The organism is Lactobacillus hominis DSM 23910 = CRBIP 24.179 (assembly GCF_000296835.1).
Classification (GTDB): Bacteria; Bacillota; Bacilli; order Lactobacillales; family Lactobacillaceae; genus Lactobacillus; species Lactobacillus hominis.
In genome coordinates, this window is the sequence record NZ_CAKE01000011.1 from 1 (window position 1) to 57,671 (window position 57,671).

61 protein-coding genes, 1 pseudogene and 1 other annotated feature (1 of these 63 running past the window's edge) are annotated in these 57,671 nt (G+C 33.6%); of the genes and pseudogenes, 56 read left to right on the forward strand and 6 right to left on the reverse strand.

Features of this window, described 5'->3' with window-relative positions:
• The coding region (locus BN55_RS05120) for a DUF2179 domain-containing protein (protein WP_040469334.1) at positions 1 to 338 on the forward strand (338 nt) is incomplete at its 5' end.
• On the opposite strand, the gene BN55_RS05125 is transcribed toward BN55_RS05120, so the two are convergent.
• A complete protein-coding gene (locus BN55_RS05125) occupies positions 333 to 689 on the reverse strand; it encodes an arsenate reductase family protein (protein WP_008470848.1) in 357 nt (118 codons plus the stop codon). The genes BN55_RS05120 and BN55_RS05125 overlap by 6 nt on opposite strands.
• 268 nt (positions 690 to 957) lie before the next feature.
• Positions 958 to 1,037 (forward strand) — a sequence feature (ribosomal protein L21 leader region).
• Positions 1,038 to 1,052: 15 nt separating this feature from the next.
• Between BN55_RS05125 and rplU the strand changes: the two genes are divergently transcribed.
• The 12 genes from rplU (at position 1,053) to recN (ending at position 10,223) form a co-directional block, all read left to right on the forward strand.
• Positions 1,053 to 1,364 carry a 50S ribosomal protein L21 gene (rplU, locus tag BN55_RS05130; RefSeq protein ID WP_008470850.1) on the forward strand — a complete coding sequence of 104 codons (312 nt, stop codon included), beginning with the start codon at positions 1,053 to 1,055 and terminating at the stop codon, positions 1,362 to 1,364.
• Positions 1,365 to 1,383: 19 nt separating this feature from the next.
• Positions 1,384 to 1,683 carry a 50S ribosomal protein L27 gene (gene rpmA, locus BN55_RS05135; RefSeq protein WP_008470851.1) on the forward strand — a complete coding sequence of 100 codons (300 nt, stop codon included), beginning with the start codon at positions 1,384 to 1,386 and terminating at the stop codon, positions 1,681 to 1,683.
• 61 nt (positions 1,684 to 1,744) lie between these two features.
• Complete coding sequence (locus BN55_RS05140; protein ID WP_008470852.1) at positions 1,745 to 2,854, forward strand: aminopeptidase P family protein; 1,110 nt, start codon at positions 1,745 to 1,747, stop codon at positions 2,852 to 2,854.
• 83 nt (positions 2,855 to 2,937) lie between these two features.
• Positions 2,938 to 3,507, forward strand: a complete 570-nt coding sequence (efp, locus tag BN55_RS05145) for an elongation factor P (protein ID WP_008470853.1) — start codon at positions 2,938 to 2,940, stop codon at positions 3,505 to 3,507.
• A 19-nt stretch (positions 3,508 to 3,526) separates the two neighbouring features.
• On the forward strand, positions 3,527 to 3,958 hold the full coding sequence (locus tag BN55_RS05150; RefSeq protein ID WP_008470854.1) for an Asp23/Gls24 family envelope stress response protein: 432 nt from the start codon (positions 3,527 to 3,529) through the stop codon (positions 3,956 to 3,958).
• Positions 3,958 to 4,359, forward strand: a complete 402-nt coding sequence (gene nusB / locus BN55_RS05155; RefSeq protein WP_008470855.1) for a transcription antitermination factor NusB — start codon at positions 3,958 to 3,960, stop codon at positions 4,357 to 4,359. The genes BN55_RS05150 and nusB overlap by 1 nt, the downstream gene beginning before the upstream one ends.
• A gap of 43 nt (positions 4,360 to 4,402) precedes the next feature.
• On the forward strand, positions 4,403 to 5,254 hold the full coding sequence (locus BN55_RS05160; RefSeq protein ID WP_008470857.1) for a bifunctional methylenetetrahydrofolate dehydrogenase/methenyltetrahydrofolate cyclohydrolase: 852 nt from the start codon (positions 4,403 to 4,405) through the stop codon (positions 5,252 to 5,254).
• A complete protein-coding gene (gene xseA, locus BN55_RS05165) occupies positions 5,244 to 6,593 on the forward strand; it encodes an exodeoxyribonuclease VII large subunit (RefSeq protein WP_008470859.1) in 1,350 nt (449 codons plus the stop codon). Before BN55_RS05160 ends, xseA begins: the two co-directional genes overlap by 11 nt.
• A 2-nt stretch (positions 6,594 to 6,595) precedes the next feature.
• Complete coding sequence (locus BN55_RS05170) at positions 6,596 to 6,841, forward strand: exodeoxyribonuclease VII small subunit (protein WP_008470860.1); 246 nt, start codon at positions 6,596 to 6,598, stop codon at positions 6,839 to 6,841.
• Positions 6,841 to 7,710, forward strand: coding sequence for a polyprenyl synthetase family protein (locus tag BN55_RS05175; protein WP_008470861.1), 870 nt, complete (start codon positions 6,841 to 6,843; stop codon positions 7,708 to 7,710). The genes BN55_RS05170 and BN55_RS05175 overlap by 1 nt, the downstream gene beginning before the upstream one ends.
• On the forward strand, positions 7,710 to 8,522 hold the full coding sequence (locus BN55_RS05180) for a TlyA family RNA methyltransferase (RefSeq protein ID WP_008470862.1): 813 nt from the start codon (positions 7,710 to 7,712) through the stop codon (positions 8,520 to 8,522). Before BN55_RS05175 ends, BN55_RS05180 begins: the two co-directional genes overlap by 1 nt.
• A gap of 12 nt (positions 8,523 to 8,534) precedes the next feature.
• Complete coding sequence (gene recN / locus BN55_RS05185) at positions 8,535 to 10,223, forward strand: DNA repair protein RecN (protein ID WP_008470863.1); 1,689 nt, start codon at positions 8,535 to 8,537, stop codon at positions 10,221 to 10,223.
• A 30-nt stretch (positions 10,224 to 10,253) separates the two neighbouring features.
• Here the strand turns inward: recN and BN55_RS05190 are convergent, their stop codons facing one another.
• Complete coding sequence (locus tag BN55_RS05190; RefSeq protein WP_008470864.1) at positions 10,254 to 10,652, reverse strand: iron-sulfur cluster biosynthesis family protein; 399 nt, start codon at positions 10,650 to 10,652, stop codon at positions 10,254 to 10,256.
• 65 nt (positions 10,653 to 10,717) lie between these two features.
• Positions 10,718 to 11,023: a hypothetical protein gene (locus BN55_RS05195; RefSeq protein WP_008470866.1), complete on the reverse strand. Its 306-nt coding sequence runs from the start codon at positions 11,021 to 11,023 to the stop codon at positions 10,718 to 10,720.
• A 163-nt stretch (positions 11,024 to 11,186) separates the two neighbouring features.
• Here BN55_RS05195 and gmk point away from each other — a divergent pair, with 163 nt between their 5' ends.
• From gmk to BN55_RS05245, 10 genes are all read left to right on the forward strand, one after another.
• Entirely contained in the window at positions 11,187 to 11,801 is a 615-nt protein-coding gene (gene gmk / locus BN55_RS05200) for a guanylate kinase (protein WP_008470867.1), read from the forward strand.
• 4 nt (positions 11,802 to 11,805) lie between these two features.
• Positions 11,806 to 12,024, forward strand: a complete 219-nt coding sequence (rpoZ, locus tag BN55_RS05205) for a DNA-directed RNA polymerase subunit omega (RefSeq protein ID WP_040469337.1) — start codon at positions 11,806 to 11,808, stop codon at positions 12,022 to 12,024.
• 61 nt (positions 12,025 to 12,085) lie between these two features.
• The gene (priA, locus tag BN55_RS05210; protein ID WP_008470869.1) at positions 12,086 to 14,479 is read left to right on the forward strand and encodes a primosomal protein N'; all 2,394 of its coding nucleotides are present in this window, start codon (positions 12,086 to 12,088) and stop codon (positions 14,477 to 14,479) included.
• Between the two features lie 15 nt (positions 14,480 to 14,494).
• Entirely contained in the window at positions 14,495 to 15,439 is a 945-nt protein-coding gene (fmt, locus tag BN55_RS05215) for a methionyl-tRNA formyltransferase (protein WP_008470870.1), read from the forward strand.
• A complete protein-coding gene (gene rsmB / locus BN55_RS05220; protein ID WP_040469339.1) occupies positions 15,432 to 16,745 on the forward strand; it encodes a 16S rRNA (cytosine(967)-C(5))-methyltransferase RsmB in 1,314 nt (437 codons plus the stop codon). The genes fmt and rsmB overlap by 8 nt, the downstream gene beginning before the upstream one ends.
• A 6-nt stretch (positions 16,746 to 16,751) precedes the next feature.
• Positions 16,752 to 17,504 (forward strand): Stp1/IreP family PP2C-type Ser/Thr phosphatase, encoded by a 753-nt coding sequence (locus BN55_RS05225; RefSeq protein WP_040469341.1) that lies wholly within the window; start codon positions 16,752 to 16,754, stop codon positions 17,502 to 17,504.
• Positions 17,504 to 19,471, forward strand: a complete 1,968-nt coding sequence (gene pknB, locus BN55_RS05230) for a Stk1 family PASTA domain-containing Ser/Thr kinase (protein ID WP_008470873.1) — start codon at positions 17,504 to 17,506, stop codon at positions 19,469 to 19,471. The genes BN55_RS05225 and pknB overlap by 1 nt, the downstream gene beginning before the upstream one ends.
• Positions 19,471 to 20,367, forward strand: a complete 897-nt coding sequence (gene rsgA, locus BN55_RS05235) for a ribosome small subunit-dependent GTPase A (protein ID WP_008470874.1) — start codon at positions 19,471 to 19,473, stop codon at positions 20,365 to 20,367. Before pknB ends, rsgA begins: the two co-directional genes overlap by 1 nt.
• Before the next feature lie 9 nt (positions 20,368 to 20,376).
• Positions 20,377 to 21,027 carry a ribulose-phosphate 3-epimerase gene (gene rpe / locus BN55_RS05240; RefSeq protein ID WP_008470875.1) on the forward strand — a complete coding sequence of 217 codons (651 nt, stop codon included), beginning with the start codon at positions 20,377 to 20,379 and terminating at the stop codon, positions 21,025 to 21,027.
• The gene (locus BN55_RS05245; protein ID WP_008470878.1) at positions 21,024 to 21,707 is read left to right on the forward strand and encodes a thiamine diphosphokinase; all 684 of its coding nucleotides are present in this window, start codon (positions 21,024 to 21,026) and stop codon (positions 21,705 to 21,707) included. The genes rpe and BN55_RS05245 overlap by 4 nt, the downstream gene beginning before the upstream one ends.
• A 66-nt stretch (positions 21,708 to 21,773) precedes the next feature.
• Here the strand turns inward: BN55_RS05245 and rpmB are convergent, their stop codons facing one another.
• Positions 21,774 to 21,959, reverse strand: coding sequence for a 50S ribosomal protein L28 (gene rpmB, locus BN55_RS05250; RefSeq protein WP_003647522.1), 186 nt, complete (start codon positions 21,957 to 21,959; stop codon positions 21,774 to 21,776).
• A gap of 183 nt (positions 21,960 to 22,142) precedes the next feature.
• On the opposite strand from rpmB, the gene BN55_RS05255 reads away from it, so the two are divergent.
• The 27 genes from BN55_RS05255 (at position 22,143) to BN55_RS05385 (ending at position 49,331) form a co-directional block, all read left to right on the forward strand.
• Entirely contained in the window at positions 22,143 to 22,505 is a 363-nt protein-coding gene (locus BN55_RS05255; protein ID WP_008470882.1) for an Asp23/Gls24 family envelope stress response protein, read from the forward strand.
• 22 nt (positions 22,506 to 22,527) lie between these two features.
• The gene (locus BN55_RS05260; protein ID WP_008470883.1) at positions 22,528 to 24,192 is read left to right on the forward strand and encodes a DAK2 domain-containing protein; all 1,665 of its coding nucleotides are present in this window, start codon (positions 22,528 to 22,530) and stop codon (positions 24,190 to 24,192) included.
• Between the two features lie 3 nt (positions 24,193 to 24,195).
• The gene (gene recG / locus BN55_RS05265; RefSeq protein WP_008470884.1) at positions 24,196 to 26,244 is read left to right on the forward strand and encodes an ATP-dependent DNA helicase RecG; all 2,049 of its coding nucleotides are present in this window, start codon (positions 24,196 to 24,198) and stop codon (positions 26,242 to 26,244) included.
• A gap of 18 nt (positions 26,245 to 26,262) precedes the next feature.
• Positions 26,263 to 27,267 (forward strand): phosphate acyltransferase PlsX, encoded by a 1,005-nt coding sequence (plsX, locus tag BN55_RS05270; RefSeq protein WP_008470885.1) that lies wholly within the window; start codon positions 26,263 to 26,265, stop codon positions 27,265 to 27,267.
• A 52-nt stretch (positions 27,268 to 27,319) separates the two neighbouring features.
• Positions 27,320 to 27,562: an acyl carrier protein gene (gene acpP, locus BN55_RS05275; protein ID WP_008470887.1), complete on the forward strand. Its 243-nt coding sequence runs from the start codon at positions 27,320 to 27,322 to the stop codon at positions 27,560 to 27,562.
• A gap of 151 nt (positions 27,563 to 27,713) precedes the next feature.
• A complete protein-coding gene (locus tag BN55_RS05280) occupies positions 27,714 to 28,721 on the forward strand; it encodes an ABC transporter ATP-binding protein (RefSeq protein ID WP_008470888.1) in 1,008 nt (335 codons plus the stop codon).
• Positions 28,722 to 28,735: 14 nt separating this feature from the next.
• Complete coding sequence (locus BN55_RS05285; RefSeq protein WP_008470890.1) at positions 28,736 to 29,704, forward strand: ABC transporter ATP-binding protein; 969 nt, start codon at positions 28,736 to 28,738, stop codon at positions 29,702 to 29,704.
• 2 nt (positions 29,705 to 29,706) lie between these two features.
• Positions 29,707 to 30,666, forward strand: a complete 960-nt coding sequence (gene opp4B, locus BN55_RS05290) for an oligopeptide ABC transporter permease (RefSeq protein WP_008470892.1) — start codon at positions 29,707 to 29,709, stop codon at positions 30,664 to 30,666.
• Between the two features lie 16 nt (positions 30,667 to 30,682).
• Complete coding sequence (locus BN55_RS05295) at positions 30,683 to 31,600, forward strand: ABC transporter permease (RefSeq protein WP_008470893.1); 918 nt, start codon at positions 30,683 to 30,685, stop codon at positions 31,598 to 31,600.
• 246 nt (positions 31,601 to 31,846) lie between these two features.
• Entirely contained in the window at positions 31,847 to 32,836 is a 990-nt protein-coding gene (locus tag BN55_RS05300; RefSeq protein WP_008470894.1) for an LCP family protein, read from the forward strand.
• Between the two features lie 21 nt (positions 32,837 to 32,857).
• Positions 32,858 to 33,718, forward strand: coding sequence for a YveK family protein (locus BN55_RS05305; protein ID WP_008470895.1), 861 nt, complete (start codon positions 32,858 to 32,860; stop codon positions 33,716 to 33,718).
• A 13-nt stretch (positions 33,719 to 33,731) separates the two neighbouring features.
• Positions 33,732 to 34,487: a CpsD/CapB family tyrosine-protein kinase gene (locus BN55_RS05310; protein WP_040469349.1), complete on the forward strand. Its 756-nt coding sequence runs from the start codon at positions 33,732 to 33,734 to the stop codon at positions 34,485 to 34,487.
• Positions 34,488 to 34,489: 2 nt separating this feature from the next.
• On the forward strand, positions 34,490 to 35,260 hold the full coding sequence (locus BN55_RS05315) for a tyrosine-protein phosphatase (RefSeq protein ID WP_008470899.1): 771 nt from the start codon (positions 34,490 to 34,492) through the stop codon (positions 35,258 to 35,260).
• A gap of 24 nt (positions 35,261 to 35,284) precedes the next feature.
• Positions 35,285 to 35,941: a sugar transferase gene (locus tag BN55_RS05320; protein ID WP_008470901.1), complete on the forward strand. Its 657-nt coding sequence runs from the start codon at positions 35,285 to 35,287 to the stop codon at positions 35,939 to 35,941.
• A gap of 67 nt (positions 35,942 to 36,008) precedes the next feature.
• On the forward strand, positions 36,009 to 37,172 hold the full coding sequence (gene cps2T / locus BN55_RS05325; protein WP_008470902.1) for a beta 1-4 rhamnosyltransferase Cps2T: 1,164 nt from the start codon (positions 36,009 to 36,011) through the stop codon (positions 37,170 to 37,172).
• 3 nt (positions 37,173 to 37,175) lie between these two features.
• On the forward strand, positions 37,176 to 38,498 hold the full coding sequence (locus tag BN55_RS05330) for a glycosyltransferase (protein ID WP_008470903.1): 1,323 nt from the start codon (positions 37,176 to 37,178) through the stop codon (positions 38,496 to 38,498).
• A gap of 273 nt (positions 38,499 to 38,771) precedes the next feature.
• The gene (locus BN55_RS10270; protein WP_008470904.1) at positions 38,772 to 39,011 is read left to right on the forward strand and encodes an LbetaH domain-containing protein; all 240 of its coding nucleotides are present in this window, start codon (positions 38,772 to 38,774) and stop codon (positions 39,009 to 39,011) included.
• A gap of 46 nt (positions 39,012 to 39,057) precedes the next feature.
• Positions 39,058 to 39,711: an acyltransferase gene (locus BN55_RS05340; protein WP_008470905.1), complete on the forward strand. Its 654-nt coding sequence runs from the start codon at positions 39,058 to 39,060 to the stop codon at positions 39,709 to 39,711.
• A 17-nt stretch (positions 39,712 to 39,728) separates the two neighbouring features.
• Positions 39,729 to 40,808 carry a glycosyltransferase gene (locus BN55_RS05345; RefSeq protein WP_008470906.1) on the forward strand — a complete coding sequence of 360 codons (1,080 nt, stop codon included), beginning with the start codon at positions 39,729 to 39,731 and terminating at the stop codon, positions 40,806 to 40,808.
• 49 nt (positions 40,809 to 40,857) lie between these two features.
• A complete protein-coding gene (locus BN55_RS05350; RefSeq protein ID WP_008470907.1) occupies positions 40,858 to 42,033 on the forward strand; it encodes an EpsG family protein in 1,176 nt (391 codons plus the stop codon).
• Between the two features lie 40 nt (positions 42,034 to 42,073).
• Complete coding sequence (locus BN55_RS09595; protein ID WP_008470908.1) at positions 42,074 to 43,117, forward strand: glycosyltransferase family 2 protein; 1,044 nt, start codon at positions 42,074 to 42,076, stop codon at positions 43,115 to 43,117.
• A complete protein-coding gene (locus tag BN55_RS05360) occupies positions 43,095 to 44,030 on the forward strand; it encodes a capsular polysaccharide synthesis protein (RefSeq protein WP_050999540.1) in 936 nt (311 codons plus the stop codon). Before BN55_RS09595 ends, BN55_RS05360 begins: the two co-directional genes overlap by 23 nt.
• A gap of 55 nt (positions 44,031 to 44,085) precedes the next feature.
• Positions 44,086 to 45,000, forward strand: a complete 915-nt coding sequence (locus tag BN55_RS05365; protein ID WP_008470911.1) for a WaaS/CpsH family glycosyltransferase — start codon at positions 44,086 to 44,088, stop codon at positions 44,998 to 45,000.
• Positions 45,001 to 45,010: 10 nt separating this feature from the next.
• Entirely contained in the window at positions 45,011 to 46,033 is a 1,023-nt protein-coding gene (locus BN55_RS05370) for a glycosyltransferase family protein (RefSeq protein WP_008470912.1), read from the forward strand.
• Positions 46,033 to 47,145 (forward strand): UDP-galactopyranose mutase, encoded by a 1,113-nt coding sequence (glf, locus tag BN55_RS05375; protein WP_008470913.1) that lies wholly within the window; start codon positions 46,033 to 46,035, stop codon positions 47,143 to 47,145. Before BN55_RS05370 ends, glf begins: the two co-directional genes overlap by 1 nt.
• A 5-nt stretch (positions 47,146 to 47,150) precedes the next feature.
• The gene (locus BN55_RS05380; protein WP_008470914.1) at positions 47,151 to 48,578 is read left to right on the forward strand and encodes a flippase; all 1,428 of its coding nucleotides are present in this window, start codon (positions 47,151 to 47,153) and stop codon (positions 48,576 to 48,578) included.
• A gap of 99 nt (positions 48,579 to 48,677) precedes the next feature.
• The gene (locus BN55_RS05385) at positions 48,678 to 49,331 is read left to right on the forward strand and encodes a hypothetical protein (RefSeq protein ID WP_008470915.1); all 654 of its coding nucleotides are present in this window, start codon (positions 48,678 to 48,680) and stop codon (positions 49,329 to 49,331) included.
• Positions 49,332 to 49,452: 121 nt separating this feature from the next.
• On the opposite strand, the pseudogene BN55_RS05390 reads toward BN55_RS05385, so the two are convergent.
• Positions 49,453 to 50,742 (reverse strand): annotated as a pseudogene (locus BN55_RS05390) (ISL3 family transposase).
• 150 nt (positions 50,743 to 50,892) lie between these two features.
• Complete coding sequence (locus BN55_RS05395; protein ID WP_040469352.1) at positions 50,893 to 51,396, reverse strand: hypothetical protein; 504 nt, start codon at positions 51,394 to 51,396, stop codon at positions 50,893 to 50,895.
• Positions 51,397 to 51,515: 119 nt separating this feature from the next.
• On the opposite strand from BN55_RS05395, the gene BN55_RS05400 reads away from it, so the two are divergent.
• The 6 genes from BN55_RS05400 to BN55_RS05425 form a co-directional block, all read left to right on the forward strand.
• Positions 51,516 to 54,524: a DEAD/DEAH box helicase gene (locus BN55_RS05400; protein ID WP_008470920.1), complete on the forward strand. Its 3,009-nt coding sequence runs from the start codon at positions 51,516 to 51,518 to the stop codon at positions 54,522 to 54,524.
• Between the two features lie 7 nt (positions 54,525 to 54,531).
• Positions 54,532 to 54,714, forward strand: coding sequence for a type II toxin-antitoxin system RelE/ParE family toxin (locus BN55_RS05405; protein WP_008470921.1), 183 nt, complete (start codon positions 54,532 to 54,534; stop codon positions 54,712 to 54,714).
• Positions 54,715 to 54,763: 49 nt separating this feature from the next.
• The gene (locus BN55_RS05410) at positions 54,764 to 55,033 is read left to right on the forward strand and encodes a HigA family addiction module antitoxin (RefSeq protein WP_008470922.1); all 270 of its coding nucleotides are present in this window, start codon (positions 54,764 to 54,766) and stop codon (positions 55,031 to 55,033) included.
• A 521-nt stretch (positions 55,034 to 55,554) separates the two neighbouring features.
• On the forward strand, positions 55,555 to 55,839 hold the full coding sequence (locus BN55_RS10275; protein ID WP_008470924.1) for a hypothetical protein: 285 nt from the start codon (positions 55,555 to 55,557) through the stop codon (positions 55,837 to 55,839).
• 33 nt (positions 55,840 to 55,872) lie between these two features.
• A complete protein-coding gene (locus tag BN55_RS10280) occupies positions 55,873 to 56,637 on the forward strand; it encodes a reverse transcriptase domain-containing protein (RefSeq protein WP_008470925.1) in 765 nt (254 codons plus the stop codon).
• Positions 56,638 to 57,271: 634 nt separating this feature from the next.
• On the forward strand, positions 57,272 to 57,671 hold the beginning of the coding sequence (locus BN55_RS05425; protein WP_040469358.1) for a YobI family P-loop NTPase. It continues 1,907 nt past the right edge of the window; the window shows 400 of its 2,307 coding nt (coding positions 1–400); the start codon lies at positions 57,272 to 57,274; its stop codon lies off the right edge, out of view.

Below are 57,671 nucleotides of genomic sequence, written 5' to 3' on the forward strand. Positions count from 1 at the left end.
ATGGTTGGAATGCCTTTTTACTAGCTGCTTTTTCACAAGTAGTTACGGCAATTACTATGAACTTTTGCGAAGCCGGCTTTGATCGTAAGTATCAAGTTCGTATTATGAGCAATGATCACTTTGATGAAGTGAAAAAAATGTTAATGAAAAACTACCAATCTTTGACTTTGTACAATGTAGTTGGTGGCTATAGCGATGATCAAAAACAGCAGATCTTAATCGTGGTTGATACGCGCGATTATGGTCCGCTGATTACCCAAATTCATGAAATTGATCCAGATGCCTTCATTATTACTGATACTATCGTTAAAGTACATGGAGGCCAGTGGGGCTTATAGCCAAGTCTTTTGATAAATATCTTCTTTAAAACCGCAAGTTAGTTTATCTTTGTCTACTACTAAAGGCCGTTTAATTAACTTGCCGTCTTTTGATAAAAGATCTGCTGCTTGTTCAATTGTAAGGTTTTCCATCTTGTCTTTAAGATTTTGGGCGCGATAGTGCTGACCTGACGTATTGAAGAAATAACGCAAGCCACGATCTTGATATTTTGTTAACCATTTAATGAAATCTGCCTGAGAGGGTGGATTTTTTATTAGGTCGACAAATTCGTATTTAACATTATGTTCGTCAAGCCATTTTTGCGCCTTATTAGAAGTAGAACAACGTTTATAGCCGTAAAAAGTGATCATTGTGTATTCTCTTTTCTATAAATAATTATATTTTTAGTATAGTAGATTATGTTTATTTTAGAAAAAAATCTTGCTTATTCTGTATGTTGACCAAAAATCATGCAAAAACGGTCAACGTGTAGAACAAAAATAGCACTATTTTGGTCAACGTGTAGAACAAAATGATATTAATAATTAAATTTGCTAATTTTTTGCAAGAATCTCTAGATAAAATATTGATTCTGCGCCTTTTGAGTAGTAAACTGTAAGAGTTGTATTTGTGGCTACCTCACATCTGCAACCGCACGTCTAAGGTAAGAAGTAAGCTAACGTTAGCTTCACCTTTTTACGGCGAGTCTAAGTATTTTTTTCGGAGGTGTACAAATGTACGCAGTTATTAAAACCGGTGGTAAGCAATACAAGGTTGCTAAGGGCGACAGCGTTTTTGTTGAAAAGCTTGAAGTTAAGCCTGGTGAAGAAGTAACCTTTGATGAAGTTATCCTTTTAAACGATGGTAAGTCAACTAAGATTGGTACTCCATTAGTTGAAGGTGCTAAGGTTGTTGCTAAAGTTGAAAAGCAAGGCAAAGAAAAGAAAGTTGTTACTTTCAAATACAAGCCTAAGAAGCACTCACATACTAAGTATGGTCACCGTCAACCTTACACTAAGGTAACTATCGAAAGCATTGAAGCTTAATTGAGGGGTGAAACGAATTATGATGATTAACAATCTTGAAGCACTTAAGTTATTTGCCCACCACAAGGGTGGTGGTTCTACTGCCAATGGTCGTAACTCAGCTGGTCGTCGTTTAGGCGCAAAGCGTGCTGATGGTCAAGCAGTTAACGCAGGTTCAATTATTTACCGTCAACGTGGTACTAAGATCCACCCAGGTAAGAATGTTGGCCGCGGTGGTGACGACACTTTATTCGCATTAGTTGAAGGTGTTGTTAAATTTGAACGCTTGGGTAGAGACCGTAAACAAGTTTCAGTTTACCCAGTTAACGAAGCAAAATAATCTTTTTGCAGACTGGACGTTTAATAGCGTTCAGTCTTTTTTTATCAATTGAGGTGACAAGATGCCTGCAAATCAAGAACTTTTAATGTTGCTTAATAAACGTATCAAAAATGTGACTGATGAAATTAAAGATCAAAATGCCGATGCACTTTTGATCTTTAACCAAGCTAATTATCGCTACTTGACTAATTTCACTGGTGAAGAAGCAGAGCTGATTTTGACTAAAGATGGCGATCGGGTGCTTTTATCTGATTCACGTTTTAAAGATCAGATTCGCCACCAAGCGCCAGGTGAATTAGAAGTTGTCATGCAAACGATGGACAACATTAAAGAAATTAGCCATCAGCTGCAAAAACTTCCTGTTAAAAAGGTGTTAGTTGAAGGCGAGTTTATTAGTGCAAGTCAATTTGATACATTAGTTGAGCAAAATCCAGATATTGAATTTGTTTTATGCAATGAATTAGTTGAAAAAGCACGGACAGTTAAAGACGAATTAGAATTAAAGGCTTTGCAAAAAGCAATTGATATTTCAATGCAGAGTTTTAAAGAAATTCTACCTTTAATTAAGCCGGGCGTAACTGAAAAAGCAATTGGAGCCAAGCTTGATTATTTATTCAAAATTAATGGTGGCGAAGGCCAATCTTTTGAAACGATAATTGCTTCTGGCTATCGTGGTTCTTGGGCACATGGAGTAGCTAGCGATAAGAAAATTAAAGATGGCGAATTGATCGTCATTGACTTTGGTAGCTTTTATAACGGCTATACTGCCGATATCACGCGTACTGTGGCGTTAGGACAGGTTGATTCTGAATTAGAAAAAATCTACCATATTGTCTATGAAGCTCAAAGACGCGGCATTGAAGCTGCCGTTGCTGGCAACACTGGTGCTGATATTGATAAAGCAGCCCGTTCATATATTACTGAGCAAGGTTATGGGGAATTTTTTGGCCATGGTATCGGCCATGGAATTGGATTAGAAATCCATGAACTTTGTACGCCTGCTATGCCATATAGTAAAGAAGTAATGAAAGATAATATGGCAATTACTGTTGAACCAGGTATTTATTTACCTGATAAAGGCGGCGTGCGAATTGAAGACGACATTTTAATTTCTGGTAAAGATCCAATTACAATGTCTAATTTGCCGAAAAAAGAATTATTAGTTTTGTAAATTTAGGCAATTTATCCGTTTATCTTGCGAAATCTAGCTTAAGATTGGTAAGATAGATGTATGTAGAAATGAGGTAATTTATTATGACAATGATCTCCGTTAACGAGTTCAAAAACGGACTTACTATCCAATATAATAATGACTTATGGCGTATTGTTGAATTCCAACACGTAAAGCCAGGTAAAGGTAGTGCTTTCGTACGTTCGAAGCTTAAGAGTTTACGTACTGGTGCAGTTCAAGAATATACTTTCCGTTCTACTGCTAAAGTAGAAACTGCCGATATCCAGACTAAGTCAATGCAATACCTTTACAATGACGGTACTAGCTTTGTATTTATGGATACTAACACTTACGAGCAACTTGAAATTCCAGAAGCTCAAGTAGAAGCAGAATCTAAATACTTAAAAGAAAACATGGTTGTTAACGTAATTATGCACGAAGGTGAAACTTTGGGTGTTGAATTACCTAACACTGTTGATTTAACTGTTGCTCAAACAGAACCAAACATCAAAGGTGATACTTCTTCCGGTGGTGGTAAACCAGCTACTATGGAAACTGGTTTAGTAGTTAACGTTCCATTCTTTATTAATGAAGGTGACGTTTTAACTATTAACACTGCGGACGGTACTTACGTATCCCGTGCAAATAAGTAATTAATTAGAGGTTTTTATTATGGCTGATAATTCAACAATTCTTTTATCAAATAATGATAAAGGTGATGAGACTCGGGTTGATCTAAGTGTTCTTGAAGTCATTTTGGGAATTGCTGCCAGAAAAGTTGATGGTGTTAGCGAAATGCGTGGCTCAATCAAGAATGGTTTAGATTCATTGTTTGGACGCACTAATCGTGGCAAAGGCGTCACTTTAAGCGTTGAAGATAACCAATTAACTGCAGATGTCTATGTTTACTTAGACTACGGCGTAAATGTGCCACAAGTTGCAGTAAAACTTCAAAAACGTTTGGCTTTACAATTAGAGCAAATGACTGATTTAACATTAAAACAAATTAATGTTCACGTTGTCGGCTTGATTTCTGAAGAAGAAAAATCAGCAAAAGATGAAGAACTCTTTTCTAATCAAGAAGATGGCGAGGCGCAGGACTAATGACTCAACATGAAATGAGAACAATAGCCTTGCAGGCTTTATATTTAGCGAATCAAAGTAAGACAACCGATGCTGAGCAAGTTTATGAGCGAGCAAAGAATGCTTTAAATCTAAAATCATTCCCTGATTATTCCAAGACTCTTTTAGAGGGAATTTTGGCTAATAAGGAAAATTTAGATAGTAAACTTACTTCTCACTTAAAGAAAGGCTGGCGTCTTGAAAGACTTGCTTCAATTGATCGCGCTATTTTGGAATTAGGTTTATATGAAATGCAAAATAGTAAAATCATTGAGCCTGTTGCTGCTTTGAACGAAGCTTTGAATTTATGCGATGAATTTTCTTCACCAAAATCAAAAGCTTTCGTTAATGGCGTCTTGGCTAATTTTGTAGATCGAAAATAAGATTAAAGTCGGCTGTGGCCGACTTTTTTTATGAGGTATTATTTTGGCAACAATTCTGGATGGAAAAAAGATAGCTGCTAAGCTAGCTGATAAAGTTAAAGAAAATGTTAAAAGGTTAAATGAGAAAAAAATTTATCCCACTTTATGTGTAATAGAAGTAGGTAATGACCCGGCTAGCAAAATATACTTACGTGTAAAAAAGAACCTAGCTAAAAAAGTAGGTATCAAAGAAAAAACTCTTAATTTTCCCGCAGACATTGAGCAAGCAGAGCTAATTAACACTATCAAACAGTTAAATGATGACGAGCAAGTAAATGCGATTATGGTGCAACTACCGCTACCTGAGCATTTAGACCAGGAAAAAATCATCGAAGCAATTGATCCTAAAAAGGATGCCGATGGTTTTCATCCCTATAATCAAGGCAGACTTTGGCAGGGAAAAACAGATATTGTTCCAGCTACTGTGCGTAGTGTAATGACTTTTTTTGACGAGTATAATATTGACTTAGAAGGCAAGAATGCACTCATTATAGGGCGCAGTATTATAGTTGGAAAACCTTTAGCTAGTCGATTATTAGAAAAAAATGCAACTGTCACGATTGCTCATTCAAAGACACGGAATTTAGCAGATTTAACAAAAAAAGCTGATATTATTGTTTCTGATGTGGGACATGCCCATTTAGTGACTGAAAGTATGATCAAACTAGGTGCTGTTTTAATTGATGTGGGGATGAATCGCGAGCAAGGGAAATTACTTGGCGATGTAGATTATGAAGCTTGTTTACCTAAAGCTAGTGCAATTACCCCTGTTCCTGGAGGCGTTGGCCCATTAACTGTGGCTAGTTTAATGAGGCAGGTTGTAATATTAACGGAGAAACAAAATTATGGCAGATAGCCCAGTTTATTTATCTGTAACAGATTTAAATTATTACATTTCGCAAAAATTTAAAAATGATCCATATTTGCATAAAGTTTTTTTGCAAGGGGAGCTTTCAAATTTTCGCTTTAGAATGAATTCGCACCAGTATTTTTCTTTAAAAGATGAAAAATCTAAGATTAATGTGGTGATGTTTCGCTCATTTTTTGAAAAGCTTAAATTCAAGCCTGAAGAGGGAATGAAAGTCTATGTCTCCGGCTATGTCGGCGTATATGGACCGCAAGGATCCTATCAGTTTTATGCACAAACTATGGAGCCAGCAGGATTAGGTGCACTATATGAGCAGTTGCGCCAATTGCAGGCAAAACTTGCTAAAGAAGGATTATTTGATCAAAGTCATAAAAAGAAACTGCCGCTTTTTCCTGATAAAATTGCCGTAGTGACAAGCGCCTCGGGTGCTGTTATTCATGATATTATGGTCACTGCTAATAGACGTTTCCCGCATGCGGAAATTGATTTATATCCAGCAAAAGTTCAAGGTGACGATGCTAGTGAAACAATTGTTAATGCTTTGCGCCAGATCCAAGCTCAAGGCGATAAATACGACGTCGTGATCATTGGTCGTGGTGGTGGATCTTTAGAAGATCTATGGCCATTTAATGAAGAAGCAGTAGTGCGCCAAATTTATGCTATGACGATGCCTGTGATTTCTTCAGTTGGGCATGAAACGGATACTACTTTAAGTGATTTAGTTGCTGATGCACGTGCTGCGACACCAACAGCAGCTGCTGAATATGCGACGCCGAACTTAGCTGATGTTTTGACTTCAATTAATCAATTGCGCGGAAAATTGTATGCAGCAATGCAGGCGATTATTAGAAATAAGAGCGAGCAATTAGATCGCTTAAAGAACTCAGTGGTTTTACGTGAACCGGCTCGAATTTATGATGAACCACTTCAAAAAGTTGACATGCTTACGCAAAGGCTGTTTCAAGCTCAGCGTAATTTGCTTTCTCAAAAGCGTTCCGAACTTAATTTAATTAAACAGCGTATCATGGGAGCAAGTCCTGATAAGCAATTAAAGCAAATTGAGCAAAAGTTTAATTTCTTAGAGCAAAATATGAATCAAGCAATTAATAATTACTTGAAAACTCAGCGTAATCGCTTTGTAAGTTTAGAGCAAAAATTAGACGATAATAGCCCATTAAAGACAATTAGTCGTGGCTATGTCTATACTTCCAATTCAGATGGTAAGACGATTACGTCTGTTAAGCAATTGCAAGTAGACGAAGAAATTAATTTACAATTTAAAGATGGACAAGTAAGCGCCAAGGTTACAGATATTAGGAGAAAATAAAAATGGCTGAAGAAAAGAATAATTTTGAAAACCAACTAGTAGAATTACAAAATATAGTGACTAAGCTTGAAAGTGGCAATGTTCCATTAGAAGAAGCAATGGAGCAATTTCAAGCAGGAGTAAAATTAAGTCGCGATTTAGAAAAGAAATTAACGCAAGCTGAACAAACTGTAGCAAAGTTAATTGACCAAGATGGAAATGAAAAAGAGCTTGACCCACAAAATGCACAAGCTCCAGAGGATGAATAATGGATTTAAAAGAATTTAGAAGCAAATATACGCCAATTATTGATAATTTTCTAAAAACACATTTAACTGAAGAAATCGAAGATAAAAAATTAGGCGAAATAATGGCTTATTCTGTATTAGCCGGTGGCAAAAGACTGCGTCCTTTGATTTTTCTATCAACTTTAAAGAGTTTAGACATGTCAATTACTGAAAAAGAAATTCGCATTGCCTGCGGTATTGAATTAATTCATACATATTCTCTAATTCACGATGATTTACCTGCAATGGACAACGATGACTATCGCCGTGGTAAATTGACCAGCCACAAAAAATGGGGTGAAGCACAAGCAATTTTAGCTGGCGATGGTTTACTGCCTTTAGGAATTCAATGGATTGCACAAGCTAGTCAAAATGTGAAGTTAGTTGAAATTATTTCTGAAGCTGTTGGTCCTAATGGAATGGTTGGCGGCCAATATTTAGACATTGATGCGACTAATAATGAAAGTGTCAAAGATAATGCTGAATTCATCAAAAAGATGGAATGGCTCAAAACAGGTTGTTTGCTTCAAGCTAGCGTACAAATGGCATATGTTTATGCAAAATGCATCGATGAAGCAAAAATCGCAGCCTTAGACAAGTTTGCCTATACTTTTGGGCGTTCTTATCAAATTTATGATGACTTGGTTGATTTGGTTGAAACAAGCGAGCAGGCGGGAAAGGCAACACACAAAGATGAAGAAGAAGGTAAAAATAATACCTTAACTTTATATGGAGCCAAGCAAAGTCGCAAGCAACTGCAAGATTTAGTCGATCAAGGAAAACAAGCTATTTCGATTTTTGAATTGCCAATATTAGGTGAATTTTTCGATTTGTATCAGAAGGTAATGTGATGGGTAAAAAAAGAGCGGATATTCTTTTATTTGAACAAGGGCTATTTAACTCAAGAACAGGAGCGCAGCGTGCTATTATGGCAGGCTTAGTTAGCGACCATAATCATCAAAGAATCGATAAAGCTGGACAAAAATTCGATGACGATGAGAAATTTTATATTAAAGATGATGGTAAGAAATATGTTTCTCGTGGTGGTTTTAAATTAGAAAAAGCACTTAAAGTCTTTAATATTGATTTGAAAAATAGAGTTTGTTTAGATATTGGCGCTTCAACAGGTGGGTTTACTGATGTTGCCTTACAAAATGGAGCTCAAAAAGTTTATGCCTTAGATGTGGGCTATAATCAGCTTGCTTGGAAATTAAGAGACGATCCACAAGTTATCGTGATGGAAAAACAGAATTTTCGCTACAGCAAGCTAGAAGACTTTACGCAAGGTCGTCCTAATTTTGCCATGACTGATGTATCTTTTATTTCACTCGATTTAATTATGCCGCCAATGTATGATATTTTAGCTGATAAATGCGATGCTGTTTGTTTAATTAAACCACAATTTGAAGCGGGCCCCGAACATGTAGGAAAACACGGCATTGTGCATGATCACGAAGTACATAAGCATGTTATTGAGCATACAATGGATGAAGCCATGAAGATTGGTTTTAATGTCTTAGGCGTTGATTATTCGCCAATTAAGGGTGGTAAAGGTAATATTGAATTTTTGATTCATTTGGGCAAAGATGAGGCAAACGGCTCACAAAATCTTTGGCAAGGAGATGTATCCGCCTTAGTTCAAAGAGCGGTTGATGGCCTTTAGGAGGTAGACGAAATGTTACTTGAACTTGATATTCAAAATTTCGCAATAATTAAATCTCTCAAAGTGCGTTTTCAAGAAAAGATGACGGTCATTATTGGAGAAACTGGTGCTGGTAAATCAATTATTATTGATGCTGTTTCGCTTCTATTAGGTAATCGCGCTCAGCATGAAATGATCAGAACTGGCGAGAAAAAGGCCGTTATTACCGGTTTATTTGAAGTCAATGATCAATATGAGACAGTGAAGAATCTTTGCGAAAAATACGGCTTGCCTTGTGAAGATCAGCAAATTGTAATCTCGCGTGAATTATCGCAAAAAGGTCGCAGCGTAGTGCGTATTAATGGGCAAATTACGACGATCGGCGTTTTAAAAGAAATCGGGCGCTATTTAGTTGATATTCATGGTCAAAACGATCAACAGATTTTGATGGATCCAGATCGTCAGATTGATTTAGTTGATAATTATGCACCAGCAAGCTTTAGAAAAAAGCTCAAGCAGTATCAAGAAGATTTTGTGCAGTGGCAAAAATTAAGCAAAAGATTGCTGCAATTACGCCAAGATGCTCAGGAATTAGCGCAAAAACAAGATATTTTAGAATTTCAACATAATGAGTTAGCTAATGCAGATTTGCAAGATCCTCATGAAGATGAAAAATTAGAAGAAGAGTTCAATGAATTAAGCAATTATCAAAAAATTGCAGATGCTGCTTCTTATTTTATGCAGCTTTATGATGACGATGAACATGGCTTAGCGACTTTATTAGGGGATGCTCAAAATGCTGCCAGCGATTTAGCTGATTATGGTAAAAAATTCCAAAACTTCGCCCAAAGTTTTAATGATGGAGTTTATTCTTTAAATGATGCTCGTAGCGAATTGTCTAACTTAATGGACAGCATGGATTTTGACGAAGAAAGATATCAATTTGTGACAAACCGTTTAGACACCTTAACCAGTCTAAAGAAAAAATATGGTCCTACTTTAGAAGATGTCTTTAAATTTTATGCCAAAGTTGAAAAAGAATTAGGGCAATTTGAAACTGGTGGTTTAGACGAAGAAAAAATCCAAAAGCAAGTTAAGGCTTTAGAAGAAAAGCTATCTAAACAAGCTGAAGAACTCCATCAGCAAAGAGAAAAAGTGGCACATACCTTGGAAACAAAGATTAAACATGAATTGGCCGATCTTTACATGGAAAAAGCACGTTTTGCGATTAATTTTAATACCAGTTCCAACTTTACAAAATTAGGAACTGACTTAGTAACTTTTGTCATCGCACCTAACCCAGGGGAAGCTTTAATGCCACTAGTTAAAATTGTTTCTGGAGGAGAACAGTCGCGTTTAATTTTAGCTTTAAAGGCAATTTTTAGTCGCGTTGAACCAGTAGGAACAATGATTTTTGATGAAATTGATACTGGTGTTTCTGGCCGAGTATCGGCTGCTATTGGTAAAAAGATGCATGCCATTGGTCAAGAAAAACAGGTTATTACGATCACGCACTCGCCCCAAGTGGCAGCTGCTGGCGATCAACGTTATTCAGTAGTTAAACAAGTTAAAGACGGTGCTACATATACTCAAGTAGGTCCGTTAACTCAAGAAGAAGCTGTAACTGCAATTGCCCAGATGATGGCAGGTAGTGACGTAACTGACGCTGCTAAGAAAAATGCAGCTGATTTAATGAATAGCTTTAAAAACGAAGATAAATAAAAAATCGAAGCGTGATGCTTCGATTTTTTATTAGCAATTTTTATCATAAAGTTGCCCACGTTTAGCAGCTTCTGCAATGTCGCTAGCCTTTGCTAATTTAACATTGCCCGTAAGCAAGCCACCGTCGTTACGTAGATGCAAAGTTGTATCTTTGATGTATAAAACTAAATTATCGCCTAAAAAAGCTAAATCATAGTCTGAAGTATAAATTTTCAAGTCAGTATTTGTCTGAATTTCTATTGGATAGCGGGAATCTGTTTGGCGTGTATCTAAAGCAATGATTGAATAATCGGCTCCTAAGCTGCAAGAGCCACCTTCAATAGAGTAATCACCACCACCGCCATCAACTATTAATAAGAGTGGAAATTTACTATAGCCTCTTTTTTCTAATAAATTTAGGGCATCAGCTTCAATTGTCATTTTAACCATAAAATTACTTCCTTTAGCAGTAAAGATAATAACTTAATTTTACAACTAAAAGAAATATTTTGAAATTAATCGACTTCGATGTTAAAAAGATCGCCTAAATCGATAATATGATACATCTTGTGATCATGGCTGCGCAAAATAAAGCGCCCACTACTAGTTCGGCCAACTAATTGACCAATCTCAGTAGTGCCATTTTGATAAGTAATTAAAACAAATTCACGATAAAATAGTGCGTGCTCCAAGATACGGATAATCTTTGCGGGAGATTGAGCGTAAGTTGTTAAAGCGTCTAAATTATAATCAAAGAAGTGGTGGTAAGCGTGCTTTGCGTAAGAATTAATTTTTGCTTGAATAGATTTTGCAAGTTTCATAATAATCCCCTTTATTCGAACTAACGTTTGCAATATGTATTATACGAACGCTTGTTTTAAAAAGCAAGAAAAATTTTTTTGACATAATATTATGCTGAAACTTGCAATAAGACGCGTTTTAATGCAAAATATTCATGTTAAACAATTATCGTTAGGAGCAAAAATGGTAAGACAAGGTTTATTATTAGTTCTTTCTGGCCCTTCTGGTGTGGGTAAAGGAACTGTAAAAAGTGCAATGGTTAAACAAAGAGCGTTTTCTTTTGAATATTCGGTATCAATGACTACTCGAAAGCCACGTCCGGGTGAAGAAGATGGTAAAGACTACTATTTTGTTTCAGAAGAACGTTTCCAAGAAGCTATTAAGAATAATGAACTTTTAGAATATAATGAATATGTAGGACATCATTATGGCACGCCTCTTGGTCCAGTTAAGCGGATGCTTAGTGAGGGTAAGGACGTATTATTAGAAATTGATGTCAATGGAGCCAAGCAAGTTAGAAAATTAGTGCCAGATGGCGTCTTTATTTTCTTAACTCCACCAGATTTACATGAATTAAAGCATCGAATTGTAAATCGTGGTACAGATTCAGACCAAGTGATTGCCATGCGTATGAAACAAGCTCGTAAAGAAATTTTAATGATGGAGGACTATGATTATGCTGTAGTTAACGATACTGTTGCTAATGCAGTAGATCATATCAAGTCAATCGTTGAAGCTGAGCACGTACGCGTTCCAAGAGTAATTGACGAATATAGGAATATGGTTAAGGAGGACTAATAAGATGAGAATTACATATCCATCAATTGATAAATTATTAGCTCGTGTTGATTCACGTTATTCACTTTCAGTTTTGGCTGCAAAAAGAGCCCATGAATTGCAAGCTGGAGATCCGGAAGCTTTATTAAAATACAAGTCCTCAAAAGCTGTTGGACGAGCATTAGAAGAAATTGCAGCTGGTCGAGTAACAATTGATCCAGAGCATCATGCAAGTCTAGATTAAATATTTTTATTTTGACCCTTCATTGTTTTGTGGCAATGAGGGTTTTTTGATAGGTGATGAAATGATCGCACAAGTAATTGTCGATGTTGCTGCTAAACAGACCGATCGCATTTTTGAATATCATATCCCGCAGGCTTTAGATGATGTAGAAGTTGGCAGTCGCGTGGTGGTGCCTTTTGGTCGCAGAAAAGTTCAAGGCTTTGTTGTCGGACTAAGTGAAAAAAGTTCATTTAAAGGTAAATTAAAAGATCTACTCTTAGTAATTGATGAAATGCCGCCTTTGACCCCAGAATTAGTCGAATTATCAAAGACTTTATCTGACCAAATCTTTGCTTACCGAATTACGCTCTTGCAAACAATGCTTCCTAGGGTAATGCGGGCTAATTATCGCAAAATTTTGACTCCAATTGACGAAAAAGTGAAAAATTTGCCGCTTTTTCAAGGCGAGCCTGTTGATTTAAATAGTGTCTCTGATCTTGACAAAATAGTTTTAATTAAAAAATTACTTAAGCAAAATCAGGCAAAAATTGAATATCTTGTTGAAAATAAGGCTAAGAAAAAAGTTGAAGCCCAGTATAATTTGACGCAAAAATTAGCCTTTTATCAAGAAATAGTAAAAAAAGTTCCAACTAATGCTAAAAAACAAGTCGCGCTGTTAAATGATATTATCGAAAATTTTGATCAATATCCTAAAAAAAGTACCGATTTAAAAAAGCTTGAATTATCGACTAGCGTGTTAAAGACCGCTACGCAAAAAGGCTGGTTAGAAAAACAAGAAGTAGAAACTTATCGTGACCCTTTAAAAGATTTTGAACCAGAAAAAAATGCCAGGAAAATTACTTTGAATGAAGATCAGCAACATGCTTTAGATAAAATAGCTGGTTCAATTAAAAATAAGCAAGCCAAAACTTATTTGCTTGAAGGAATCACGGGTTCTGGTAAGACTGAAGTTTACTTACATGCGATTCAAGAAACTTTAAACGATGGACGCAATGCCTTGATGCTAGTGCCAGAAATTTCCTTAACTCCACAAATGGTGCGCCAAGTTAAGCAACGCTTTGGCTCAAGCGTAGCTGTGCTTCATAGTGCATTGTCTGAAGGTGAGCGTTATGATGAATGGCGCCGCATCAGAAGAGGGCAGGCGCGAGTAGTAGTTGGTGCGCGCAGTGCAATTTTTGCACCATTAAAAAATATTGGCTTAGTTGTGATTGATGAAGAGCACGAATCTTCTTATAAACAAGAAGATACACCGCGTTATCATGCACGCAACGTGGCTTTATGGCGCAGTAAATTTCATAATTGTCCTTTAGTGTTGGGGAGTGCAACGCCATCGCTTTCAAGTCGTGCACGCGCGCAAAAGGGCGTTTATGAATTGCTATTTTTAAAGCATCGTGCAAATAAAAAATCACTGCCAGAAGTTGAAATTGTTGATTTAAAAAAGATTCAATTTGCCGGTGGTCAGTTTGATTTATCAGTTAATTTAGTTGAAGCTATTCAAGAAAAAATCGCACGTCACGAGCAAGTTATTTTGATGCTTAATCGGCGTGGCTTTGCTGCATTTATGCTGTGTCGAGCTTGCGGATTTGTTTTGAAATGTCCGAATTGCGATATTTCTTTGACATATCATAAAGATACTAAAGATATGCAATGTCATTATTGTGGTCATAAAGAGCCAATTCCAAAACGCTGTCCTAATTGTCAAAGCCAAGAAATTCGTTTTTTAGGAACGGGAACGCAAAAAATTCAAGAAGAATTAAATGAATTAATTCCTCAAGCTAAAATCTTACGTATGGATGTTGATACAACCCGTCGTAAGGGAAGCTACAAACGAATTTTAGATAGTTTCGGCAACCATGAAGCTGATATTTTGTTAGGGACGCAAATGATTGCTAAGGGACTGGATTTTCCAAACGTTACGCTAGTAGGTGTAATTAATGCTGATACTGGCTTGCAGATGCCGGATTATAATGCTGCAGAAAAGACATTTGATTTGTTGACACAAGTTTCAGGTCGTGCAGGTCGTGCTCAAAAAACAGGTCATGTCATGATTCAAACTTATAATCCTGAGCATTATGCAATTGAATTGGCTAAGACGCAGAACTATGAGGCCTTTTATCGCAAAGAAATGCAAGTGCGACATGAAGGAAATTATCCGCCGTTCTTTTTTACGACTTTAATTTCAGTTGCTAGCAAAAATGAACAAACAGCAGCTAAATTTGCATTTGCAGTAAAACGCCAGTTAATGGCGAAGTTACATGCACCGACGATTATTTTAGGACCAACGCCAAGCAGTATTGCCAAAATCAAAAATCAATATTTTTATCAAATACTGGTAAAATATAAACATGAGCCGAATTTGAATCCCATACTTCATCAGCTGCAAGATAAAGCGCAAGAAGTGCAAAAGACAGGATTAAATGTCTATATTGATAATGAACCAGAAAGAATTATTTAGAAGGAAGTTGAAATAATGACATCAGTAATATTTTTAGGAACTCCTAACTTTGGTAGTGTCGTTTTAGAAGGCTTAGTTAAAGATAGCTACGATGTAAAAGCAGTTGTTACTCAACCAGATAAAAAAGTTGGTCGTAAGCAAGTTGTTCATGCTTCAGAAGTTAAGCAAATGGCACAAAAATATGATCTACCAGTTTACCAACCAGCAAAATTATCCGGTTCAAAAGAACTCGATGAATTGATGGAAATTAAGCCAGATTTCATTGTGACTGCTGCTTATGGTCAATTTTTACCAAGTAAATTTTTAGCATCTGCTAAAATCGCTCCGGTTAACGTTCACGGCTCGCTTCTTCCTAAATATCGCGGTGGCGCTCCAATTCAATACTCTTTATTAAATGGCGATAGCGAAACTGGAATTACAATCATGGAAATGGTTAAAAAGATGGATGCTGGCGATATTTTTGCCCAAAAGGCATTAAAGATTGAACCGGAAGATAATAGTGGCACTCTTTTTGAAAAATTGAGTATCTTAGGTCGTGATTTGCTTTTAGAAACTTTACCTAAGTTTTTGGATAATACTGTCACTAGAACTAGTCAAGATCCAGACCAAGTTGTCTTTTCACCAAATATTTCTAAAGACCAAGAACAAATTAAATTAACTATGACTGCTAGCCAAGCTAATAACTTAATTCGCGCCCTAAATCCAGATCCAGGTGCTTACTTAATGCTTGATGGTAAACGCTTCAAGGTCTGGAAAGCTCGCGTAGCTGATGAAAAGACAGATTTGCCAGCAGGCAGCTTAGTTTCAAACAAGAAGCGTTTTGCAATTAGTTTTGCGGATAACAGCGTTTTAGATTTATTGGAAGTTCAACCAATGGGTAGAAAGAGAATGGATATTAAATCTTACGTTAATGGTCAAGGCAGTCACTTTAAAGTTGGGGAAAAAATAATTGATGACTAGTGCACGTAGCGTTGCTTTACAGACTTTAATCAAGGTCTTAAACAATAATTCTTATTCAAATATTGTTTTAAATAATGCTTTGGAAAAAAGCAACTTGAGTCATACAGATAAGGCTTTAGCGACCAAAATCGTTTACGGAACAATTCAATATAAGATTTATCTTGAATATCAGTTAAAGCCCTTAATTAAAACTAGGCTCAAAGATAAATTTATTAAGCCATTATTATTGATGTCGGCTTATCAATATTTTTTCTTGGAAAAAGTACCAACGAATGCAATCTTTGATGAAGCTAACAAATTAGCTAAGAGTTTTGGTAAGAAAAATTCTGGAAGCTATCGTTTAGTTAATGGAATTTTGCGATCACTTGATCGACGCGGTGAAATTTTGCCCCAAAAACAAGATGAAATTAAATATTTGAGCGTAAAATATTCTTATCCTGAATGGTTAGTTAAATATTTAATTGAGCAATTCGGTTCAAAAACTGGTCCAGAGATTTTAGAATCGGGCAACAAGGCGATCCCTGTAAGTATCCGCATCACTGCCAACGGTCAATTGCAAGAAGTCGAGCAAGCTTTAACTAAAGAAAAGTTCGAATATCGACTAACACCTTTAACTGACCACAATTTATTTGTTCATCCAGGCCAAGTGGTTAAGACAGATTTATTTAAAGAGGGCAAAATTACTATTCAAGATAGTGCAGCTTCACTTGCGGTTGACGCATTTGACTTTAATGGCGATGAAAAGGTATTAGATGCTTGTGCTGCACCTGGTGGAAAAACTGTTCAAATCGCGGAGCATTTGATAACGGGTACAGTGACTGCTTTAGACATTCACGAAAATAAGCTTAGTTTAATTAAAAACGCAGCTAAGCGTTTAAAAGTTAGTGAAAAAGTAAAAACTAAAGCTTGCGATGCACGATTAGCTAAGGATTATTTTTCACAAAAGCAATTTGATAAAATATTAGTGGATGCGCCATGCTCAGGTCTAGGCTTAATTCGCAGAAAACCTGAGATTCGCTATGAAAAATCACTTGCTGACATTGAACATTTGAGTAAAATTCAATTAGACATCTTAAATTCGGTTGCACCGCTACTTGTAGAAAATGGCGAGTTAGTATATTCTACTTGTACAATTACCAAACAAGAAGATGAAGATGTAGTAGAGAATTTCTTGCAAATGCATCCAGACTTTGAATTAACTACTATTCAAGTAGGTAATTTAGATAAGCAAAAAATGGTAAAAATCTTGCCAAACCAGTATGATAGTGATGGATTTTTCATTGCTAAATTTATAAAACGAGGTTAATTAATTTTGATTAAAACTGCTTTTGCTTCTAGCATTGGAAGAGTAAGAGAAACAAATCAAGACTTTGTAAAAGTTTTTAAAAATCAAAACGAGATAATTATGGGAATTGTCTGCGATGGGATGGGTGGACATCAAGGTGGCGACGTTGCTTCAACTATGGCAGTCAGCCACTTGGGGCACAATTTTGAACATACAGATTTTACAGATCCAAAATTAGCTCAAAAATGGTTAACAGTTCAATTACGCCTAGAAAATGAAACTATTTTGAATACTGCTGATAAATTTGCTGATCTTAACGGTATGGGAACGACGATTGTTTTAGCGATTGCTTTTGCAGAAAAGATTTTGATCGCTCACTTAGGAGATTCACGAGCATATTTATATGGCAATGATGATTTTAAGCAAATCACCCAAGACCATTCTTTAGTTAACGAATTAGTTAAAATGGGACAAATTACTAAACAGCAAGCCCGTAACCATCCACAAAAAAATATTATTACTGAGACTTTGGGTGTTTCTAGTACAGTTAATCCAGAATTCGATACTTTGGAAGTTCATGCAGGGGATGTTTATTTACTTTGCACGGATGGATTAACTAATTCTTTGACTGATCCGCAAATTCAACAAATTTTAGCTACAAAGAATCTGACTTTAAAAGAAAGATGCAATAAATTAATTAACGAAGCAAATCGTCTCGGTGGAGGCGACAATATAACTGTTTGTTTGATTGCCTATACACAAAAGGAGGATGACAAATAGTGTTTGATAAGGGCTACCTTTTAGGCGGTCGTTATAAGATCATTTCACTTTTAGGTGAAGGTGGAATGGCTAATGTTTATTTAGCCGAAGACATTATTTTGAAGAGAAAAGTCGCAGTCAAAGTATTGCGTCTTGACTTGCAAAAAGATCCGCAAACAATTCAACGTTTTCAACGTGAAGCTTTGTCTATCAGTGAATTGAGTCATCCTCATATTGTGTCAATTTTTGATGTTGGCAGCGATCATAATCGTCATTACTTGGTTATGGAATATGTTGATGGACCTGACCTAGAAGAATATATTCAAAAAAACAAACCGCTTTCTTTAAAAACTGTAATTAATATTATGGATCAAATTCTTGATGCTATGGCATTAGCGCATAAGCATAATGTAATTCACCGAGATTTGAAACCACAAAATATTTTGCTTGATAAAAAAGGTAACGTGAAGATTGTAGACTTTGGTATTGCAGTAGCGTTAAATCAAAGTACGATGACGCAAACTAACACAGCCATGGGGTCAGTTCACTATATGTCGCCTGAACAAGCACGCGGCAGTTTGGCAACTAAGCAGTCTGATATTTATTCTTTAGGAATAATCTTATATGAAATGCTGATGGGCCAAGTGCCATTTGGTGGCGAAAATGCCGTGGCAGTTGCTTTGAAGCATTTCCAAGAAAAAACGCCATCCTTGCGCGATAAAAATCCTGATATTCCGCAAGCACTGGAAAATGTAGTCTTTAAAGCTACTGCTAAAGATCCACGAGATCGTTATAAGTCAGTTTTAGAGATGAAACGAGATTTAGATTCTTGTTTAGATCCAAATCGTCAAAATGAACCAGTATTTAAGCCAGAACATAACTTAGATCAAGATGCGACAATTGTTTTGCCAGATATGAATGGCTCCGTAACTAATACTCAAGAAGTTGAGCAAACTAAGCAGCCTGATAAAAAGAAAACACTGTGGGACAATATCAAAACGCACAAGTGGTGGTGGATTGGAGCAGGGATTGCTTTTGTCGGTATCATGTTGATTTTAGGCTTTGCCTTAGGCAGAAAAGATGATGTCAATGTGCCGAATGTGGCTAATTTAACTGAAAGCCAAGCAAAAGATTCAATCCTAGCTTCTGGTTTAAAGATTGGCAAAGTAACGCGTAAGAATTCATCTACAGTAAAAAAAGGCTATTTAATTTTTAGTTCGCCATCAGCAGGTTCGACAGTTAAAAATGGTGATAAGATCAATTTAATTGTTTCTAAAGGGCCAAAAATGGTGAGTGTGCCTGATGTAAGTGGTATGCGTTATAGCAGTGCTAGAAACAAACTTGAAAAATTAGGCTTTTCTGTTGAAAGAAACGATACTTATTCAACAGATATTCCGAAAAATGATGTCATTACTCAAGACGTCGACCCAGGGCAGAAACTTGATCCAAATAAGACAACTATTACTTTGACAGTTTCTAAAGGTGCTAGAAATAGCAAGCCACGTCAAATTAAATTGCGCGATTTAACTGGTTACTCAATTAAAGGTGCCCAGGATTATGCGCATGATAATGGACTTAATTTAAGAATTACTGAACAAGAAGACAGTGCTCAAAAAGATACGGTTATTAAACAAGATCCAGCACCAGGTTCCATGGTTGATCGTGGTTCAACGCTGCATTTGATTGTTTCAAAAGGTAATTCTAACGATGATGAAAAATCCAATTCAAATTCATCATCTGAAGACAATTCTGTAACCAAGAGCTTTACTATTCCATATCAAGCAAATAATTCTGACGGTAATCGTCAAGGCAACCATATTCAGATTTATATTGCAGATGATAAGCATTCAATCGGAAATGTTTACCGTGACCAATATATTACCAGCAACCAAACATATACCATTCCGTTTGAGTTGAGTAATGGTAATGGACATATTAAAATTGTGAGAGATGGTAATACAATTTTAGATGAGGATATTAATAAATAATGCTTGAAAAAATCGAAGGAACAATTATTAGTGTAATTTCAGGTTATTATGATGTAAAAACTAACAAAGGCGTCATTCGCTCTAGAGCGCGTGGCGTTTTTCGTAATCGTAAACAAAAACCGCTAGTTGGAGATCGAGCAGTTGTGCAATTAGACGACCAAGGTATGAATTATTTAGTTGAAATTTTACCCCGTAAAAATGAAGTAGGTCGTCCAGCCGTAGCGAATGTCGATCAAGTTTTACTCGTAATCTCAGCAGTTGAACCTGATTTTTCTTTAGAATTATTAGATCGCTACTTAACTTTTTTTGCTTGGAAAAATGTTGGCGTCACTATTTATTTATCAAAAAGCGACATTATTGCAGGGACTGAAGAGTTAAAAGAGATCAAGGAAAAACTAGTTTATTATGAAAAAATTGGCTATCGGGTCTTTTTTGATAGCGATACGCTAGAAAAAGAATTGCCTGATTTAATCCAAGAAAATGCTATTTGGACATTAGCTGGTCAATCAGGTGCTGGTAAGTCAACACTGCTTAATAAGTTAGAAAAAGACGCAAACCAGGTAACTGGTAAGATTTCGCAAGCTTTAAATCGTGGTAAGCATACGACGCGCCAAGTGCAGTTGTTTACGTATGGCAAAGGCTTTATTGCCGATACACCGGGATTTTCAGCAGTTGATTTATATAAAATTAAAGTTGACGATCTTGGACAATACTTTTACGAATTTAAGAAAAATAGCGTCAACTGTAAATTTAGACGTTGCCAGCATATCAAAGAGCCAGGCTGTGAAATTAAAAAGATGGTTGAAGATAAAGAAATTTTGCCTAGTCGTTATGAAGATTATTTAAAGATTAGACAAGAAATTTTAGATAATAAGATGCCAGAGTATATGAAGTAGGGGAATAAAATGATTGCACCATCAATTTTAAATGCAAATAATATGAATTTGGGCCAAGATATCAAACAAGCTATTGAAAATGGCATCGAAAGATTTCATATCGATATTATGGATGGACATTTTGTGCCAAATCTTTCTTATGGACCTGAATTAGTAAAAGACTTCAAAGTTGCCTATCCGCTTACTGAGGCCGAAATTCATTTGATGAGCAATAATTTAGAAACTACTTTGCCTTTATTTGTTAAAGCAGGCGCAGACTTAATTGAACTTCATCTTGAAGCAACCGATAAAGTTGAGTACTGGCTGGATTATTTGCATGAGAGCAAGATCCGTGCTGGCATTGCGATTAATCCTGATACTCCGGTCCAAGAAATTAAGCCTTATATGAATAAAATTGATCAATTATTAATTATGACGGTTAAGCCAGGTTTTGGCGGTCAAAAGTTTCATTCTGAATCGCCAGATAAAATCAAACAAGCTAAAGAATTAATTGCACAATCAGGTAAAAATATTCCCATTGAAGTTGATGGCGGAATTGATAATAAGACTGCGCCATTATCTAAAAATGCTGGCGCTGAGATTTTTGTTTCAGGATCTTATATTTTCAAGAAAGGTTCAATCGCTCATCAAATTGCAGAATTAAATGAGGCTTTAAGATGAAAGCAGTGGCTTTATTAGGTGGTCCTAAAGAAAATTGGCCTGATAATTTGAAAGATATTTTACAAAAAGCTCAACAAAAAGGAGCCATGATTGCAGCTAGTGATCGTGGCTCATTATATTTGCATGAAATGGGCGTCCACTGCGATTTGGCAGTAGGAGATTTTGACTCTTTAAAGGCTAATGAGTTAAACATTGTCGAAAATAGCGTCATCGATATTCGATATTCGCATCCAATTAAAGATTTTACCGATTCTGAGCAATTATTTTGGACTTTGTTAAATGAGTACCGGGTTGAAGAATTAAGAGTTTATGGTGCAACAGGCGGCAGGATAGATCATTTTTTAGTTAATTTGTTTACTTTTTTACATGAGCCGCTTGCTCAATTTAAAGAAAAAGTTAGGTTAATTGATCAACAAAATGAAATTGTTTTTTTAAATCCCCCAAAGAATATTATTCAAGCTAAAAAAGAATATAAATATTTCGGCGTTGGTTCTTTAGGACTGATTAAAGATTTGCAGATAAAAAATGCTCGCTATGATTTGGCAGACTACAGCAGTAATAACGCGATTATGTTTTCTTCAAATGAATTTTTGGAAGACCAAGACATTGAGATAAAATTTAATGCAGGCAGCGGTATATTTATTTATAGCAAAGACAAAGTGCGCTTTGACAATATTTAAAAGCGCAAAAAAAGCAGGACACCTTGAAAATAAGATGTCCTGCTTTTTTTATATCTTCTTCGTTAATTAGGCACGTTTAACCTTGCCTGATTTCAAAGCGCGAGCTGAAACCCAAACACGCTTTGGCTTACCGTCAACAAGGATGCGAACTTTTTGAAGGTTTGGCTTCCATGAACGCCGCACGGAGTTCAAAGCCTTTGAACGCTTGTTACCAAAGACCGTCTTGCGGCCAGTAATAATGTCTTTTGCCATTTGTGCTAAACCCTCCTTTATTTGTTATCTATCGTTAGTACTTTACTAGATTATCATAGCTAGGAAGTGATTTCAATATTTAGTCGCGACTTTTTTAAACTCATTCTTTATCTTATTGCGCATCGCCTGTACTATGTTAAAATGAAATAAGTAAATTCAGTTCTTCTGACAAGGAGGAAAATCATGGCTGTAAAAATTAAAACAAAGCGTGGCATGATTGATATTTCAAATAACGTAATTGCTACTGTTGTCGGTGGCGCAGCTACTTCTAACTACGGTGTGGTTGGAATGGCATCTAAAAACGCCTTGCGCGATGGTGCTTTTACTATTTTAAATCGTGCTAATTATCGTCGTGGAGTTGTGATTAAGACTAATGACAACCAAATTATTGTAGATGTTTATATTATTGTTGGCTATGGATTAAAAATTTCCGAAGTTAGCCATAATGTTCAAGATAGTGTAAAATACAATCTCGAAAATCTATTAGGCATCAAAGCAAAATCTGTTAACGTTATTGTTCAAGGCGTTAAGATCTTAGACGAATAATGCTTATTTGGAGGAAGATATTGTGGTTTTAACCAAAATTGATAGTGAACAATTTAAAGATATGGTTCGTGCCGGTACTCACCGCATGGGCAAGAATTCTGAATTTGTTAATAAATTAAATGTTTTCCCAGTTCCAGATGGTGACACGGGAACTAACATGACTTTAACTATTGAAAGTGGTGCTAAAGCAGTTAGCGAAAGCACTAGCAGTAAAGTAGGGGACTTAACTAAAGCTCTTTCTAAAGGAATGCTTATGGGAGCACGTGGTAACTCTGGCGTTATTACTTCGCAATTGTTTCGTGGTTTTTATAAAGCAACTGAAAATAAAGATACCTTGTCTGCATTAGATTTGGCTAACGCTTTTTCAAATGGTGTTGCAACTGCTTATAAAGCAGTTATGAAGCCGGTTGAAGGTACTATTTTGACTGTAGCTCGTGTAGCTGCTGAAGAAGGAAAAAATAAGGCTAGCGAAACTGATGATGCCATTGAAGTTATGAAGGCTGTTGTTGAAGGCGCTAAAAAAGCTCTTAAGACCACCCCGGACTTATTGCCAGTTTTAAAGCAAGTTGGCGTTGTTGACTCTGGTGGTCAAGGATTGGTATTTATTTACCAAGGCTTTTTAGAAGGTTTACTTGGTGAAAAGAACAACGATGATTACCAATTAGACGAAGTTGAAATGGACGAGCTCATCAATGCAGCTCACCACCAAGCAGAGTCAGCTCAAGTACAATTATCAACTAGTGATATTAAGAACGGTTATTGTACTGAAATCATGGTTGATTTAACCGCTGATGTGGCAGATAAAAAGAAATTTAACTTAGAAGAATTTAGACAACACCTTTCTCAAGTAGGTGACTCGCTCTTAGCTGTTTCTGATGGAGAAGTTGCTAAAGTTCACGTTCATACTGAACATCCTGGTGAAGTCTTTACTTACGGTAGTCAATTTGGTCAACTTGGCAAGATCAAGATTGATAACATGCGTATTCAGCACGAAACAATTCTTGAAAATAATGAAGAGCAAGAAGAAAGCGTTGACTTCGCAGTGATCGCCGTTGCTTCTGGTCACGGAATTCGTGAATTGTTCCAAAGCGAAGGCGTTAATAGAATTATCTCTGGTGGTCAAACTATGAACCCATCAACTCAAGATATTATTGACGCTATTAAAAAGTCTGGCGCAACTAAGGCAATTATTTTACCTAACAACGGAAATATTATCATGGCTGCAAAACAAGCGGCTGAAGTTGCTGATATCCCAGTTGGAATTGTCCCAACTAAGACAATTTCTCAAGGATTAACTGCAATGCTTTCATTTGATCCAGATGCTAGCGTTGAAGAAAACGTTGAAGCAATGTCAGAGGACTTAGATACTGTTGTTTCAGGTGAAGTAACTAAGGCTATTCGCGATACGCAAATTGATGGCGTGCAAGTTAAGAAGGATGATTTCTTAGGCATTATCGATGGCAAGATCAAGGTTGATAATCCTGATTTAGTTGATGCAACTAGTCAAATGATTGAAAATATGCTTGACGAAGATACTGAAATCATCACTATTATGTACGGTAGTGATGCTACTAAAGCGCAAGCTGAAAGCGTTGTCGCAAAACTTGAAGCAAGTCATGATGATTTGGAATTTGAAGTACATGATGGTGGTCAACCAGTCTACTACTTCTTGGTTTCAGCTGAATAACATATGAATACACAAACTGAGAATAAAGATCTATTTGCTCCGGTAACTGCACTAAAAGGCGTTGGTACAAAAACCGCTGAAGCTTTGAGCAGTTTAGGAATCAATAGTATCTATGATTTATTATTTTATTTTCCATTTCGCTATGATGAATTGGAAACCTTGCCTTTAGATCAAATTATGGATGGTCAAAAAGTTCTTTTAAAAGGAACTGTCGTGACTGAACCATTTGTAAGTCGTTTTGGCTATAAGAAGAGTCGTCTCAGTTTCAAAATTCAAATTGACCATGATATTGTCATGGTCAATTTTTTTAACCAGCCTTGGTTGAAAGATAAATTGGAACTAGGTAAAGACGTTGCGGTTTATGGTAAATATAATGTTGCGCGCCAGTCGCTTTCAGCATTTAAATTTATTGCTGAAAAAAAGAGCGATTCGGGTTTAGCAGCAATTTATCCTTTGAATCGGCACGTACGTCAAAAAAAGCTGCAGGAATTAATTGATCAGGCAATTAAGGAGTATCTGCCGCAAGTTGATAATGTAGTTCCTGAAGATATTAGAAAAAAATATCGTTTAGAAACAGATCAAGCAATTGTGCAAGATATGCACCATCCTAAAAATGCTGCTATGGCAAAAGTCGCTAAAAGAAGTGCCATATTTAGAGAGTTCTTTTTATTTCAAATTCAATTAGCGCAAATGATGTCCATGCGTGATGATGATGCACCTGGGGAAGCAAAGAAATATGATTTAGCTGCTATAAAAGAATTAATTGCTAAATTGCCTTTTGAATTGTCAGATGATCAAAAAAAGGTAGTTAATGAAATATTTGCTGATTTGCGTTCGCCACGCCAGATGCGACGTCTGCTTCAAGGAGACGTTGGTGCTGGTAAGACAGTTGTTGCTGTTTTTGCCATTTATGCGGTAATTACTGCCGGCTATCAAGCAGCTTTAATGGTGCCGACTGAAATATTAGCTGAACAGCATTTTGCCAAAATCGATGAATTACTAAGACCTCTCGGCGTGCGCGTAGCGCTATTGACTGGAGATACCAAAGACCTAGAAAAGAAAGAAATCTATCAAGAGTTAGCTGATGGCATGATTAATGTTGTCATTGGAACGCATGCTTTAATTCAAGATAGCGTCCAATTTAAAAATTTAGGTCTAGCCATTATTGATGAACAGCACCGCTTTGGCGTTAACCAACGTAACAAGTTGATTTCTAAAGGTAAAAATCCAGATATCTTAGCCATGACGGCTACACCGATTCCGCGAACTTTGGCCTTGACTGTTTATGGCGAGATGGCAGTTTCTTCAATTAGACACTTGCCTAAAGGGAGAAAACCGATCATTTCATCCTGGGTAACTTCTAATAAATTACGTGATGTGCTCGTGCAAATGCAAAGTCAGCTTGATCAAGGCTTTCAAATCTATGTGGTCACGCCGCTGATTCGTGAGTCAGAAAAAAGTGACTTAAAAAATGCGGAAGATTTGCACGCAAAACTAGCTAGATTCTTTAAAAAGGAAAATGTCGTACTGCTTCACGGCCAGATGTCTGGTCAAGAAAAAAACGACATCATGGACGCTTTTGCCAATAAAAAGATTGATATTTTGGTAACTACTAGCGTTATTGAAGTTGGTGTCGATGTTGCTAATGCCAATATGATGGTGATTTTTAATGCTGAAAGATTTGGTTTGAGTCAACTTCACCAATTGCGGGGACGAATTGGACGTGGTAAAACGCAAAGTTACTGCGTCTTTGTCAGTGATCCACCAAATGAAGTTGGTAAGCAGCGTATGGAAATTATTACCAATACTAGCGATGGCTTTAAGTTAGCTGAAGAAGACTTGAAGTTGCGCGGTGAAGGCGATGTCTTTGGCAAGGCCCAGTCAGGTTTGCCGCAATTTAAAGTCGGCGATGTGGTTAATGACTACAACACTTTAGTGACGGCTCAAAAAGAAGCTCGTAATTTAATTAAGCAAAACAAAGATCTTACGGGGACGCAATATCAATTTTTAAAAGACGTGTTAAAATATAACAAAGAATTACAAAATGATTAGTTGATTAATGGAGAAAATATGAAAACAATCGCAATTGATGCTATGGGCGGAGAAAATGCTCCACAAGCAATCGTTGATGCAATTGTCAAGCTACGCAAAGAAGGTAGCAAGACTAATTATGTTTTATTCGGGGATGATGCCAAAATTAAGGCATCTTTTCCTAAAGACGATGATTTAAAAAATATCAAGATAGTTAAAACTAGCGAAGTTATAGCAGACGAAGATGAACCAGTGCGCGCAATTCGCTCAAAAAAAGATTCTTCAATGGTAGTCGCAGCACGCTATGTTAAAGAAGCTAAAGCTGACGCTTTATTTTCAATGGGAAATACTGGAGCACTACTTGCCTGTGGAATTTTTATTATTGGTCGCATTAAAGGAGTTGACCGCCCAGCCTTGATGCCGACGATGCCATCAGCTAAAGGCGATCAAGGTTTTAACATTATTGATGTGGGAGCTAATTCGCAATCTAAACCTGAATATTTAGTTCAATGGGCGCAAATGGCTTCTTATTATGCAAAAGTAATTCGAAAAGTTAATAATCCTAGCGTGGCGTTGCTAAATAATGGTGCTGAAAGCGATAAAGGCGATCCACTTCACCAAGAAGCTTATAATTTATTAAAAGAAACGGACCTTAATTTTATCGGCAATATCGAAGGTAACGAAGTTATGGAAGGTAAAGCCGATGTTGTAGTAACAGATGGTTTTACTGGGAATGCAGTACTTAAGGCAATTGAAGGTACAGCAAGCGTAATTTTGCATATGTTGAAAGATTCGCTTTTAAATAATGGTTTAATGCCTAAAATTGGTGCAGCACTTGCTAAACCTGGTCTTAATGCACTTAAAAAGCGTTTTGATACAGCACGTCACGGCGGAGCAGTACTGCTTGGAATTAATGCTCCAGTAGTTAAAACTCACGGCCGCTCGAATGAACGTCCGATTTACTATACTTTAAAGCAGATTGATTTGATGCTTGATCAAGATTTGGTCGGAAAATATCGTGAATTCTTTAAAGAAAGTAACTAGACTTTAGGATTTAATTGTCTTAAACTTAAAATAAACTTTTTGGAGGTTCAATATGACTGAAGAAGAAATTTTTAATAAAATCGCTGACATGATTGCTGATCGTTTTAATATCGACCGCGATAAGATTACTAAGGATCTTAATTTCCAAAATGATTTAGATGCTGATTCGATTGATTTTGTGGAATTGGTAATGGATCTAGAAGATACCTTTGGTGCAGAAATTCCTGACGATGATGCAGAAAAATTGCAAACCGTCGGTGAAGCAGTAGACTACATCAAAGCGCATCAAAATTAAAAATTGTTAAAAAAAGACTATCAATTTTCTAGTAAAACTTAAGTAAACTTGTTGAATTGATAGTTTCTTTTGTATATAATGGGGACATTATAAGAATCTAATTGAGTTTTAATGTTTAATCAATTAGAAATGGCTGAGAGGAGAATGACCTTTGGAAAAGCAGAGTGATCTACTATTAGACATCGAGCACCTGCATACTGCATATCGTTTGCAGGGTAAATTCTATGACGCAGCTGATGATGTTAATTTAACTCTAAAACGTGATGAGATTTTAGCCATCGTTGGTGAATCTGGTTGTGGTAAGAGTACAATTGCTTCAAGTATTATCGGCTTGTATGATCATAAGAATACCAGGGTGACTGGCGACATTTTATATAATGAATTGAATTTAGTTGGATTAAATGAATCCTTATTTAACCAAATTCGTGGTAATAAGATTGGAATGATCTTCCAAGATCCATTAGCAAGTTTGAACCCATTGATGAGGGTGGGTGATCAAGTTGCTGAAACACTTTACTACCATACAGATATGAATGAAAAGCAGCGCCACGATCGCGTTATCGAATTGTTTAATCAAGTAGGTATGCCACGTCCAGAGGAAATGTTTAACATGTATCCTCACGAATTATCTGGCGGACTTCGTCAACGTGTCGTAATTGCTATTGCGATCGCATGTAAGCCTGAGATAATTATTGCTGACGAACCAACTACTGCTTTGGATGTTACTATTCAAGCTCAGATTTTGGACTTGCTTGAAGACATTCAAAAAGAAACTCATTCAGGCATCATCATGATTACGCACGACTTGGGTGTTGTTGCAGAAACTGCCGACCAAGTTGCAGTTATGTATGCGGGTCAAATCGTTGAAAAGTCCGATGTTAAAACCATTTTTGAGCATCCACTTCACCCTTATACTCGTTCGCTGCTTAACTCAATGCCGCAAACAGATGATGAAACTGAAGATTTGCACGTTATTCAAGGTACTGTTCCTTCATTAAAGAACATGCCGCGTGAAGGTGATCGTTTTGCTGCAAGAATTCCTTGGATTCCCGCAAGTGCGCACGAAGAAGATCCTAAGATTCATGAAGTTGAACCGGGTCATTTTGTAAGATGTACTTGCTGGCAAGACTTTCATTTTGAACAAGAGAGCAGTAAGTAGGGAGTAGAGTAAGTATGGCTGAAGAAATAATCCAAATAAAAGACTTAAAAGTCCACTACCCGATCCGCTCTGGTTTTTGGAATCGTATTACAGACTATGTCCGGGCAGTAGACGGAATTAGTTTATCAATTAAAGAAGGGGAAACTTACGGTTTAATTGGTGAATCTGGTTCTGGTAAATCAACTACTGGTAAAGCAATCGTTGGTGTTGAAAAAGTCACTAGCGGTCAAATCCTTTACAAGGGCGTGGACATTACTAAAGCAAGTAACAAAAGAAAGTTAAACTACAACAAAGATGTTCAAATGATCTTCCAGGATTCAATGTCATCATTGAACCCTCGTAAGAGAATTGAAGATATTATTGCTGAACCAATTAGAAACTTTGAAAACTTGACTACTGACGAAGAAAGAAAGAGAGTTCAGGAATTGCTTGATATCGTAGGGATGCCTAGTGATGCAATTTATAAATTCCCACACGAATTCTCAGGTGGTCAGCGTCAAAGAATTGGTGTTGCGCGTGCTGTGGCAACTAATCCTAAATTAATTGTTGCCGATGAACCAACTTCTGCCTTGGACTTATCTGTTCAAGCTCAGGTTCTTAACTTCATGAAGCACATTCAACAACAATACAACATTGCATATTTATTTATTTCTCACGACTTGGGTGTTGTTAAGCACATGTCTGAAGATATTGCGATTATGCACCGTGGACGCTTTGTAGAAATTGGTAAACGTGATCAAATCTACAGAAATCCAATGCATATTTACACTAAGCGTTTGCTTTCAGCAATTCCAGTTGTTGACGTAGAAAACCGTGATAAGCACAAATTAGAACGTCAACGCGTTGAAAAAGAGTTCTTGGAAAATCAAAGTAAGTGGTATGACAAAGATGGTCGTGTGCTTCCATTAAAGAAAGTCTCAGATCGTCACTATGTTGCATTGCCAGAAGACTTGATTCAAGAAGAATTGAAGGAGGATGAATAGGTATGTGGAAGACAGTTTTACGAAGAATCCTGATCATGATCCCGCAACTTCTTATCTTGAGTTTACTAGTCTTCGTCTTGGCTAAGATGATGCCTGGTGATCCATTTACGGGAATGATCAACCCAAACTCTGACCCTAAAACTATCGCTCGTTTAAAACAAGAAATGGGATTAAATGATGCCCCATGGGTGCAATATTGCCGTTGGTTAGGCAACTTGATGCACGGTGATTTAGGACAATCTTACATTCAAAAAGTTCCAGTTGCTTCATTAATTTGGGACCGTGCAGTTAATACCTTCTGGCTTTCATTAATGTCAGTTATCTTGACTTACTTGATTGCTATCCCAATGGGTATTAGCGCAGGTCGTCACCAAGATGGTTGGCAAGACCAAGCAATTCAAATCTTTAACTACATTACTTTTGCTATTCCAGCATTCGTATTCTACATTTTAGGTTTGTGGTTATTCGGATTTACTTTAGGTTGGTTCCCAATTTCAGGTTCTGTATCAGATACGGCTAGTGGTTTCTGGGGAATCTTAGGGAGTAGATTGTATCACTTGATTTTACCTGCATTGCTTTCAGCAATCATTGGTACTACCGCAACTGTTCAGTACTTAAGAACTGGTATTGTAGATAACAAGGTTGAAGATTACGTAAGAACTGCAAGAAGTAAGGGTGTTCCTGATAGAGTTGTATTTAACAAACATATCTTGAGAAACTCTTTATTGCCAATTGCAGCCTTCTTAGGTAATACAATTACTGGACTTTTATCAGGTTCAATGATCATTGAACAAGTTTTCAGTTATCCTGGTATGGGTAAGTTGTTCCTTGATTCAATTGGTCAACGTGACTACTCAACTTTAACTGCCTTGATTTTATTATTCGGTATTTTAACTTTGGTTGGTAACTTATTATCAGATATTATTATGAGTATTATCGACCCTAGAATTAGAGTTCAATAGGAGGGGAGGATTAGAAATGGCTAAAGATAAATCATCAAAAAATGAAAATAAAAAAGAAAACCAAGTTTCTCTTCCACCTTCTGGATTTAAGGTTGTAATGCGAGAAATTACGCATGATAAAGTGGCAATGACTGCCTTTTCAATTATCGTGTTAATCTTGATCTTTACTTTTATTGGTTCTATATTCTTAAGTGGCAAAAACGTTACTGAAGTTAATATTGCCAACGCATACTATGGCTGGGGCGAAGCTGGTCACTTATTAGGTACTGATGATGGTGGACGTGATATTTTACAAGAATTGATCGTTGGTGGACGTAACTCAATTTTAATTGGTATTTCAGTTACTGTTGTCTGTGAAGTTGTTGGTTTAGTGGTCGGTCTTGTTACTGGTTACTACGGTGGTGTTGTTGATGCAATCATCATGCGTATAGTTGACTTCATCCAGATTTTGCCAATGATGCCAATTATCATTGTTTTGACTACTACTATTCCTAACTACAACGCTGTAACTTTAGTTTGGTTAATTTCAATGTTTGGTTGGACAGGAACGGCTAGATACTATAGATCGTTTGTCTTATCGCAACGCGGACGTGATTACGTTTTAGCATCTAAGACTTCTGGATCAAGCGACTTGAAGATTATGTTTAAGGAAGTTTTGCCTAACATTTCATCAATGATTATCATCGACGTTGTTTTAACTGTTGCTGGTAACATTGGTATTGAAACTTCATTATCATTCTTAGGTTACGGACTTCCACCTACCACTCCATCATTGGGTACTTTGATTGGATTTGCCAACGACCCAGTTAACGTTACTACTCGTCCATGGTTGTGGCTTCCTGCAACAATTTTATTGTTACTTATTTCATTGAGTATTAACTATGTTGGTCGTGCTCTTCAAAGAGCTGGGGATGCTCGTCAACGTGAAAATTAATTTATTTAAAATGATGTCTTTTTGGACATCATTTTTTTTGTCATAAAATTACAAGATTGACTATATGCATAAATCAAATTATTTGTAAAAATATATATTTTAATTAATAACAAAGTCTAAAAGTCAAGAAAAACAACTGTTATTCTTGAGGAAGTCTTTATTTTCTTTATCGTTTCTTATATAATCGTTATGACTTTAAAAATCTTGATTATGATTTTAATAACACTCTTGAGGAGTAATTAAGGAATGCAAGATAATAAATCAGAAAACAAACATAAGCATCACCACCGTCACCATCATAAAAAGAGAGGGTGGAAGATTTTTGGTGCGATCATTGCCGTTGTTTTAGTGGGAATTTTACTGGTAGTAGGTTATGCATACCGCAATATTCAAAACGCTGCTAATAATGCCTATAATCCAGTAAATCTTAAGAATCAAGACAACGGCTCTTTAAGTTCTGTCTTAAAAAACAAAAAGCCAATTAGTTTATTGCTACTTGGAACAGATACTGGTGAATTCGGCAGAACGTATAAAGGACGTACAGATACAATGATGCTCATGGTCTTAGATACACAAAAGAATAAGACCACGATTGAAAGTATCCCACGTGATATGAAGGTAACTTTGCCAGACTATCCTGACTATTCTCCAGCTAAGATTAACTCAGCTTATACATATGGTGGAATTGATGAAGTAAATAAGACAATTAATCAATACTTTAAGGTTCCTGTTAACGCTTATGTGCTAGTTAATATGAAGGGCTTAGTTAAGGCAATTGATAAAGTTGGTGGCGTTGATGTAGTATCGCCGCTAACTTTTGATTATGAAGGTTATTCATTCAAGAAGGGCGTTAAGTACCACATGAATGGTAAAAACGCCCTGCAATTTGGAAGAATGAGATATGATGATCCTAAAGGCGATTATGGTCGTCAAGAGCGTCAGCGTTTAGTTATTATGGCGCTTCTTAAGAAGTCAGCTAATGTTCAATCAGTGCTTAATAAGGATTTCTTGGATTCAGTATCGCATTCAATGCAGACTAACTTGACCTTTAATGATATGACTCAATTAGCCGCTAATTATCGCGACGCCACCGAAACTATCAGTTCTGGTTATGTTAAGGGATCTAACGATAACGAAGAAGGCGTTTCATATCAAAGTGTAAGTGTTAATGAGCGTCAACGTGTCAGTGATAAGCTGCGACACGCATTGGGATTAAAAGAAGTTACTGTTAAATAGTTTTAGAAGAAAAGACGTGCAATGGAAACTAAACAAACTGAAAATACAATCGATTTAAGAAGATTATGGCTTTTAATTAAGTCGCACATCCTGGGAATTTTAATTTGGACTGTAGGTTTAGGTATAGTAGGTTATGCCTTAGCCAACTTTGTAATTCAACCTAAGTATACTGCTACAACACAAATTTTGGTTAACCAGAAAAATGCTAGTAAAGATGCGGGCCAAGCATGGAACACTCAACAAGCCGATATTCAGGTAATTAACACGTATAAAGATATCATTACTAGTCCTGTAATCTTAAAGGATGCTTCTAAGTGGTTAGCTAATCCTACTGAAGTGGTAAGAAAAGCTGAAAAAGCTAAATATACTACTTTAGCTGATGGTACTAGGAGATTAGTAAGAAGAGGACATCCGGCAGAAGTCAGAAGAGTAGGTGAAGGCTATAATATTTCTGCCACTAAGTTGGCTAAGGCCATATCAGTTAAAACTCAGCAACAATCACAGGTCTTCACTTTAAGTGCTACTTCTAACGATCCAGATCATGCAAGAATGATTGCTAACGCAGTAGCTCGTTCATTTAAAAACAAAATTAAGAGTATCATGAACGTTAATAACGTGACAATTGTTGCTCCAGCAACTACTCCACAACAAAAGTCATTCCCTAATACTAAGTTATTTACTTTAGCTGGAGCAGTTTTGGGATTAACTATTAGTGTGGCCTTTATTGTCATTCGTGATTCTATGAATACTACAGTGCGTGATGATTCGTATATGACTGATGAATTAGGATTGACTAATTTAGGTCAAGTCTCACACTTTAAGTTATCTAATAAATTTAGTGTGAAGAAGTCAGTTAGTGATGACAAGAAGAGAAGAGTATAGGAGGTGAATGTTAATGGCTTTATTTGGAAAACATAAAAAACGGGGTACTAGCGAAACGATGAACTATGGGGCAAAGTTAATCACTGTTGCTAAGCCTCAAAGTCCAATTAGTGAACAATTCAGAACCGTTAAGACAAATATTAACTTTATGTCAGTGGACTCAAAGGTTAGATCATTAGCATTTACTTCTGCTAATATTTCTGAAGGTAAATCTACTGTAACTGCCAATGTAGCAGTAGCTTTTGCTCAAGCAGGCAAGAAGGTTCTATTAATCGATGCCGATCTTCATAGACCTACGCTTCATCAAACATTTGATTTAACTAATAATGTAGGATTAACTACTGTATTGACATCTGAAGCAGACGAAATCAATATGGAAGACGTTGTAAAACCAGGTTTTGTGACCAATTTATCAGTACTTACTTCTGGTCCGCTTCCACCAAATCCATCTGAATTATTGAGTTCCAATAGAATGAAGCAATTTTTAGATGTTGCTGAGCAACACTTTGATTTAGTGGTTTTGGATTTAGCTCCAATTCTAGAAGTTTCAGATACGCAAGCTTTATCCAGTCATATTGATGGAATTGTATTTGTTGTAAGACAAGGTGTTACCCAAAAGTTGGCTGTTAAGCGTGCAGTTGAAATGATTAATTTATCTAAGACACGTTTATTAGGTTATGTATTAAATGACGTTAAATCTGGCTCTGATGGTGGCTATGGGTACGGTTATGGCTACGGATATGGTTATGGAGAAGAAAGTAAGAAGTAATCATGGTTTTAGTGGATATTCACTGTCACATCTTGCCAGGGATTGATGATGGATCTAAAGATTGGAAAACATCATTAAAACTAGCACAAGATGCAGTTGATGATACAGTGACACATGCGTTGCTGACGCCCCATCATTTAAATGGTAGATATACTAACCATAAGCAAGATGTGATTGAATTAACTGAGCAATTTGAAGAAAGATTAAAGGAAAATAACATTCCTTTGACAGTATTTCCAAGTCAAGAAGTAAGATTATCAGGTGATTTAATTTCAGCTTTAGATAACGATGATATTTTATTTTGCGATGAAGATGGAACCTATATGTTATTAGAATTTCCAAGTGAGAACGTTCCAACTTATGCAAAAAATACCATTTTTGAAATAAAAAAGCGTGGAATAACACCAATAATTGTTCATCCGGAAAGAAATAGTGGTATTTTACGTAAACCAGAAATTTTACAAGAATTAATTGAACAAGGATGTTTTGTTCAAATTACTGCTAGCTCATACATGGGAACTTTTGGTAAAGAGATTGAAGATCTGAGCAAGAGATTCATCGAAGCAGGCCAGTGTGCTTGTTTTGCCTCAGATGCTCATGACTTGCCGAAACGCGACTATGAGTATAGCGAAGCTTTGGAAAAGCTTACTAAAGAATTTGGACAAGAGTATACAGATTTATTTACCGATAATGCAAGACGCATTATTAATGGTGATAATGTAAATATGCCTTGGCAACCTTTAAAGAAAAAGAAGAAGTTTTGGATATTTTAGATTAAGTGCACTAGGAGTGGTTAGGTGCTTTATACGGGAGAACAGATTTATGTAGATAAGAATAAAGTCAATGGACGCTATTTTTATCATACAGTTAAACGTATATTTGATTTTCTAGCTAGTGGCATCGCACTGGTGATTTTATCACCTTTATTTTTGTATTTAGCTATAAGAATAAAACATGAAGATGGTGGACCAGCTTTTTATTCTCAAGAAAGAATAGGTAAGAATGGGAAGCCATTTAGAATGTATAAGTTTCGCTCAATGGTTGTAAATGCGGATCAAATGGTTGCAGAACTTGAAGACAAAAACGAAATTGACGGTGCAATGTTCAAAATTAAAAATGATCCAAGAATCACGAAAATTGGACATATTATTAGAAAGTATAGTTTAGACGAATTACCACAATTATATAATGTTCTAATTGGTGATATGTCTCTTGTTGGTCCTAGACCGCCATTGCCTAGCGAAGTTGAACAGTATTCTGATTATGATAAACAACGTTTAGAAGTTATGCCAGGGTGTACTGGCTTATGGCAAGTAACGCGTCGTAACGAAGCTGATTTTGATGAAATGGTTTGGCTAGATATTATTTACATTAATAATTCTGGACTTTGGGAAGATTTTAAGTTAATTGTAAAAACAGTTGGGGTTGTTCTGCATCCTAATAGTGCTTATTAGCCTAAAGTCAAAAGCTGGTTGCTGTTACAACAACTGGCTTTTTTAATAAGTTGAATGGGGAAATAAGATGAAGCATGTATTTATAATAGGTTCTAAGGGAATTCCGGCTCAATATGGTGGCTATGAGACTTTTGTTGATGAGTTAGTAACGCGACAAGTTAATAAAAATATTAAATATCACGTTGCTTGTATGACTTTTAATAAAAAAACTAAGCACTATAACTATAATGGGGCGGAGTGCCAAGAAATTAGCATACCTAATATAGGTGGAGCAAAAGCTATTATCTATGATTTGAAAGCTCTCAATTGGGCCTTAGAGCAAATTAAACAGAATAATTTAAGAAATGGGATAGTTTATATTCTTGCTTGCCGAATTGGACCGTTTATTCATAATTATATTCCTAAGTTTCATAAATATGGTTTTCAGGTTTGGGTAAATCCAGATGGACATGAATGGCTGAGGGCTAAGTGGTCAAAGCCAGTTAGAAAATATTGGAAGATCAGCGAAGGCGGTATGGTAAAAAACGCTGACCTATTAGTTTGTGATAGTAAAAACATTGAAAAATACATTCATGAAACTTATAAAAAGTATGAACCTAATACAACTTTTATTGCTTATGGAGCGGATATTGTGAGATCCACTCTCACATCAGATAACAAAAAAGTTAAAGAATGGTATCAAAATCATAATGTAAAACCTCAGGATTATTTTTTAATTGTCGGTAGATTCGTTCCCGAAAATAATTATGAGACTATGATCAGAGAATTTATGGCAAGTAATATTGATAAAGATTTAGTTATTATTACAAATGTTGAACATAATAAGTTTTACGAAGAATTAAAAGAAAGAACGCATTTTGATACTGATAAGCGTATCAAATTTGTTGGAACTGTATATGATAAAGATCTTTTGAAATATATTCGTGAAAATGCTTATGGATATATTCATGGACATTCTGTTGGTGGTACCAACCCGTCTCTCTTAGAAGCTTTAGCTGATACAAAACTAAATCTTTTGTATGGAGTAGGTTTCAATAAAGAAGTTGGAGAAGATGGTGCTCTTTATTGGAGCAAGACACCAGGATTCTTAAAAGAATTGCTTGAAAAATCTAATCAATTATCGGCAACGCAAATCGATAATCTTGGTAAAAAGGCTCAACAAAGGGTCGTGGAAGAGTATTCTTGGAATAAAATAGTTGATGATTATGAAAAAAGTTTCCTGGAGAATTAGTTAATGAAAATTTTACAATATACCTTAGGATTACCACCATATAGACGTGGTGGACTTCCAAGATATAGTACAGATTTATCTATTGAATTAGCTAAAACTAATGAAGTCTACCTAATGTATCCGGGACAAATAAATCCATATTCTAATAAGATAAAGCTTGTAGAAAAAAAAGATAAATATCCATTTCAAACAATTGAAATGAAAAATCCTCTTCCTGTATCTTTGGGGTTAGGCGTTAATGAAGAGAAATATTACATGCAAAAGAGAAATATTTCTGCTCTCAAAAAATTAATTACTGATATTCAACCAGATATTGTACATCTACATACTTTGATGGGATTGCCTAAAGAGTTCTTGGAATATTTAAGACAACAAAATATAAAAACTGTCTATACTACTCATGATTTTTATGGATTATGTCCTAAAATGCTGAATAATTATCCAAAAGAAGCTTTGAAGACTTCTGAATGTTCATATGATTGCTTACTATGCAATGTGGGACCATCATATAAAAAAATAGTTATTATGCAATCGCATTTATATGCTAATTTAAAAGATAGTAAATTTGTAAAAAGTATACGTTCACAAAATAAAACTTCTTTATCTGAGAAAACAGAAGGTAGTACTATCTTTTCTACAAATCAGATTGTCGAGCGATATAAACTCAGAAAATATTATTTAGAAATGTTCAAATTAATTGATATGTTTCATTTTAATAGTTCGGTTTCAAAACAATATTTTCAAAAATACTTTCCTGATATAAATGGCAAAATTGTTTCTATAACACATAGTGGTCTAAAAGATCAAAGGAAGGAAGGAAGTTCCTGTGTTAATGATCCGATTCATTTAGGATATATTGGACCATATGATGAGAAAAAAGGATTTTATTTATATACTAAAATTTTAAAAAATTTAAATAGTAATAAATTTGAAGCACATTTTTATGGTGATATTGCAGATAGGGCAATCTTTAAGGATAAAAAATATATAAATCATGGTATTCTTTCTGCAAAAGACTTAAATAACGAGTATAAAACTCTAGATTTATTGGTTGTTCCTAGTTTGTGGCATGAAACTTTTGGATATATCGTTCTTGAAGCTTTGCTTATGGGGGTTCCATGTCTAGTATCAAATAATGTAGGCTCTAAAGACTTGATTCCAAATTCATGGGTTTTTAAGGACAAGAATGATTTGGAAAGAATGTTGAATTATATTATTTATAGTCCCGCTAAAATTCAACAGATGAAGTCGATGGTTTCTAAGCTTAATTTAAATTATAAAATGGATGAACATGTAAATAATATAATAACGGAGTTATACAATTAATGAAATTTAGTGAATATATAGCTGAGGATAAAAATAAGTGGAATAAAAAAATTTGTTTTTATTACCTGAGTATAGATTTGTTTATTTAAAGAGAAAATGCGAATATTGGCGTTCAAGGAATAAAGCACTTTTTATTTTTTGGAGATTAATATAGCAAAGGTACGAGATAAGATATTTAACGAATATACCTGCTCAAACACTGATTGGAGAGGGCTTTAAAATTGAACATTTGGGGGGATAGTTATAAATTCTAAAGCTAAGCTAGGCGAAAACGTGACTATCTTAAATAATGTATTAATTGGTATGGAAAAAAGAGGTAAAAGAGCTGGTATCCCTCTTATTGGAAGTAAAGTACACATTGCTTCTGGTGCTGTCATTGTTGGTAAAGTTAAGATTGGAAATAATGTTCTTATTGCTGCTAATTCATTTGTAAATTTTGATGTTCCAGATAATAGTATTGTGATTGGAAATAAAATTATAAAAAATGATAAGGCAACTGACAGTTATATTTAAATAATGAGATTTCGAACGCAAAAACTATATGTAAAGGAGAAAAATAATGCCAAGTATTAATGAAAAAGTGAAAAAGAAGGATAAAGCTTATATATATGTTAGTACTGGAATAAAAATACTTCGCGGAATATTCAAGGGAATAGGTATTAAAAAAAAGTATCCATTTTTTATTGGAAAACATGTAGAAATAACGCATAGATCTCATATAGTTGTGGGAAAGAATGTAAAATTTGAATCTTATTCAGAAATTCATGGATTGTGTAGAAAGGGTTTACAATTTGGAAATAATGTAACCATAGGTCGCTTTGCAACTATAAGACCTTCTAGTTACTATGGGGTTGGAAACATAGGTTATGGTTTGAAAATGGGGAACAATTCTTCAATTGGACCATTTGGATTTGTAGGATGCTCGGGAAAAATCGAAATAGGTGATAACGTTATGATAGGACCACGTGTTTCCCTATTTGCAGAAAATCATAATTTTGGAGACGTTGATTCGAGCATAAAAAGTCAAGGAGTAAATAATAAAGGAATCGTGATTGAAGATGATTGTTGGATTGGTAGTGGTGTCATAATTTTAGATGGTGTTACTATAGGGCATGGTTCCATAATTGGAGCTGGTACTTTAGTGACTAAAGATATTCCTCCCCAATCTGTAGTGTTAGATAAACGAAATAAAGTTATCAAATCCAGAAATTAAATAAAAGGGTGCTAATTATGAAGAATATAATCGTTTATGGATTAACGGACAGACGTGGGGGAATAGAAAGTTTTTTTATAAACTATAGTAATTATTTTAAAAATATTAGCTTAGATTTTATAAAAGTTACACCAAATGATTTATCTTATGAAAGAAATTTAAAAAATAATTCAATTTATTATGTTCCCATGTATAGAGATAACGCAAGATTAAGAAAACTAGAAATAAAAAAGATTTTTAAACAAAAAAAATATGATGCTCTATGGTTCAATTCAAATGATTTAGCGAGTGTGGATATTATTAAAGAAGCCAAAAAAGCTGGAATAAAATGTATTGGACATGCTCACAATTCTAGAACTGATAAGTTAAATAGAACTATTAGACATAGTATAAATAAAATATTGGTAAATAAAGATTTTGATGGGAAATTTGCCTGTTCTATGTCAGCAGCTAAATGGTTTTATCCAGATTATAAAGATGCCACAATTATTTATAATGCTATTAATATTGAAAATCACTTATTTTCTCAAGAAAAAAGAAACAATATACGAAAAATGTATGAGATACCACGAGACTACATGGTTTTGGGCGATGTTGGCCGACTAGAAAAGCAAAAAAATATGTCATATTTAATTGATATATTTGAACGATATCATCAAAAGAATCCTGAGTCTTGTTTAATGATTATAGGTAATGGATCTCAACAGGCAGAATTAAAAGAGTATGTAAAAACTAAAAAGTTAAGTCAATTTGTGATATTCACTGGTGAGGTTAACAATACAACTGATTATCTTAGTGCACTTGATGTGTTTTTAATGCCTTCGTTGTATGAGGGGTTACCAGTTACTCTTGTTGAAGCACAAGCAGCGGGCTTGAAATGCGTAGTAGCTGATAACATTACTCAAGAAGTAAATGTAACTGATAATATTGAATACTTACCGATAAAGGAAAGTTCTATTGATTTATGGGTGGATGATATTGTTAAGAGTAAGAGTAACAATCGTCTAGCTGAAGGGAAAAAACTTTTAGGATCTAACTTTGATATCAAGAAAAGTGCCAGTTATTTAGAGGATCAAATTTTAAAAATTATAGATTAATTCTTATATTTATAAAAAATGAGAACTATAAAAGAAAGAAAATATTAATATGACGATATATGTATTGACTATCAGCATTTCTACCTTTTTGCTTTATTTTGAAACAAAATTAAAAGATAATCCCTTTTTGAGAAATGTACTAATTCTATTTGCTATTTTACTGCCAGCAATTATTGCAGGAGGAAGAGCAAATACAATTGGGACGGATATAAAATCTTATGCTGAACCTTTACAGAGATTTGCTAATTTAAACAGTAATTTTACTGATTTTATAAATTTTCAGGGGATTTTAAATAATGGACAGCCATTTCAAAGATTTGAAAAAGGCTATGTCACTTTGATATATTTATCCTCTCGTGTAACTCCAAAACTTTGGTTTAATTTTTTTGTTACAGAATTAATTATTCTTGTATGTGTAGTGCTAGGAATGATTAAGTTTAGTAGGATAAGAAATATATCTCTCTGCATAGGAATTTTCATCTTTTTTACTTTCTTTTATAATATGTCCTTTAATTTAATAAGACAAAGTTTAGCTATGTTTATTTTATTTTACGGATTTTCATATTTAGTAAAAAAAGAATGGATAAAATATATAATAACTATTTTTGTAGCATCCTTGTTTCATTCCTCTGCTATAATTGGTTGTTTGTTTATGTTTGTTTATTGGTTACTGTATAGAAATACTAAAACACAATTATATTTCAAGTTAAATAATGATCACGTATTGTCTAAACAAGCGTTATTGTCTTTATTTTTATCGTTAATGGTAGTGATAGCTTTATTTTCTCCCGCTATAATTAAGGAAATATTGAGCTCATTTAATCTTTCCAAATATGTATCTTATCTACCATCATCTATTAAGGGATCATGGATTGAATTAATAACTAGACTTCCTTTTTTTGCTATATTATTAGTGGAATGGAGAAATAATAGTAAAAACAAATTAAGATATTTTTATCTAGTTATGACTGTTTTAGATATATGTTTGTCTCAATTATCAGGAAATGATAGTGCCGCTACTGTATTTGGTTCTAGGATATCTTGGTACACATCGGTATTTTATATTTACAGTATGTCTGATATGTTGGAGGCAAAAAAGGATACCAAAACTTTAGTATCAAAAATACTGTTGATTTTATATCTATGTATTTATTGGTACGTTTTTACAGTAGTACTAAACTATAATGAAACTGTTCCCTATATTTTTAATGGATTCCAATATTAAGGACCTAAGCTACGTTTTTTAGGAAGGAAATATTTAAATTATGGAAGTTAGTGTAATTGTCCCTGTATATAATGAAGAAAGATATCTTTCAGATTGTATAAATTCTATACTACAGCAGACGTATAAAGATATAGAACTTATTTTAGTAGATGATGGTTCCACAGATCGAAGTGAAAAGATATGTGATCAATTTCAAGCTAATGATAATCGAATAAAAGTTATACATAAGAAAAACGGTGGTTTGATATCTGCCTGGAAATGTGGTGTCAATGAGGCAAAAAATGATTATGTTTGTTTTGTAGACTCAGATGATCTTATACAAAAGAACCATATTCGGGATATGGTAGATGCTATTCTGAAACACAATGTCGATATGGTTATAAGTCCAGTTAATAAAATAGAAGGGGATAAACTATCGCCTTTTATATATAGTTTACAAGATGGACTCATAGAAAATTATAGAGATCAGTTTCTTTCAAAAATATTAACGGATTTGGATAAGGTCACTGAACGTAAATTACCCCCAAACAGATGGGGAAAATTAATACAAAAAAAGTATATATTAAAAAATTTAAAATATGTTGATGATAGAGTTACGTATGGTGAAGATCTAAGTATAATTTTTCCAATTTTTTGTGATATTAGTTCAATTTATATTATTAAAGATGATAATAATAGTTATCTTTATAGATATAGAGAAGGAACTATGGTTAGTGGATTTGATGAAAATAGATGGTTGAGTATAAAACTAGTATATTCTAACTTAAAAAGAGTAATTAATGATAAAAAGAATCTACCATTGAATATGATGGACCAAGTAAAAATAGATTATTTTAGGTCATTGATAGATTGCTATAAAAACCAAATACGGTCCTTAAATACAGACTATAAAGATATTGAATTATTGTTGAAAAAAATGAATAATTTTCAATTGTTTGATAGTTCTAACGTAAAAAAGTTAAAAGGACTAGACGCTAAAGATCAATGGATTATTTGGAATATTTTTTATGGTAATAAGCTCACTAATTGGATTCTATTTAAAGTTATTGAGGTAAGGTATAGTGCGCAGAAAAAAAGAAGTTAATTCAAATAGAAAAAGGCATTATAGATTGGTAAGACATTACAGTTTTACTATTAGAGGTGTGTCTCATCTTCCCTATTTTGGATTTAAAATTAGAAGAAGATATAATTTAATGAGGCACAAGAGGATAATAAAGATTTTGACCCCACTTTTTGATGAAGTTATGCAAATAACTAATCAAAAATCTAAACAAAATAATGTGCTTAATGGCAATAGTTATGATACTGTATGGTTTTTTTGGTGGCAGGGTAAAGATCAAATAACTGATTTATCAAATAAATGTTATAAAAGTTTGTTAAAAAACAAAGGAAAACGAAAAGTTGTCTTTATTAGTAAAAATAACTTTCAAAAGTACGCTAAGTTACCAGATTATATAGTAGAAAAATTTGAAGCGGGATTAATTACGAAAACTCATTTTTCTGATATATTAAGGTTTAATTTATTAAGAAACTATGGTGGATTATGGGTTGATGCAACTTTGTATTTTACTGCTAGTTTAGATATGTTTAAAACTCAAGAGCTTATTACCTGTTCAGGGTATCCTGACGAATTAAAATATAATATTGCTTATGGTAGATGGACTGGTTTTTTTATTGGTGGGCCACGTGAGATAGATATTTTCTCCTTTATGGATAATTTCTTTTTAGAATATTGGAAACAAAATGATTATTTAATAGATTATTATTTAATAGATTATGCTCTTCATTATGCTTGGCAGAAAAATCTGAGTGCCTTTAGAGACATATGTAAAAAGAATAGTGGAAAACAGCCTCGTTTATTTGATTTGCAATCGAAGCTAGGAGAAGACTATGATAGTTCACAATGGGAAGCACTGAAAGAAAAGACTTGTGTGTTTAAGTTGTCGAATAAAATGAATTTTAGACGTGGGAAAGGTACTCTTTATTATAAATTGTGATAAAGTTTAATTTTAGTTGCAGAATTTTAAGAATTTGAATTGAAAGAGTGTTTTTTTGAAAACTTTAATTATAAAAGGCGAGGGAAGTAGTTTTGAGAAGTACTTTAATACTCAAATGAAAAGAAAAAATATAGATATAGTAAGTGTAAGAACGCCGAAAAATAAATTAGATGTTCTAATGTATTATATAGTTAAAGATTTAAATTTAGTATATTTATATAAATTTTGGCTTAAAGAATGGCAAAAAAAGATTAAAAAATATGATAATATTGTAATCTTTGATAATGGATTAAGTCCTATATTGCTTAAGTGGATTCATAGAAAAAACAAGAAAGCAAAAATAAAAATATGGTTGTGGAATATAGATAACGATTATGATATAAAGTTTTACAAAAAATATGCTCAAGTTTATTGCTTTGATGAAAAGTTCGCAAGAAATAATGGAATTGAATTTATAGATCAATTTTATATCCCTAAAGTGAATCGAAAAAAAACTAATGTAGAAAAAGGTATTTTTTATGTAGGTGCTGATAAGAAGAGATATGCAAATCTAAAAGAAATAATAAAAAAACTAAACCAGGATAATATTAGATATTATTTTTATTTGCAAAGATGGCCTGGAGAAAAGTATCATAACAATGAAGATGAGATTGAATTATCGAATGAACTAATGCCATATGAAGATGTAATAAAAAACATTTATAAATATGATTGCGTTTTAGAATTAAATCTAGAAAAGCAAGAAGGTTTTACTTTAAGAACTCTTGAAGCATTATTTTATAAAAAGAAACTAATTACTAACAATAAAAATATTAAAAACTTTCCATTTTATAATAAAAATGATTTTTATATCTTAGAAGATGAAAATAGATCTTTAAAGGAATTTTTGAATGTTGACTATAAACCTATTGATGATAGGTTGTTAAGTAATTACACTTATGAACATTGGTTAAATGAAATTTTAAATTAAAGAGGATTTTATGAACGTTAAAAAGATATATGTTTTATGCCCTATGGGAGTAAAAACTGGTGGTCCAGAATTATTGCATCAATTGGTTTATCAAATTAATCAAATATTTGATGAAAAAAAGGCTATTATGGCTTATATAGGAAATTCTGAACAAAAAGTCCCAGTAGATGAATACAAAAAATATATCGGTGATAATTGGATTAATGCTAATCAAATTGTAGATAGGCAAGAAAATTTAATAATTTTTCCTGAAACTTTTTTATCATTGTTTAATAAGTATAAATATTCATCAAAATATATTTGGTGGTTGAGTGTTGATAATTATCTAAATGGTAGTTCATTTAAATTTAACGTAAATAAAATTGGTTTATTGCGTACCTTGATGTGTTATTTGAGGGGAGGAATTAAAGACTATGCTAGTCAGATAAAAAATGCTGATAAAAATTTATGTCAATCATACTATGCCGAAGATTTTTTGAAAAGCGAATACAAAATATCATCAGATAAAATAGCTTATTTATCAGATTATATTAACGATTTGTATGTAAATAGTAACCATGAATCTCAAAAAAATGATAGAAGAAATATAGTATTGTATAATCCTAAAAAAGGACTAGATTTCACTAAAAAAATAATCAAGAAAAGTACAAATAAAAATTGGAAATGGGTTCCGTTAATCGGATTAAAGAATGAAGAAGTAAAAAGGTATCTTGAAACAAGTAAAGTTTATGTAGATTTTGGAAATCATCCTGGAAAAGATAGATTTCCACGTGAAGCAGCTATTTTAGGTTGTTGTGTTTTAACTGATAAAAGAGGAGCCGCTAAATATTTTAAGGATGTTCCCATACCTGATAAATATAAATATGAAGATAAAAATAAAAATATCCCAAAGATAATACAAATGATAGAATATTGTATTGATAATTATGAAACAGCTTCTACTGACTTTAAGGATTATAGAAATTATATAAAATCAGAAAAAGATGGTTTTAAACAGGATGTAATTAAGATTTTTGGAGGAGAAAAAATTTAGTGAATTATTTAGTTGTAGGATCAGGCTTATTTGGAGCAGTATTTGCTCACGAAGCAGCAAAACGTGGTAATAAAGTTACTGTAATTGAACAAAGAGATCATTTAGCAGGTAATATTTATACTAAAGAAGTTGATGGCATTCAAGTTCATCAATACGGAGCACATATTTTCCATACATCAAATAAAGAAGTTTGGGATTATGTACAACAATTTGCTGAATTTAATCGTTATACTAACAGTCCTGTAGCAAATTATTACGGTAAGATGTACAATTTACCATTTAATATGAATACTTTTAGTGAAATGTGGGGAGTAAGAACTCCACAAGAAGCTATGGATAAAATTAACGAACAACGTCAAGAAATGGCTGGTAAAGAACCACAAAATCTTGAAGAACAAGCAATTTCTTTAATTGGTCGTGATATTTACGAAAAACTAATTAAGGGATATACAGAAAAGCAATGGGGCAGAAAAGCTACAGAATTGCCAGCATTTATTATTAAAAGACTTCCAGTTCGTTTAACTTATGATAATAATTACTTTAATGATGATTATCAAGGAATTCCTAAAGGCGGTTACACCCAAATAGTAGAAAAAATGCTTGATAATGAAAATATTGAAGTTAAGTTAAATACTAATTTCTTTGATAAAAAGGATGAATATTTAAAGAATTTTGATAAGATTGTCTACACTGGCATGATTGATAAGTTCTTTGATTATAAGTTAGGCGAACTTGAATATCGTTCTCTTCGTTTTGAGACTAAAGAAAAAGATGTAGATAATTATCAGGGTAATGCAGTAATTAACTATACTGATGCGGAGACTCCATATACACGTGTAATTGAGCATAAACATTTTGAATTTGGTAAGGGGGATAAAGACAAGACTATTATCACTCGTGAATATCCTGCTGATTGGAAACGTGGAGATGAACCATATTACCCAGTTAATAATGAAAGAAATAATGCTTTGTATGAACAATACAGAGACTTAGCTGAAAAAGAAAATGATAAAGTTATTTTTGGCGGTCGTTTAGGTCAATACAAGTACTATAATATGGATCAAGTAATTGCAGCTGCTTTAGAATCTGTAAAAAATGAATTTGGTGAATAGTTTTTATGAAGGTCATTAAAAATTACCTTTACAATGTTGGATATCAAGTATTAGCAATAATTGTCCCGTTAATTACATCAGCTTATGTTAGTCGTGTTTTACGTCCAGAAGGTGTTGGTGCAAATTCATTTACTAATTCCATAATTCAATACTTTATTTTATTTGCAAATATGGGAATTGGATATTATGGGAATAGACAAATTGCTTATGTTAGAGAAAATAAAGATCAAATGTCGAAAACTTTTTGGGAAATCCAAATAGTTAAAACAATTATGACTCTTTATGCTTTTGTGGCATTTGAGATTTTTATGATCTTCTATACTCGTCAACCAGAATATATGTGGGCGCAATCTCTTAATTTAATAGCAATCGCCTTTGATATTTCATGGTTTTATGAAGGTATAGAAGACTTTAAAGTTACAGTATTAAAAAACTCATTAGTAAAAGTAATATCGATGATTGCAATATTTGTCTTTATAAAGGGACCTAATGATGTAACTCTATACATTGTTGTACTTGCTTTATCGACATTAATTGGTAATTTAACTTTATGGCCAAATATAAGACGTGATCTTAATAAAGTTTCACTAAAATTTTTAAATCCATGGCAACACTTTTTACCTATGGCGGAATTATTCATTCCTCAAATTGCAACACAAGTATATGTGCAACTTAATAAAACTATGCTTGGTGTAATGGTTAGCGAAAAAGCTTCAGGATATTATCAATATTCAGATAATTTAGTAAAATTAATTTTAGCGCTGGTTACTGCTACTGGTACTGTAATGTTACCGCACGTGGCAAATGCTGTTTCTCATGGAGATATGCATAAGGTTAACCAAATGTTATATAAATCTTTTGACTTTGTTTCTGCAGTTTCTTATCCAATGATGTTTGGATTAGCAGGAATTTCTCTTACATTAGCTCCAAATTATTACGGTCCCGGTTATTTTCCGGTTGGACCAGCAATGATGATTGAATCAATTGTCATTTTGATTATTGCATGGAGTAACGTACTTGGTGTTCAATATTTATTACCAACACATCATCAGAAACAATTTACAATATCAGTTACTTTAGGTGCAATTGTAAATTTAATTTTAAATATTCCCTTGATTAGATTATGGGGACTAACCGGTGCAATGTGGTCAACTGTTTTTTCTGAAATATCAGTTACTCTGTATCAAATGTGGTCAGTTCGCCATATGCTTAATTTTAAGGAATTATTTGCTGATTCGTGGAAATACTTTATTGCCGGTTTAGCAATGTTTATACCTGTTTTTTGGATGAATACTCATTTAAGAAGTTCTTGGTTGATGATGGGTGTAGAGGTTCTAGTTGGGATAATTATTTATGTGGGACTTTTGTTTGTACTACGTGCTAAGATACTTGATGAGGCTAAGGGATTGATTAGGAAAAGGATTAAGGGATAGAGCTACTATTATATGTATGAACTATAGTAGTAATATCGCAATGAAACTCTGCTTTTTTAATTATATTATTTATTTTGAATAGGGGAATAATAGGAGAAAGTGGAAAAAGAATATAAGAAAAAAAGTTCTTTGATTGAAAAAATATACAATTTTTTTAAAAGCCATATATATGTGTGGAAAAGATTATTTTTTGCTTTTGTATTAAGTATAGTTGAATCGATTTTTGTAACATTGTGGTATGCAGTAAATTTCCAGAATAATCAAAAAAATATTCGTAATTTTTTGAAATTGAAAATTTTTATGACTCCTTCAGCAGAAAATTTTTGTTCATTTCTTTGTGTTTTTGTAATTGGTATTTTGTTTGTAGTAGTGTTGACTCAAAAGAATTTAATGAGCGAAAAATTAAATGGAAAAATAGAGTCCCTAAAAATCTTAAGCAAAAACGATATGGAAAAAATAAAAAGGGAAAACGATAAAAATATTTTTCAATGCTACACATGGGGAATTACTCTCGTAGTACTCCTCCTTGGGATATGTCGTGTTATTAAGTGGAGTACTGCAACGACATTTACGTTACTAATGGAAATTTTTTTATGGTTAATTTTATTTACTCTATCTTTAATAGTAATATTAATTGCCTCAGTAGTTTTAGAGTGGTTAGAAAAGGATAATACTCAAACTGGAGGAGTACCACGTACTGCTATATTTTTAGGATTTGTGGCTACAGTTTTGGCTGCCATTTTAAAACACTAAATTTTTTATCTAATTGGAATTTTCAAATGATATATTATTTAATCTAATAATAGCAATGAATACTAAATGTATTATTGGCTGTTTTGTAAATCCTATTGATGGCCAGTTTTAGATTAAGGAATTAAGCAACTAAAGAATAGTTGTTTGATTCCTTTTCTTTTATGATATTTTCTTCTAGTCTGATTCTAATTAATAAATGTCTAAAATTACTGTATCCGTAAGCAGTACGTTCAATTTGCTTAATCTTGCGATTGTCGCCTTCAAGACATCCATTAGAATAGCTGGAAGAGATGCCGTTTAGTACGCCAGTATAATTACGTTTAAAAGTTAATAATGTCTGATGCATTTGTTTGCCGACAGCTTGTTTTAAGTGAAGCAAGTGAATAATCTTTTTTTCATCTTTGTTTTGAATAGCAGACATAAAGTCCTGCATAACCCAATATGTATTTGCAAGCTCTTGATTGCAGTCTAAGCCATCTAAAACAACGTGCTCTTGAGTCAGATAGTCTTTGAAATGCCAGTCATAGTAAAGTAAGGCGTTTTCTTATTGAGCTTGTCATACTTCATGAGATAAAGCTTCCAGGTAGATTTTAATAGCTTATATTCACGGCTTTGTTTCTTAAAATGCTTCATAGTCTGAACTCGTAAGCTCTTAGAAGATCTGGTGAGCATTTGCACGATGTGAAAACGATCAATGATAATCTGAGTATTTGGAAAAATCTCCCTAGCAACTAATGGATAATAACAGTTAAGATCCATGGTAACTGTCTTAACCATGGCGCGAGCTTTAGGAGAAAACTTATAGAAGTAGTGTAGAGTTTTAGGCTTAAAACGTATTCTAAGGATCTGGACTACTTGGTGAGAATCGCCATCTAAGCAGATAAAGAGCAGCTTCTTGTCCACGCCTTTAAACTCATCAAAAGCTAAGTGTTTAGGAAGACGTTCTAAATGATCGTAGAACTTAGAAGAACAAGATTCTAAGACTCTAAGACTCTTTGAACCGTATTAACTGATAAGTTATGTTTTCGAGCAATGCTGGTCATAGAACGATCTTCTGTAAGGGCAGCTAATACTTTACGTTTAGATGCGTTAGAAATGTGACAATATTTATTAACAAGGCTAAATTGAGCCATAGATCTTTTAAGGCAGGCATTGCAAGGAATGCGTTGCTTTCTAAGTTTGATAGTAATCGGCTTGCTAGCATCAGCAGTAATAATGCGCACGTTAGAAGTATAATGACCATATGCTTAAGATTATTGGAACGGCAGTAAGGACAAGCAGACTGAACCAATTCAGCTAAATAGGCGTTATGGAACTTTCTATTGATAAATTTTTTAAAATAATCAGTAAAAACAATGTTTTGATCTTCAATATCCAGAGAAAATTTAATACAATCGTTAAAAGAGGACATAGCACAAACTCCTAGTAAACTTAATTGAATTGATCGAAGAAGGATTTTAAGTTAAGAGGGGCTATGGCCTCTTTCTTTATGCAATAAAAAATCCCGTCGATAGGATATCATAGATATCCATCAACAGGAAAAGGTATAGAGCTAATAAAGTTAATAAAATTCTAGTTCTCTTTGATATGCGTATAAGATAGATAGCCTATTTTTTAAACGGTAAGTATGAATAAAAGAAATTCCTAGATATAAAAGGGAAAAAGAAATTATAATTGAGAAAAGTCTATTTGATTGTGTAAAGAAAAGTAATATGTCTTCAATCTCTTTAAACATGTCTGTGTTCATCATCTCTTTAAAAAGGATACTTTTTTGTTTAGAAGAAGATAACTCAAATAGATTTTGATAGTAGGCTGAAAATAAGAATGTGGCTGATGAAATGTATAGAGAAAGAATAGAAAGGATAAATGCAAGAATGGAATTTATAAGTGATAATCTTCTATTGCTATTAATTTTGAACTGTAATTCGTTAATCAAAGAAGCAATCTGATTTGAATTAGGCTTTAAAAGTTTTAATTCGTTTTTTAATTCGTTGTGATTTTTTAGTTTGAATGAATGCCTATTTTTATAAATTATATTCTTTAAAGATAAGTCTTGTTTTGACATTTTATACTCCAATAACAATTTTAATCATAGTATATAATTATTATATACTATGATTAAAACTAAAAGCTAAATGGATTAATTAAATCTAATAATTATAGATATAAAAAATAAGGTAAATCATGAACAATAAAAATGATATTTTAAATTCTTGGATTTTAATGGAACAATTGGCTGAAGGAAATGTCAATACAAGTAGAAGAGATAAGAAAGCGGCAAAGCGATTTGATTCAAGTAGAAGTGCTAAATATGGCTTTTATCAATACTTCCGCTGGTGTGTTAAGCAAAAAGTTAAAGATCAAAAACGTGATAATCCAGGAATTATTTTTTATTTAAATACATTTAAATTTAAAAAAATTCTCGATATTATAATTCGAAAATATAATTTAGAAGATTTAGAAGTAGGATTTAATAAAGAACAACTAAAGTTTAGTATAGCTATATGCTTTGATAAAGATATGAAGTTATTAGAAGATAAAACTTTTATAACTATGAGTAGCTATATTTTAGCTCAAAACGATTTGATCGATAATCAAGATGAATTTAACAAATTTGAAAGCTCCATCAAAAATAAAATTCAAGAATTATTTAGTTTTCAGAATAATGAGCTTTCTCAGGAAAACTTCGAATTGCAATTTAATCAAGTATTTAGAGAAGTAATAGATAATTTTCCTTCTAATATTTATTGGTCAATTGTTGGAGATATTGATACGGATGATATTAATTTACATTCATTCTTTCTTGATGATTTAATTTTAGCTAAAAAAAGTGAATCACCGCATTTAATTAAGTATTTGGAAGGTATATCCAGCAATTCACGAATTAATCTAGATCCATTTAAGAATATAAATGAGTTTAAAACTATCCTGCAACCTAAAAATTATCCTCTAGGACATTTTTTGAGTAAATATCCTAGTTCTTTAATGCAGCAAATAGCAGTTAATTTAGTTATTAATGAAAAAAATGACATTCAAACTGTTAATGGTCCCCCTGGTACTGGAAAGACTACTCTATTAAAAGATATATTTGCTGAGTTTATAATTCAACAAGCAAAAGAAATATGTAATTTAAAAAATAAAAATGTCTCTTCTCTATTAAATTGTAAAATTGAACAAACGCAATTACCTGCACAGTTAGCTGATAAGAATATTGTTGTTGCTTCATCCAACAATGGTGCCGTTCGAAATATTGTTGATGAATTACCTGCAATTCCTGATGAAAAAGACTCTTTTACTGAAATAATTGAAAAAATAAAATCCGCAGATTACTTTTGTGATCTGGTTCACTCTAAGAAGCAGAGCAATAGATGGGGAGTGTTTTCTTTAGAAGGTGGTCGTAAGGAAAACATGGATCGAATTATTTCAATAATTGATCAAATGATTAAAGAGTTAAAAGATAAAAACTTTGTTTCTGATGTAAAAGTTTACGAAGAATTTATGACACAATTCAATAAATTAGAGAATAAGAGGAAGACGTTACAAGAATATGCAAATAGATTATTACAAAGAAAAATTTGGAATAAAAAAATAAAGAAATATAATCTAAAGTTTGGTAATGAAGGGGAAATAATTTCATCTGATTTGGATTTGAAAATAACACATGCAAAGGAAAATATAAGATTATATCAGCAGAAATATGATCAATTGCGAGCTGAAACAGAAATTAAAGGAGGACTATTTAGTAGATTATTTAGGCGGAAAAGAGAGAAGAATGAAGATATATTAAAAATCAAAAAAATAAATAGTGATCTGGAAACAGAAACTAAACAAAAGCAATATTTAGAAAATAAATTGTATGATTTGAAAAATGAAAGCTACCTAAGGTCAATTGACAAAGCTATGACGAAAGAAGTAAAAATACCAAATTATGAACGTGATTTTTCTGAAACAGAAAATTATGAAGATTTTGAAAACGAAGCTTATTGGTATACTAGTGACGATCTTAAAGAAGAATCTTTATTATTTATTTTAGCTTTAAGAGTTAGAAAACAGTTTTTATATGAAAATAAAGAATCTTTAAGTAAGGCACTAAAGAATTGGGAAGATCAGGATAAGCAAGTAAAGGAAAATCAAAATCAAATCACTTTATTTTCCTGGCAATGGATTAATTTTGCTATACCGGTAATTGGTACGACGTTTGCCAGTTTTCATCGAATGTTTAGAAATTTAGGTACAAATTCCATACCAAATTTATTTATTGATGAAGCAGGACAAGCTATTCCTCAATCAGTTATAGGAGCACTACTTAGAAGTAAAAGAATAGTTGCTGTTGGAGATCCCGCACAGATAAAACCAGTTAACTCTTTGGATTCAAAGATTATATCGCTTATAGCAGATCGAATTTATCATGTAGATGAAAAATATGTTTCTGCAGATACCTCAGTACAAACACTTATGGATCAAGCAAGTAAGTACGGGTATTATAGAGGTAAAGGTGAGTGGATAGGGATTCCTTTGTGGGTTCACCGTCGCTGTCTTAATCCTATGTTTAGTATTTCGAATAAAATTTCATATCAGGATAAAATGGTCCTCCCTACCAAAGTAAAAGAATCTGAATCAAAAGCTGATAAAAGGGCACAAAAGTTAGGAATTGCAGGATCGGCTGATTGGATAGATGTGTCTGGACCATCTGATGGAAACAAATTTGTCGAGAAACAGGCAGATGAATTATGTAGGTTAATTTATCGCTTGGTACATGGCAAAGACAATCCTTTTAATGAAAAGGATATATTTGTTATTACTCCATTTAAAAATGTAGCTCAAAAATTGTCGAAAAGGCTTAAAGTTATCGATTTAGGACATGGTGATCCAATTAAATTTACTAGATATAAAGATGGAAAGCCAACTAATATTGGTACAGTTCATACTTTCCAGGGAAAAGAAAATAAAGTAGTGTTTTTAGTTTTAGGTGCTTCTAAAACGGAAAAAAATGCTGCTTTCTGGGCAGTTAAGGAACCAAATATCATAAATGTTGCAGCTACTAGGGCTAAAAAGTGGTTTTATATTATCGGAGATAAGGAGTTATATAAATCTTTACATTCACCTTCAATTGATAAAACTATAAATATAATTGACGAGTATAAGAAAAAAATAGCTGAAAATACAAAATCGAATTCAGAGGATAGCTATTAGAAAATTTATGATGATGGACGTTGCACAAGATATTAACGATTTACGAATACCGCCAGCAAATCATTTAGAAAAACTTGAGGGTGATAGGAATGGACAATATAGCATTACTATTAACGCCAAATATCGAATTTGCTTTACCATTCAAGCCCCTAATAATTTTTATAATGTAGAAATTGTTGATTATCATTAAAATTTAAGAGGGGAAAATTTATGTTTAAGGACATCATAGCAATACCAAAATGAGTGAAGTTTTACGTGAAGAATTTATGAAACCATTAAACTTATCTGCTTATGCAGTAGCTAAGGCTATAGATGTACCTACATTAAGAATTCTAGATATTCTTCATGATAAAAGAAAAATTGCAGTAGATACTTCTGTAAGATTAGGAAAACTATTTGGTGTATCGCCAAAATTCTTTTTAAATATCCAAAATGATATTGAATTAAGAAATGCTGAAATAAGAAACAGCAAAGAATACGATCAAATTAAACAAATTAGATTTGCTTAGAATATAAGTATATTTACTTATTAACAATAAAGCGCTCGAATTAACTATTTTAAAATAGAGCCATTGGCACTGATAGATAATATAAAATGATTTAACACTGTCTGTTTAAACATCTGTGTTTGATATTTGATAAATTTATTTTTTATTTATGTCATTATATATGCGTCATGATGAAATTAGGCATAACGGAGAGGGATTGTTGTCAAGATCTTGGTCCAGAAGTGATTAATAATATTAGTAATAAATTCAGTTCCAAGATCGGCTACTAGAGAATATGTTTCTTGATCTAGGGTAATACAGAAGACTACCACAATTAACAGGAGAATTCGTGTTCTAGGAGAGAGATTCATATTGGGTCCTTTCGTCTTTATGGTAACATGAAGATACATGACATTACTGAGTAGTTATAATTCATCTCAGTTTTTTGTTCCGTTATGAATTATAAGTTGATTGTTTTGTACCCACTGGTTAGGAACGCTATTCTCCGTTGCCAGTGAGTATCGTCATTTATTGGGGTAACTATGAATATTAATGAATGGTTTAAAGATCCAAAAGTATTAGAAAAGAGTAAAAGAGGATATGCTCATTTTGATCTTCGAACCGATTTAAGTAAATGTAGAAAATATATTACTGATCCTAGAAATGTTACACAACACGGTTTTTATCCATTTATAAAATCTGATCTTGAATATCACAAATATGATAAGGCGAAAGGAAGAAATCTTAAGAAGCGTACCATTTGTTATGCATCTCATATTGATAGTTGTATTTTTCAATATTATAGTTTTTTAATTAATAAAAAATAAAATGCACGTCTAAAACAAGATGGCATTTGCGAAGTGTCAATAGCATATCGAACGGATCTGCATACGGATACTATTGCTGAATTTAGGAAAATGTATCAGTTTATGATTCAGCATCCTTCTTCTTATGTAATGATTGGTGATTTTACAAGCTTTTTTGACAAAATTGATCATCAATATTTAAAAGAGCGCTTATGTGACTTATTACAAGTCGATAAGCTTAATTCCGATTATTATGCGATATTTAAGCGAATTACGATGTTCGATTACTGTGAATTAACGGATCTTTATAACATTAATAATCTTGATTATGAGAAGAGAAAAGATAAGATTGCATTTAATTTAAGGCAAAGGGCTTTGTCAAAAGAAGATTATAAAAAATATCGTTCCCATATTAAACGTCATCATGGAAATAAAGGCATTCCTCAGGGATCAGCAATTAGTGCATGCCTAGCCAACGTTTATATGCTAGAAATCGATAAGATGATAAATGAATTTGTAGTTGCACGTGGCGGTATTTATAGAAGATATAGTGACGATTTTATAATTATTTTACCTATGGACACTAGTTCAATTGATGATATTGAAAAAATAATTCTAAAATTTGGAGCATTTAAAGACAAAGGTATTTTGAAATTACAACCAGAAAAGACGCAAGTCTATAAATTACAAGACCATTCGGTCGTGAATATCGGTCATCTTTTTACTCCGAGCTTGAATGAAAAGCATAAGACAATTAATTTTATTGGCCTTAATTTTGATGGTAATGCAATAAAAATACGCGAAAAAAACTACAAGTAAATATTATTATCGAATGCATCATAAAGCTAAAGGTGTCGCTCATTAATATTAACGAGGTAAAGAATATCAGGGGTCTGATAACTTATATCGTTTATATTCTGGACGATATAGAAGAGGTAATTATTTTATTTTATTTAATTAGAGCTTAGAAATTTTTTTCCTAACCATTCAATATGATCCCTGAGGATCGAATTATAGCGAAGATTAGGCTAACTTTGAAGAAGAATCGGTGGGGATAGGAGCATCAGTTATATTTGTCTAGAATTGATTAGGAAATAACTATTTAGAATGTAAAACAACAAGTATTCATCCCTGCATAAATTAGCTTACGGTCTCGAAAAAATAGTTTAATGAAAATAGTATATATAAATAGATAATATGTAATAATTATATTATATCTTTAGATGGGACAAATTTATTTTAGATAGTTTATATATTAAATAAATTCGAAAAAGTAAGATTTAAAAAAATTGGAGACTAATTTCAGAAATAAAAAGCATATTAATGTAATGGATAAGAAGTATGACTAGGCTCAAACCACTGTGAATATAGAAGTATATTTTGTAGGTTGAAAAGGTATATTTGAATTTAAAAACATCTTAATTTAGTCATCATTTATGATGTTAAGCGGAGTTTGTATGTTAAAAAGAAAAATAAGAATACATTTGGATCTTTGTATGCTAATGGGAATTTGACTAAAAAGGATAGAGGACCAGAATGGGAAAAACTCGAAGTAGCATTAAAGGATAAAAATATTACTAATATAGGAATTTTAGCGCCATACGATACAGGGAAAAGTAGTTTTTTATTAAGTTTTTTTAAGAACTGGAAATTTAATATATCGGAACGAATAATTAGAAAACTAAAATTACAAAGAGAATGTTATAGATTTATTAGTGTACCTAACTTTTTTGAAGATATTAAAGATAATAAAAAGAGTGTAATAGAACTTGAAAAAGATATATTAGATCAATTACTGTTAGAAAGCAGAGCATCAAGAATAAGATTTCCCGATTCACAAATTAGACGAATAC

Bases quoted from the DNA above. Each gene is read 5' to 3' on its own strand.
- BN55_RS05305 (WP_008470895.1), top strand. From the start codon at position 32,858: ATGGAAACTAAACAAACTGAAAATACAATCGATTTAAGAAGATTATGG.
- efp (WP_008470853.1), top strand. From the start codon at position 2,938: ATGACAATGATCTCCGTTAACGAGTTCAAAAACGGACTTACTATCCAA.
- BN55_RS05400 (WP_008470920.1), top strand. From the start codon at position 51,516: ATGAACAATAAAAATGATATTTTAAATTCTTGGATTTTAATGGAACAA.
- BN55_RS05245 (WP_008470878.1), top strand. From the start codon at position 21,024: ATGAAAGCAGTGGCTTTATTAGGTGGTCCTAAAGAAAATTGGCCTGAT.
- BN55_RS05255 (WP_008470882.1), top strand. From the start codon at position 22,143: ATGGCTGTAAAAATTAAAACAAAGCGTGGCATGATTGATATTTCAAAT.
- BN55_RS05370 (WP_008470912.1), top strand. From the start codon at position 45,011: ATGAACGTTAAAAAGATATATGTTTTATGCCCTATGGGAGTAAAAACT.
- BN55_RS05405 (WP_008470921.1), top strand. From the start codon at position 54,532: ATGATGATGGACGTTGCACAAGATATTAACGATTTACGAATACCGCCA.
- BN55_RS05410 (WP_008470922.1), top strand. From the start codon at position 54,764: ATGAGTGAAGTTTTACGTGAAGAATTTATGAAACCATTAAACTTATCT.
- BN55_RS05175 (WP_008470861.1), top strand. From the start codon at position 6,841: ATGGATTTAAAAGAATTTAGAAGCAAATATACGCCAATTATTGATAAT.
- rpoZ (WP_040469337.1), top strand. From the start codon at position 11,806: ATGAGAATTACATATCCATCAATTGATAAATTATTAGCTCGTGTTGAT.
- BN55_RS05125 (WP_008470848.1), bottom strand. From the start codon at position 689: ATGATCACTTTTTACGGCTATAAACGTTGTTCTACTTCTAATAAGGCG.
- nusB (WP_008470855.1), top strand. From the start codon at position 3,958: ATGACTCAACATGAAATGAGAACAATAGCCTTGCAGGCTTTATATTTA.
- acpP (WP_008470887.1), top strand. From the start codon at position 27,320: ATGACTGAAGAAGAAATTTTTAATAAAATCGCTGACATGATTGCTGAT.
- BN55_RS05395 (WP_040469352.1), bottom strand. From the start codon at position 51,396: ATGTCAAAACAAGACTTATCTTTAAAGAATATAATTTATAAAAATAGG.
- fmt (WP_008470870.1), top strand. From the start codon at position 14,495: ATGACATCAGTAATATTTTTAGGAACTCCTAACTTTGGTAGTGTCGTT.
- BN55_RS05170 (WP_008470860.1), top strand. From the start codon at position 6,596: ATGGCTGAAGAAAAGAATAATTTTGAAAACCAACTAGTAGAATTACAA.
- BN55_RS05380 (WP_008470914.1), top strand. From the start codon at position 47,151: ATGAAGGTCATTAAAAATTACCTTTACAATGTTGGATATCAAGTATTA.
- rpmB (WP_003647522.1), bottom strand. From the start codon at position 21,959: ATGGCAAAAGACATTATTACTGGCCGCAAGACGGTCTTTGGTAACAAG.
- rplU (WP_008470850.1), top strand. From the start codon at position 1,053: ATGTACGCAGTTATTAAAACCGGTGGTAAGCAATACAAGGTTGCTAAG.
- BN55_RS05300 (WP_008470894.1), top strand. From the start codon at position 31,847: ATGCAAGATAATAAATCAGAAAACAAACATAAGCATCACCACCGTCAC.
- rpe (WP_008470875.1), top strand. From the start codon at position 20,377: ATGATTGCACCATCAATTTTAAATGCAAATAATATGAATTTGGGCCAA.
- recN (WP_008470863.1), top strand. From the start codon at position 8,535: ATGTTACTTGAACTTGATATTCAAAATTTCGCAATAATTAAATCTCTC.
- BN55_RS05345 (WP_008470906.1), top strand. From the start codon at position 39,729: ATGAAGAATATAATCGTTTATGGATTAACGGACAGACGTGGGGGAATA.
- opp4B (WP_008470892.1), top strand. From the start codon at position 29,707: ATGTGGAAGACAGTTTTACGAAGAATCCTGATCATGATCCCGCAACTT.
- rsgA (WP_008470874.1), top strand. From the start codon at position 19,471: ATGCTTGAAAAAATCGAAGGAACAATTATTAGTGTAATTTCAGGTTAT.
- rpmA (WP_008470851.1), top strand. From the start codon at position 1,384: ATGATGATTAACAATCTTGAAGCACTTAAGTTATTTGCCCACCACAAG.
- BN55_RS05295 (WP_008470893.1), top strand. From the start codon at position 30,683: ATGGCTAAAGATAAATCATCAAAAAATGAAAATAAAAAAGAAAACCAA.
- BN55_RS09595 (WP_008470908.1), top strand. From the start codon at position 42,074: ATGGAAGTTAGTGTAATTGTCCCTGTATATAATGAAGAAAGATATCTT.
- plsX (WP_008470885.1), top strand. From the start codon at position 26,263: ATGAAAACAATCGCAATTGATGCTATGGGCGGAGAAAATGCTCCACAA.
- BN55_RS05195 (WP_008470866.1), bottom strand. From the start codon at position 11,023: ATGAAACTTGCAAAATCTATTCAAGCAAAAATTAATTCTTACGCAAAG.
- BN55_RS05315 (WP_008470899.1), top strand. From the start codon at position 34,490: ATGGTTTTAGTGGATATTCACTGTCACATCTTGCCAGGGATTGATGAT.
- BN55_RS05340 (WP_008470905.1), top strand. From the start codon at position 39,058: ATGCCAAGTATTAATGAAAAAGTGAAAAAGAAGGATAAAGCTTATATA.
- BN55_RS05180 (WP_008470862.1), top strand. From the start codon at position 7,710: ATGGGTAAAAAAAGAGCGGATATTCTTTTATTTGAACAAGGGCTATTT.
- BN55_RS05350 (WP_008470907.1), top strand. From the start codon at position 40,858: ATGACGATATATGTATTGACTATCAGCATTTCTACCTTTTTGCTTTAT.
- priA (WP_008470869.1), top strand. From the start codon at position 12,086: ATGATCGCACAAGTAATTGTCGATGTTGCTGCTAAACAGACCGATCGC.
- gmk (WP_008470867.1), top strand. From the start codon at position 11,187: ATGGTAAGACAAGGTTTATTATTAGTTCTTTCTGGCCCTTCTGGTGTG.
- BN55_RS10275 (WP_008470924.1), top strand. From the start codon at position 55,555: ATGAATATTAATGAATGGTTTAAAGATCCAAAAGTATTAGAAAAGAGT.
- BN55_RS05150 (WP_008470854.1), top strand. From the start codon at position 3,527: ATGGCTGATAATTCAACAATTCTTTTATCAAATAATGATAAAGGTGAT.
- cps2T (WP_008470902.1), top strand. From the start codon at position 36,009: ATGAAGCATGTATTTATAATAGGTTCTAAGGGAATTCCGGCTCAATAT.
- rsmB (WP_040469339.1), top strand. From the start codon at position 15,432: ATGACTAGTGCACGTAGCGTTGCTTTACAGACTTTAATCAAGGTCTTA.
- xseA (WP_008470859.1), top strand. From the start codon at position 5,244: ATGGCAGATAGCCCAGTTTATTTATCTGTAACAGATTTAAATTATTAC.
- BN55_RS05330 (WP_008470903.1), top strand. From the start codon at position 37,176: ATGAAAATTTTACAATATACCTTAGGATTACCACCATATAGACGTGGT.
- BN55_RS05190 (WP_008470864.1), bottom strand. From the start codon at position 10,652: ATGGTTAAAATGACAATTGAAGCTGATGCCCTAAATTTATTAGAAAAA.
- recG (WP_008470884.1), top strand. From the start codon at position 24,196: ATGAATACACAAACTGAGAATAAAGATCTATTTGCTCCGGTAACTGCA.
- BN55_RS05285 (WP_008470890.1), top strand. From the start codon at position 28,736: ATGGCTGAAGAAATAATCCAAATAAAAGACTTAAAAGTCCACTACCCG.
- BN55_RS05140 (WP_008470852.1), top strand. From the start codon at position 1,745: ATGCCTGCAAATCAAGAACTTTTAATGTTGCTTAATAAACGTATCAAA.
- BN55_RS05310 (WP_040469349.1), top strand. From the start codon at position 33,732: ATGGCTTTATTTGGAAAACATAAAAAACGGGGTACTAGCGAAACGATG.